Raw genomic sequence first — 57,671 nt, 5'->3', positions numbered from 1 at the left:
CCAAATGTCTGGATATTGCAGGCTGCGACATCTACCATCCCACCCAGTCAAAGCTGACGGGAAAGGAGATCGCCTTTGGCGGAGATATGACCCGCTCCCTGAAACAGGATAATTACTATGTGCTGGAGACAGAGGCGCAGGGGTTTGCCCAGTGGGTGCCCTATGACGGCCAGCTCAGGCTGCAGGCCTTTTCCCATCTGGCAGGAGGAGCGGAATGCGTGGAATACTGGCACTGGCATTCCATCCATAACTCTTTCGAGACGTATTGGCGGGGGCTGTTAAGCCATGATTTTGCAGAGAATAAGACATATAAAGAAGCGGTTGTCATCGGCAGTGAGATGAAACGTCTGGGAAGCCATCTCATTCATCTGAAGAAGCAGAACAAGGCTGCCATTATGGTGAGCAATGAGGCACTGACAGGGCTGAAATGGTTCCCAATCGGAGGAGGCACAGAGATATCCTACAACGATGTGGTACGCTGGATCTATGACGCCCTGTATGAGATGAATGTGGAGTGTGATTTTGTATCACCTGAGGCGGAAAACCTGGATGATTATAAGATGCTGATCCTTCCGGCGCTCTACTGTGTGCCCGAAGAGACACTGCTTAGAATCCGCTCCTTTACGGAAAAGGGCGGCTGCCTGGTAGGTACCTTCAAGACGGGATATACCAATGAAAATGTGAAGGTATATCACGATTCACAGCCTCATATTCTGTCAGAATGCTTTGGAATTATGTATAACCAGTTCACATATCCGGAGAAGACTGCCAAGACGTATCTGGAAGGCAGGCTCTGCGGCAGAGAGGATAAAGAGAAAGTAAAAGTATTTCTGGAATGCATTCAGCCAAAAGGAGCAGAGACGATTCTTGGGTATGTGCATGATAACTGGGGACAGTATGCAGCAGTGACTGAGAATACCTTTGGCAAAGGAAAAGCAGTGTATTTAGGATGTATGTTCAGCTCAGAACTGCTGAAAAAACTCATGGGAGAGCTCCTGAAGGAATGTGAGATCCGGCCGAACCCCGGTTCCTGCGGATTCCCGGTGATTGTCAGAGGCGGACGAAACCAGATGGGAAAACAGATATATTATTTCCTCAATTATTCCGGCGAAGAACAGAAGGCTGTGTGCCCGGAAGGTACATGGACAGAACTGTTTTCCGGTGAAACAAAGAAGGCAGGAGATCAGTTGATGCTGCAGAAATGGAATCTGCTGATTCTGGAAGAGCAGTAAAAAGCCTTTCGGACGGGATGGTCAGAGGACTGCTGCGCTGTTATGGTTCAGCGCGGCAGCCCTTTTTTGTTGTACCGGTGGAAAAACGGCCGGAACAGGCATCCAGGCTCATTTTCCGACCTGGTATCGGCAGTATTTTCTGCACCCCAGTACACAGCCTGAGACCAGGATACATCCCGAAAAGAGATACCCGAACAAGCGGTAGAGAACGGGTGTGGATGTGAGCTCGTGGAGAGGCAGGAAAAAGGGCAGGCTGTTAAACAGCAGACGAAGCAGCATGATCACTTTCGAAACTCTCATACCTAGAAGAAAGACAGAGTAAATGGCTGCAGGGAGCAGGTAAGCGGCGGCTGACCACAGCAGGGCAGAAAAGGTGCTTTTCTTTACGGAGGAGATAAACAGGGTGATAGCCGCGGTCACTAGAACCGATAAAAGTCCTGCCAGCAGATAGAGGAGCAGTACGATCCCTGTCGGTTTATGAGAATCGGTATTCCACAAGACGCTTCCTGTTATCAGGTCAGGAAAAGAAAGGCCGGCACTGACAAAAAGTCCTTCCGTGCCATAAAAGCACAGGAAAGCACCGACAAGAAAAAGCGTTAAAAGCACATATATCCCGGCAGCCCATGTAAAGGCAGCCAGTATCTTGGCGGCTGCGGTCTTACCTTTTCCATTCTGTGTAGTCAGCAGGATTCCTGCGGTCTGCCCGGCATATTCCTCAGAGAAAACAGGAGCACAGGCAATGATCACAAGGGCAGAGACGATCCAGAGCAGCATCATGTGCATTTCACGGAATGTGTCATCCCATCCCCCAATGTATCCGTACTCATATTCCCCGTTCATCATCTCTGTGGTGTATTTGTTTTCTGATGAGGCAAGGGCAGTGGGAGTGCCTCCGTTGGATCTGGAATTGGAAAGATGGTAGGTTACAAAGCGGCTGGTGGAATTATCATAATAGCCCGGTGTGGTATCCCCTGTTTCCGACATTTCCAGTTCGTTCTCATTGATGTGCCAGCCGAATTCATCTACGATAGCCTGGGCTTTTTCACGGGTCATGGGACCTGCGAAGCGACGGGCAGTTTCTCTGTTATATTGAATGGCGTCGGTTCTTCTCAGACAGGTCCCGTCCACATAAGCGCTTTCTGAGCCAAGTGCGGACATCTGAAAATAAGCGGCCAGGAATAAAAAGCCCAGCAGCACTCCTGTGAAGAGTATTTTTCTTGAACATATTTTATAGAATTCATTTCGGAACAGCATTTCAAAGTACCTCCCTGTTTTCTGTTGCGTAGAGATAGGCGTCCTCCAGATCCGGCACAACTGCCAGGGCGCCGGCAAATGGGCATTCTTTTGAGAGTACGCGCATTCTAAGCTCATTTCCTTCGGTCTTTACATTGCATACAGTGAACTGTTTCTGGCAGATCTCTGCCTTTGCAGGCGTGGTGACAAACTCCCATACATGGCCGGAAGCTGCCTGTATCAGGGCGTCCGGCGTGCTGTTTTCCATGATTTTTCCTCGGCGCATGATCAGTATCCGGTCAGCGGTATTTGCCACGTCAGATACGATATGGGTGGACAGAAGCACAATTCGGTCATGCCCCAGAGAACTGATGATATTGCGGAATCGGATGCGCTCTTTTGGGTCAAGGCCGGCGGTGGGTTCATCCAGAAGCAGGATTTTTGGATCATTTAACAGGGCCTGTGCAATGCCAAGTCTTCGTATCATACCACCGGAGAGATGTTTGATCTTCTGTTTTTCCTCTCCCAGCAGGCCGGTAAGCTCCAGCATTTCCTTGTATTTTACAAGGGCCTTGTCCCTGGGAAGCGCTTTTAAGGAGGCGAGATAGAGAAGGTAGCGCTTCACTGTGAAGTCGGGATAATAGCCGAAATCCTGCGGCAGGTAGCCAAGCAGGGTACGGTATCCGGCACCCATTTTCCGTATGGATATGCCATCCAGCGTCACATCTCCCCGGTCGGGCATGAGAATGCCGCAGAGTATGCGCAGCAGTGTGGTTTTGCCTGCACCGTTTTCGCCCAGAAGTCCGTACACTCCGTTTTTCAGTGTAAAGGTGATGTCATCGGCAGCGGTTTTTTCTTTGTAATGTTTTGATATATTTTGTATTTTTAGTTCCAGCAAAGTTCTTTACCTCCTGTGTTTAAGCTGTGGAACAGTCTGTGAAGTTCAAAGGCCAGAAGCAGGATTCCCGCTGCCAGTACTATGGCCCATACAGGCAGATAAACATCCAGATAGGCTCTGGGAAAGGCAGTGGGGAACAGGGAAAACAGGCACAGCAGCAGAAATGTCCCCGACAAAATGGCTTTCTGTGAGGCGAACCGCCTTGTGGTCAGCAGAAAAAAATAACAGATATTGGACAAAACAAAAGGGACGAGCAGGTACAGACAGAGAGCAAAAATCCCGTATTTTGTTTTTCCCTGTACACTAAAAAAGAGCAGTGTAAGAATGCACAGGTTAAGTCCTGCAGACAAAAGAAGCTTTACCGACCAGATCTGTCCAAGGTTGAAGCAGCAGCTCTGTTCCAGCTCCGCCATATGCCTGGAGCGGCTTTTGGAAAGCTCCAGAACAGCAGCCAGTCCCAGGCCGGAGGAGATGGCACAGGCGGAGGGAAGTATACTCGCGCTGTCCTTGATAAGGGTATCAAAACAGGCTGTAAAGAGTACGACGGCAAGCAGGAAGAAAGCCTGTATCACCCAGTATTCCAATGAGATATAATGCATCTGGTCCAGCAGCAGCTCCGGAAATGAGACTGGTACGGGCAGGCTTTTATGAGAAATTTCTCTGTGAATCTTTTGCAGAGATGCCTCTTTTCTGGCTTCGTCTATGGGTGGAAATGGTATCTTTATCTTGTTATCAGCCATAGAAATCCTCCTTTCTCAAAGTGCGTTTTAGTTTGTCCATGCCCTGTTTCATGCGGGATTTCACAGTGGACGAATTGGTGCCGGTGATCAGGGCGATTTCCCGGTGTTTCAGACCGTAGAGACTGTGAAGAACAATGACTTCCCGTTGGATTTTGGGAAGCTTCATAAGCGCGTGAACTAACTGCCGGGAGTTTTCTTCCCGGATCACTTCCTCCAGAAGATCGGTCCGGGACCGGGATGTGTCCGCTGTACCGGCAGTCTGTGTTTCCGGGCAGGCCTCCTCCCAAGGAAGATAGGAGAGGCGGCTGTGCGCCGCAGTCTCTCTGCCGAAGTAGTCATAACAGACATTTCTGGCTATGGTCAGCAGGTAGCCTTTCAGGTTTTTGCAGCGGCAGATGTCCACATATCGGATAAAACGAAGAAACGTCTCCTGCGCCAGATCATAAGAGCTGTCGGGATCGCCGGTCTGGTAACAGCAGAAGCGGTAAATGTCATCATAATACTTTTCTGCCAGCAGATTCAGGTATTCTTTATTGCCTTTTTTTATTTCTTTTATGGCTTTTCTGTCATCCATAGGCGCCTCCCTTTCTGTCTTCCATTATATATAACCGGAGGAGGAAGAAAAAGGTTTTATTTTTTTTAAGAAAATTCTCAGTTTACAGGGAGTTGGGTTTCTGACACACTGTACCGGAAGGAAACAGGGGGAAATGGCAGTGATAAAAGAAGATTTATTGTAACCGCTCAGTCAGGTCTGCGCATTTACTGCGCTGACCATGCATAAGAGTAGTGGCAGCAGGCATTCGTGCCATCGAAAAGCGATTTTTAATAAATATTTTTCTAATCGTATTTCTGATGTATACCTAAAAATAATGTATGGATAGCATTACATAATCCATCCCTTACTTTATCGGGATTTGAAAATGCGTATCTTAGCTGTAAAGTTGTGTATCCATGAAGCGTACCCATCAGCATATTCAAAATATCTGTTGTGTTTTCTTCTTTAAATGGGCAGGAGCGAATAAGGGTTGATAAAAGTAAGATATAATTATGAAAGATGGAGCTTGTTTCTTCTGTACCGTGCCATGAAATCCATTGAATCGTTTCATAAACTCCGGGATGCTCAATCATATAATCGAGATATGCAGCAGCAACCTTTTGAATTGCTGTCTCTCCAATGCTGCCAATGGCTGCCTGAGTCATCCTATCATTCATACACCTCATGCCCTGATGAGCTACTTCTAAAAGGAGATGATCCAGACTTTCTATGTGATTATACAAAGACGGGGTACGAATATTCAATTTTTCCGCAACTGATTTTAGAGAAACATTATTTAATCCTTTTTCATCTGCCAGGTCAGATGCAGCTCTTATTACTGCTTCCTTGGTTGTTTTCATGTTATGCACCTCATTCAAAATAAGTATAGACATAATTTTAACTAATTAAATTAGTATCGTCAATAATTCTATTAGAAAAATGTGTATATATATTGACATTTCTACAAATTCAATATAATATACTAATATAATTAGTTAAAACACTATTTTAATTAGTGAAGCAAGAGGTGAAGATATGTGTACGAGATTTGTTTTTAATGGTGTAGACACAATTACAGGTTTCAATTTCGATATTGACCTTTCTGTGTGGACGCATACTGTAGTGACTGAAAAAAATAGATTTTATATTGGCATAAAAATGCCGGATAACAAATACCATTCTTTTCACGGAGTGAATAAAAACGGGAATGTCGGGACGCTGCTTTACGTTCATGGAAACGAAAATGCGGCATACAGAAAGGATGAAAACTGCTATACAATATCTGCGTTGACAGAAAATTTCATCAAAGGAGAGGTTTCTTTTGAGGAAGCCCTGAACATAGTACAAGAGCGGGAAATTATTTATGCTCCGGATGCTTCTATGCAGGCTATGCTCTCCGATAAAAACGGACGTGTACTGATCATTGAACCAGGTATCGGTTATAAATACGAACAGAAGGAATTTTCGCTGATTACAAATTATTCCGTACTGAGTCCGGAAACTACAAAGCCATATATTGTTTCGGGCGATACAAGATATGAAGCTGCTAAAGAATTACTGGAAGCATATGATAAAAAATTTTCGGTTTCTGACGCATGCAAAGTATTAAAATCGGTATGTCAAAAGGGGCTTTGGGCAACAAGGGTTTCATTTGTATATTCTGCGCTTCAAAATAAAGTTTATTATGTATTGAATAATGATTTTGATAACATATCGGAGTTTCAATTGTAGTACAGATTTTGCCGTTTACATACAGAGCCATGTATTCCTTGTTTATCATCAGGCTGTGTGATATGATTATATTTGTTACAGCTATCTGAATATATGAAATATAAGGTAATTATAATGAAAAAACGAACAATAAAAAAAATCTATTTACTCTGTTTATGCATTTTTTGTGTGACTGCATTTTCTGCTTGTGCAGGAGAAAAGGATGCATTAATATCTGCGGGCGGGGAAGGCCAGAAAAAGATACATGATGATATTGCAGTCGGAAACATTCGCTGTGTTAATATAAGCGGCAATGCCAGATCCATTGTTATAAAACAGAGTGACAGTAACCGCTTTGAATTTATTAACGCGGATTTAGATACTGATAATAAGTATGAAATCAGTTGTGAAGAAAAGGATAACAGCCTTAATGTTTGTGTGATGATGGATAACGCGGATTCGAGTAACAACATCCTGGGTTCTATTGTTATTTGTATACCCTCAAAAGAATTAGAAAAAATTGAAACTACCGGTGAATTTAATCAGATTCATCTCAATACCTTGAATTCAGACGTATGGATTCAGGCAAACAGGGATTCCGCAGTAGTGCTTGATTTAATGGCTGATCAACTGGATCACAATATTATGCTGGATGGTTTGGAGTCAAATACATTTCGGAATGTTTCTGTTTATTTCGACAAATTACCTGATAATATCAAGATGGAGTTTAACACGATTCCAAACAGCGCGGTTAATGTTCCGGAGGATCTGTTCAAAGAGAAGAAACTGGAACGCGGTTCGGGAGAACCTATGATAAGTATTAATAACGCAGATGCAATAGATTTTTATATCGAGTAAAGTCATATTTATCCCGGCTGTCTCACTGCTGTCATTTATATACAACCAATTTACAACCAATCTTCCGGAAATTCTCTTGCATTTCCCGGATAAAGTGCTATAATATTCCATATGGAAGCATAGCTCAGCTGGGATGAGCGTTCGCCTCACACGCGAAAGGTCAGGAGTTCGAGCCTCCTTGCTTCCATTCTTTTTTTGGGGATATAGCTCAGCTGGGAGAGCGATACGTTCGCAACGTATAGGTCACGGGTTCGAATCCCGCTATCTCCATGTATTTCATTTATCACATCCCATAAAAGAGCAGGAAACGGCTGCTTTTCATAAAAACTTTAGTATTTTCATACAAATATCACCAACCCTTCACATTTTTTCCAAATAATGGTCATAATTACCATGTATACTCTTATTATAAAAAGAGTAAAGGAGGCTTCATACATGATAGGAACTTTAATGAATCATGGCTGCACCTGTGTTCTCAAAGAGAAAGGCGGCAGTAAAAAGATACCCGTTCATCCGGAACAATATGTGTATGTGCAGGTCTCCAATGCGTGGATACCTGCCATACTGAAATATTCCGGTGAACGGCAGAACTGGTATTTTGAATACCTGCCCAAGCTGCCGGTAAACGGCTGCAGGGTTATGACAAAATAAAACAAAATACATGAGGATAACCGGGAGGCTGACAAGGCGTCCCTCAATAAAGAAGTATTGTTCCGGCAGGCGGCATAGTCAATTTCGGCTATGCCGTTTTGCCGTTTGTTTTGCTGACAGCTTGACTTTATACGGTAAATGCAGGAGGATTTTCGGAGGATTGATTTGTATGTTGCAGTTTTTTATAGTATAATTTTAGTTATAGAACTGAACAGCAGCATATTTGTAAAATCGGAAGCGGGGTTATTGGCAATGAATGATAAGGAATTGGAATTTTCTGTATTCTGCATCGAGAGTGTAGCTGAAAGGCTTGGATGCAAAGGAGAAAGAGTATATGAGCTTCTGACAGAAAAAAGCAGTATTTTAAAAGAATATATTATTCCTAATTATGAAGTTCTGCATACGCTGGGTAAAGAATATATAGTGGATGATATTATCGCTTATATGCAGCAGGAAGGGGTGGTGGGATGATTTTATATCATGGTTCTTTTACAGAGGTGAGAAAACCGGATATCTCCTATTCAAGAGACACACTTGATTTCGGAAAAGGATTTTATGTTACACCCATATATGAACAGGCGAAAAAATGGTTTCTGCGTTTTAAACGAAAAAAAGGGAAAAGTGTGATCTCTTGGTATGAATTGGATGAAAAGAAACTGCGTCATGAGGCCAGGATAAAAGAATTTTCCAGCTATTCAGAGGAATGGCTGGATTATATTATTACTTGCAGAGGAGGCATGAACACGGGGCAGTATGATATTATTATCGGAGGAGTTGCAAATGATAAGGTATTTGATACAATTGAGCTGTTTTTTGACGGGTTAATAGATAAAAATATGGCAATCCAGCGGTTAATGTATGAGAAACCTAATTTGCAATATTGCATCTGTTCACAGGAAATATTGGATAAATACTTGATTTATCAGAAAAGTGAGGTGTTATGATGCAGGCAAACCGTATATTACTCCAGCGTAAATATTCCAGAATCATTGAAATGTTTGCCCGGTCTGCCAACATCCCATTGGAACAGGCACTGGATTTTTTTTATCATTCGGAATTGTATCAGGAGATGAGTGAAGGGATATCTGATATGCACTGCCGCAGTGATCATTATCTTGTGGAAGAGATGGAAACTGAATGGAAGGAACAATAAGCAGATACAAAAAAGCTGGTGCACACCTTGAAAAAGTGCGCCGTTTTTTTCGTTCTGTTTTAAAATAATCGAGGCCCTGTCTTAAAAACAGGTGGCCCATAGAGCCTGAAAGGAAAGATATATGTATAAACTGTTGTTTGTGGATGATGATAAAGCTCTCCTGAAAATGCTGGAGAATTATTTCCGCCTAAGGGGATACCGTATTTTGCTGGCAGAGGACGGTCTGGAGGCATTGAAGAGGATTGAAGATACCCCGGACCTGATTTTGCTGGACATCAATATGCCCCGCATGGATGGAATGGAGCTGTGTGTGAAAATAAGGGAATTTGTCTCATGTCCCATTCTGTTTCTGACAGCCAGAGTGGAGGAGCAGGACCGGGTGAACGGCCTGCTTTCGGGGGGTGATGATTATATTGTCAAGCCATTCAGCCTGAAAGAGCTGGAAGCCAGGATCGCGGCGCATATAAAGAGAGAAGAGAGAAACAGGAAAAGGCCGCAGCTTCGATACCGGGAGGGCCTGCTTTTAGACTACAGCGCCAGAAAAGTCCTCTATGATGACCATGAGCTGGAGTTTACAAAGCTGGAGTACGACATTGTGGAATTCCTTTCCAAGAATCCGGGCCAGGTGTTTGACAAGGAGAGAATTTACGAAAAAGTCTGCGGCTATGATGCAGAGGGAGACAGCAGGGTGATCACAGAGCTGATCCGGAGAATACGCAGAAAAATAGGAGAGTACACCGGCACAGAATATATTGAGACCGTGTGGGGAAGTGGATACCGATGGAAAAAATAAGAAATCTTTCGCTCAGAAAAACTATCGTGCTCTATATGTCTTTTGCAATTGTCATCTCCTTTTTCCTGTCTGCGGGAATCGTCAGGATGGCGGAACAGACGCAGAAGCAGATTTGGGCCGGCTATATGGACGGGGACAAAGTATCGGATTATGAGGAGAAGACAGGATACATCGCTGAGATCACAAGGCCTGCGCAGAATGATATGCTGCACAGGGACCATGTCATAACGGAAATCTGCGATGCCGTGGAGACCTGGACCATGCTTGTCATTCCCATGATCGGCAGTGTGATCGCGGTATTCTGCTTCTATCGTGACAAGATAAAAGAACCGCTTCAGATACTGACAGAAGGCTCCAGGAAAATACAGGAGAATAACCTGGATTTTCCTGTGGATTACAGGAAGAAGGATGAGATGGGCAGCCTGTGCCGGGAATTTGACCGTATGCGCGCCCAGCTTAGGGAAAACAACCAAAAACTCTGGTCCGCAGTGGAACAGGAGCGGACGCTGAAGGCAGTCATTGCCCATGATATCCGTTCCCCTCTTGCGGTGCTGCGGGGATACCAGGAAACACTTATAGAGTTTCTGCCTACAGAGCAGTTAAGCCGGCAGGATATGGAGGAAATGCTGACGGAAGGAATGCAGCAGATCGACAGAATGAATGCCTTTGTGGAACAGATGAGACAGCTCTCCGGTATTGAGGAGAGGGAGATGCATGCAGAGAAAATAGAGACTGCTGTTCTGCTTCGGTATATGGAACAGGCAGCAAAGGCCCTGGCAGACCGGGAACCGTGCCATACGGTCATAAAAGCGGAGGGGATGCCGGACCACTTTTGGGGGGATTCTTCTATCATCTGCGAGGTGTTCGACAATCTGCTGGGGAATGCCGTGCGGTATGCCCGCCATATAGTTGTGATCACCATGGAAGTGAAGGACAATATGCTGTTTATCTCCATGGGGGATGACGGGGAAGGGTTCCACGCCGAGGCGGAAGCAATCACGAAACCCTTCTATCACGATAATCTGGCAGATGACCTGAAACACTTTGGCCTTGGCATGTATCTGAGCAAATTATACTGCGAGAAGCATGGAGGAAAACTGCTTCTGGGCAGCGCCGATCTGGGCGGCGCCTATGTAAAAGCAGGATTTTGCATAGAAGAATCCCGGACGGATACAGCCCTATAACTGCAGCCGTTCAGACAGGCTGAGTGCTTATTCATAACCGGCAGCTATGGAAAAACATACGTTATAAGTATTTGCGTCATGTGCAGCAATGATATAAAATAGATACAATAAACAGAAGAAGGGAGCGTACAAAATGATTTATAAAAATTTTCAGGATATGGAATTATCTGCGCTTGGAATGGGAGCCATGCGTCTTCCTGTCATTGACGGAGAGGATTCCAGGATTGATGAACCGGCAGCCGCTGAGATGGTGGCATACGCCATGGAACACGGCATCAATTATTATGACACCGCCTGGGGGTATCATGAGGGAAATTCAGAAACCGTTATGGGCAGGATTTTAAATCAATACCCACGCAGTACCTATTATCTGGCTACAAAATTCCCGGGGTATGACCTTTCCAATATGGATAAAGCGGAAGAGATATTTGAAAAACAGTTGGAAAAATGCCAGGTGGACTACTTTGATTTTTACCTGTTCCACAACGTGTGCGAGATGAACATTGACGCGTATCTGGATGAGAAATACGGTATTTTCGACTATCTGATGAAGCAGAAGGAAAAGGGAAGAATCCGTCACCTGGGCTTTTCCGCTCATGGAAGTTATGACGTTATGAAGCGTTTTTTAGATGCATACGGAGAGCATATGGAGTTCTGCCAGATTCAGTTAAATTATCTTGACTGGTCTTTTCAGAATGCAAAAGACAAAGTGGAGCTGTTAAATGCCCATCATATTCCGGTATGGGTAATGGAGCCTCTGCGCGGAGGACGCCTTGCCTCCCTGTCCGCCGAAGACAGTGACAGGTTAAAGGCGCTGCGTCCGGATGAGGATGTTCCGGCATGGGCTTTCCGGTTCCTGCAGGGAATCCCGGAAGTGAAGATGATCCTGTCCGGCATGTCTGATTTTGCGCAGATGCAGGATAATATACATACCTTTGAGACGGATAAGCCTCTGGATGAACAGGAGAAAAAAGTTCTGTTTGAGATCGCTGACAGCATGGTAAATCACATTGCTCTGCCCTGCACGGCATGCCGTTACTGCACCAGCCATTGTCCTCAGGAGCTGGACATTCCCATGCTTCTGGAGCTGTATAATGAGCACTGCTTTACAGGCGGCGGCTTTCTGGCGCCTATGGCTCTGCAGGCGGTACCAAAGGAGAAGCAGCCCGGTGCGTGTATCGGATGTAAAAGCTGTGAGGCAGTCTGTCCGCAGCAGATCAAGATTTCAGAGGCCATGGCTGATTTTGCAGAGAAGCTGAACGGCTGATCATCGGAGGCTGAATCCATGAGTTATCTGCTGTTTCCTCTGGTGGTTTATATCCCGGTGGGGACATACCTCTATTTCTTTTTCAGGCGTTTCCTTGGGCTTTTTGGACTGGGAAAGCAGAAAAAGGCGGTGCGGATCCTGTCTCTGCTCATAACACTTGCCTGTGTGGCCCAGGGGTGGATGCTGTATGGGCTGGGAGCTGTGATCATCCTTCATTTTTTTGTGCTCAGTATTTTGATGGATGGCATTTATTTTATCTGCAGAGGAAAGTTCCGAAAGGAAAAAGCCCGTAAGATATGGGGGTTCCTCCATGCAAGCGGTGCGATTCCTCTTTTGGTGATGGGTTTGATCGCGGGATACGGTTATTTTAATATAAATGATATCAGAAGGACCGAATACCGGATTGAGACAGAAAAACAACTGAGCCGGGATTTGAAAATTCTCCAGATTTCGGATCTTCATATGGGTACCACCATGGATATAGGAAAATTAAAAGACTGCTGCGATAAGATGCAGAGGGAAAAGCCGGATCTGATTGCCCTGACCGGGGATATATTTGATGAAAATACATCCAGGAAGGATATGGAAGCCGCGGCAAAAGTTCTGGGTGATATTGGGGCTGAATATGGCACGTATTATGTGTTCGGAAACCATGACTATAATGCGTATACCGGCATCCCGGCCTATTCACCGGAGGAGCTTTGCAGTACACTGGAAAGCAGCGGCATCGTTGTACTAAAGGACCGGGTTTATACCGTAAACGATGAGCTAACTGTCATCGGAAGAACAGACGCCTCTGTCGGGAGCATGGTCTCTCCAAAGGGAAGAACCGGGATAGAGGAGCTGTGCAGGGAGACAGACAGCAATACATTTGTGCTCCTTCTGGACCATCAGCCCACAGAACTTTCGGAAAATGCAGAGGCGGGTGTGGACCTTCAGCTTTCCGGCCATACCCATGCGGGACAGATCTGGCCTACCGGGCAGGTGGGAGAGCTGACCGGGTTTACAGAGCTGAATTATGGGTGGAAAGAGATTGGCGGATTTCAGGTGATCGTAAGTTCCGGTATAGGCGGCTGGGGATATCCCATACGCACAGGAGGACATTCAGAATATGTGGTGGTGACCGTGTCAGCAGAAAAAAATGCTCACACGGCCTGTGTGTTTGCTCCGTAAAAGAGCTGTCATATTTGGCAGTTCTTTTTTTTGTTGTCTTTTTGTTGTGATTTCTGTTTTACAATAAGATCAAGACAGGAGGAAAACAATATGAAGGTAATAATGAAAAGAGAGCTTAAAAATTATTTCAAAAATCCCATCTATTATGTAGGTATTCTGCTGATATTCTTTGAAGTTTTTCAGATCATGCAGCCTTATCTGCAGCTGCATTACTGGGAAAGTGATGCACAGGTGGAGGCGGCAAAATTAGAGCATATAGGTGATGCGGATGTGATGGATGGATATTTTCCTTCCACAGAAAAAGAACAGATTGAGATCGCCATGCCGGATATCTGCAGAGATCTCAATAAGGATTCGGGAATCAGCAAAGAGGAAACAGATCAGATGACAAAAATGTTTCTGGAAGAGGGGTACAGCCAGGAAGAAATCATGAATTACCTGATTGAACATTATGATTATCCCAATGCGGATTATTATTTCCAGGAGGCAGAGCTCAGACAGGGGACTGCAGAGGAAGTCAACGCGTATATGGATGAAAAATTCAGCCAGATGCGGTATTCAGAATACTTTGCCAAGAAATATACGGATTTTGCAGGGCTTTTCTTCGTGTTTTTTTCATCTATACTGATGGCATTTTTATTCCTTCAGGATACCAGGAAGAATACTTATGAACTGCTTCACACAAAGCCTGTTTCCGCATGGAAGTATGTGACCGGGAAAATAGCGGGCGGTTTTACGGCACTTTTGCTGCCGCTTACGGTTATGACCGGGGTATTTACTTTTCTGTGTATGCACAGAGGAATGGAACAGGGGTTTCCCGTTGCCGTGTGGGATGTATTCGCGTCGGCTGCGGTGTATATCCTTCCCAATCTTCTTATGGTCATCTGTGTGTATGCTCTGACTGCCTTCTTTTTTAAGAATCCGCTGCCGGCAACACCGCTTCTGATTCTGTATATGCTCTATTCCAATATGGGAAGTATCGGGCCGGATGGAAATTACGGCTATTTCGGAAGGCCTCTGGCTATTATAGTCCGCTTTCCGGGACTGTTTTTGGATACCACGCCGCCTCCGCTGGCTCTTATGAACCAGACTGCGCTTCTCATTGCAGCAGCGGTGATTATATGGGTCTGCGTGAGAACATGGAAGAAGAGGAGGGTATTTGGATGAAAGAAATAAAAATAAGCCTGCCGCCGTATAAAATGATATGTGCTCTGTTTTTCATCCTCATTCTGGCAATTGTGAGGGGGATTTCAAGCGTAAACGAAATCGGGCTGACCATTGATACTTATGTTACACTGCTGGCGCTTGTCCTGTGTGCGGATACCTGCTATCAGGAGATTCCGGGAGGCGGATGGGAAATACTTGCCATAAAGCCGGGAAAACAGCAGAGGCTGACCATTCTCAAACGATTTGCTGTTCAGTATGTTTTTTTGATCGGTACGGCAGCAGCAGGATACGGATTATTTTATCTTATACAGCAGCCATATATACGGGAGAATGAACTTTATCATTTTGTAACAGCAATGGCGGCAACAGCAGCGAGTATCGTCTTGTTCGGAGCACTTCCGGTGCTTATTTCCAAAATAACCGGGAGCCTTTGGGGGGGCATTGGCGCAGCAGCAGCACTCTGGTTTTTTCTTATATCGAGCGGAGCTTTAAAACTGCCCCTTTTTCTTCAGATCTTTGCATTTGGAGGGACGGAAATGGGGGATGGGGACTTACGGTGGATTTACGGGAAGATTACCGCACTGGTCCTGGGAGCTGTCTGCATTGGAGCAGTCGGAAATTTCGGCAGACATTTTGGTAAGAAGAGAATGAAAGGAAAAAGGTGATAATATGTCAGTTAGATTAGAAAATGTAACCGTTGCGTTTCAAAAGAATGTGAAGGCATTGGATGATGTTTCGTTTACAATTCCCTCCGGCGTATACGGACTTCTGGGTGAAAACGGAGCGGGAAAGACAACGCTCATGCGGGTGCTGGCAACACTGTTAAAACCCACATCCGGGGATGTATTAATGAATCATTTGGTGTATCGGGAGAGCAATTATCCTTCCATACAGAAGAAGATCGGGTATCTGCCCCAGGAGCTTTCCCTGTATCCGAACCTGACGGTACGGGAATGCCTGGAATATCTGGGAGGACTGTCCGGTATACCAAAAGATGAGTGTAAAAAAAGGCTTGATTATTATCTGGAAAAGACAAGTCTGGAGGAGCACCAGAAGAAGAAAATGAAACAGTTGTCCGGCGGAATGAAGCGGAGAGTCGGCCTGATTCAGGCGCTTTTAAATGAACCGGAGTTTCTCATTGTGGATGAACCTACGACCGGACTTGACCCGGAGGAGAGAATCCGTATCAGAAATCTACTGGTGGAGTTTGCCGTGGGGAGAACCGTCTTGTTTTCCACTCATGTGGTGGAGGATCTGGCGGCCACCTGCAGCCAGCTGACGGTGCTCAAAAAGGGGAAAATGCTTTACAGCGGTTCTGTGAAAGAGCTGTTAACAAGGGCAGAGGGACATACGTGGATATGCAGGATGAATGAGGAGGCGCAGGTGCGCTCTCTGGAACAGAAATACCGTGTTTCATCCAAACAGATTCAGGAGGATGGGATGACGGTTCGGGTGATCAGTCCGGAAAAGCCGGATGTTCCCTGCAGCCCGGCAAAGGTGACACTGGAGGATGCGTATATCTATATATCAAATTTTCAGTGATTGATAAAAGAGGCTCCGGCCGCGGTTTTTAAATACCGCGGCCGGAGCATTTTGTATGATATGAGACATTTGTATCAGCGGAAGTTATTCCCTGCAGGAGAGGGAGCATTGCTTTCCTGGCTGTTCTGTGTATCTGTGCTGCTTCCGAGTGTGATGGAGACCGTCTTTTCTTCATAGCTGTTGTTCTGGCCGGGAACCTGCAGAGTTACCTCCACGGTCTCGCCTGCCTTATAATACTGGAGCAGATTCTGAAGCTGGCTGATCGCAGTGACGGATTCGCCGTCAAATTTAGTCAGGACGCTGCCCGGGGTGATGCCTGCTTTCTCTGCTGCGCTGCCTTGGGTGACGTCTGAGATATATACGCCTTTGGGAAGGCCGTAGATTTCTTCTGCCTCACTTGTGACATCGGCACCTTTGATTCCGAGACTGCCCTGTTCGCCTTCCGCAACTTTTTCGCGTGTTGTTTTGTTCATAAGGTTTTCAATGATATCTGATGCCCTTGACATTGGAATGGCATATCCCATGCCTTCCACCTCTGTGGAAGCCAGTTTGGCGGAGTTGATGCCAATGACCTCGCCGTTCATATTGAGAAGCGCGCCGCCGCTGTTTCCCGGGTTGATGGCAGCGTCTGTCTGGATGTAAGTGGCAGCGTTAGAATCATCGGTACCTGCTTCTGAGGAAGAGCCGGAGAGTGCACGGTTCACAGCGCTTGCAATGCCTGTTGTGACGGACTGTCCGTAGCCAAGGGCATTGCCGATGGCAACAACCTGCTCGCCCACCTTCAGGGAGTCGGAATCGCCGATATTGGCAACCGCGATGGCGGACATGGTTTCGTCGGAAATGCTGTCCAGCGGAACGGCGATAACGGCCAGATCGTTGTCCGCATCAGTGCCTTTCACTTTTGCTTCCAGTACATTGTTGTCAATAAAACATGCGGAGAGGGTGTCTGCATTTTCCACAACGTGATTGTTGGTTACAATCAGAAGTTCCGTGTCATTTTTCCCAATGATGATACCGGAACCCTGGCTTTCCGTCTCCTGAGTCTGGGGATAACCGCCGTATCCGAACTGGCTGAAATAATTCTGTACCTCCTGTACGGATTTATTGGTTATTGATACAATGGAGGGCATGGCTGCCGCTGCAATATCGGACACATCCAGGCTTCCCGTATTGCTGCCGGAACCGCCGGAAACTGCTGTGGTCTTCAGAAGGCCGGCTTTTGTATCACTTGTGCTGCCAGCAGATGCGCTCGCGGCTGCGGCAGGTGAATTGGCAGCGTAAATATGATTGACTGCCTGGAAAGAACCGGCTGCCACAGAACCGAACAGAACAGCACTCAGAGTCAGGGAGCCAATGCGTTTTGCCAGAGTTTTCTTTTTGTTCCGGTTTCGTTTGGACGGCTTTTTATCCGGATTCGGAGAAGATGCCGGGCCTTCGGAAAAGATTGGGTAATGGGACAGTTCGCTGTTGTTATCTGAATTAAAATCGTAGTAGTTTGACATAAGAATTCCTCCTCAACTTTTTATTTATTTTTTGTTTTTTTGTGTTTGTTATTGTATTTGGTATCTCTTTGTTTATGTCTATAGCATATCGGATAATTGTGGCGAAATTGTCGTGATTCTGTGATAAAATTGAGGAGGAAGTGTGTAAATTTGGTGAACTGTTCTTTGGGGATGGAAGTTCGAGGGATTTACGGAAGGATTGATATAACCGTATTCTTCAGATAATAGAATAAAGATTTATTACAGTGGAATACTGACTGAGAGGTGGAAAATACATGAGTGATATAACAAAAAGTATGCAGAATCTCTATGTTGATATAGAATGCCATTTGATGAGGGATAGAGAGCCATCGATTTATTTAAATGAAATCTATGAGAATCCGGATTTTCAGCAGTATCCGTTTGATATGCTGCATAAGCTGAAAAATACTGTCCAGTCTCCCATACACCATCCCGAAGGTAATGTATGGAATCATACGATGCTCGTTGTAGATGAAGCGGCAAAAGTAAAAAACAGGAGCAAAAATCCGTTGGTTTTTATGTGGGCAGCCATCCTTCATGACATAGGAAAAGCGGTAACGACCAGAAGAAGAAAAGGCAGGATCACGGCATATGACCATGATAAAGCCGGCGCGGTTCTGGCACATAAATTTCTGTCACAGTTTGTGCAGGATCAGGAGTTTGTGGAGGAAGTTTCACAGCTGATTCGATATCATATGCAGATTCTGTACGTTGTGAAAGGACTTCGCTTTGTAGATATTGAGGGAATGAAGTATCATACCGATGCAGATGAGATTGCGCTTCTGGGGCTGTGCGACAGACTGGGAAGAACAGGCAGTAAAAGAAAAGAGGAAGAAGAGAATATCAGGCTGTTTTTACAGGCCTGCGATATTTATCCAGTCTCCCAAAAACCGCACCGGAAGGATTAATGTTCTGGTGCGGTTTTTTGTATACCATAAGTCTTATTCTGTTTTTCCATTCTTTTTTTGGATTTCATCATGTGCTTCAAGAATACCATTTTTAACAGCTCGTTTTATCACAAGATATAAGACAAAACAAAATATAAGAATCAAACTAAGGCTAAATAGTGAGTTAAACAATGAAGAAGTTACTTCCATTTGGCGTTATCTCCTTTCCGAGTTTTAAGGGTGATAGAATGGTCATTCTGTGTATGGGCTAAAACAGTTAATGTGGTCTATATTATATCATCCGCTGTTCCGGTAAACGCTGTTCATGCACTAACGTTTATTATATTTACATGAACGTTGCGTGAAAGATGGATGAGTTCCGGGATGACAGAGAGTCTAAGTGCACTGGCATGTGCGCTGCCTAAAGCAGAAAAAAGGGCTGCACACCGGCAATCATATGCAGTCCTTTTTATAATGCGGTATCTCAGAAGCGGTATTCCATTATGAATTCTTCTTCTTTGTCAATGACGGGTTTAAAGCCGCATTTTTGATACATACGCAGCGCGTAATTTTCTTTTTGCACGGACAGGGAAGCTCTTTTATACCCCTTTTTTCTTAATAACTCCAGCATCTGTCTCATAAGTTCTGTCCCGATGCCGTATCCACGGTATTCTTTATAGAGAGAAATCACAAATTCAGGTGTCTCATCATCAAGGTCCCCATATCCGTGGATATTTCTGACCCAGACTGCGCCAACCACCTTATTGTCAACCACTGCGCACAGGCAGGCATCATCTTTCCCGGTCCCGAAATCTTTGATGTAGACTTGCAGTTCAGGCTGATGGATGATTGTTTTCGGAAACGGATCGTCCCCTTCTCGCTGGAAAATAGATTCATACAAAAAATCTGCCAGAAGCGGATACTCCTGCGTATACATTTCCCTAATTGTATATTTCATAATTACCTCCGATTTTTATAAGTTAACTTAGAAACCGGTCTTTTTTCCACACATACGGATCCCTCCTTCTCATATATTCCCATTGTATCAGGCTGCTCTGTCCTTGTCCAGAAGCAGATGATGAAAGGAGGGATGTCGGTAACCGTTCAGCCTTCCACTGTACAAAAGGAATACCATACTGTATATCCCTGTTGTTTTGTGTTAAGATATAGGTAAATATTAGTCTGGTGAATGGAAAATGGGGAAAAATGAAGCGACGCTGTTATCATGGATGATCTGGATATTCCCATGATAAAGGGGGAGAGCTGGACTGTTTCCTTGACCTGGAAAAAGATGCAGGCTTATGGGTTTGGGGTAAGATATGCTGCAGGGTAAAGAGTGAGGGGGAAAAATATGGAACGAGATCAGGAAATTCGTTACACAGAAATAGAGAAAACAGATGCTTACATCTATGATAAAGTTGAAATGAAGGTAAGGGTTGAAGAAATCTATGAGGTGGTAATAAAAGATCTGGACGGTATCAGTTTTATAAAAAGAGCCGTAGCCCCATATATAAAAGATTTTTCCGGCCATGCGAATTATAAAAGGTGGAATCAGCAGTTTGATCTGTCAAACTGGCATTTTTTCATGGCTTTTGACGGAGAAAAACCGGTGGGCGGAGCTGTTCTGTGCTGCAACAGCGCGGAGCTTCATATGCTGGAGGGCAGAGAGGATTTGGGGATTCTCTGGGATATCCGTGTGGATTCCGCATATAAACGCAGAGGTGTCGGAGGAAAACTGTTTGATATGGTAATGACAAAAGCAAAAGGGATGGGGCTCTGCCAGCTTAAAATCGAATGCCAGAATAATAATGTCCCGGCAGCTGCGTTTTATTTTAAACAGGGGGCCCATTTGGGCGCTGTCAACCGGTATGCGTATTATGGAGATGCGGATGAGGAGGTACAGTTTCTGTTGTATTTGGATATAGAGGCCGCAGGGGTGTGATATCAGGTATCAATCCGGGTCATTTCTATCAGTGTTTTGTTCCGGTATAATAAGTCATCTCTCACAGTGAATCCTTGTTTTTCCCAGAAATGGTTTCCCTCTTCATTCCTGGAAAAAGTGACAAGTGCCGCTTTGATAATACCAAGGTTTTTTAGTGCGTCAAGCGCCGCACGGACCAGCTGGCTTCCGATTCCCTTCCGGCGTGCCGATGGGCTGACTGCTGTGTGATAGATATATCCCCTTCTTCCGTCATTTCCCGCCAAGATGATACCTGCAATCCGGCCGTTTTCTTCTGCCACAAAGCAGGTGTCTGGATTTCTTTTCAAAAACCTTTCAATGCCTTCTTCTGCATCATCAATATTGTTTAAACCCATGCCTTGACAGGACATCCAGAGGGAGTAAACAGAGTCATAATCGCTGATTTCCATTTTTCTGATTTTCATAAATACCTCCATAGAATAAAATATTTGTTCCTTTTGAAAAGGCAGCTCCTGGTAAATGATATACTACTATTCATATTTTTCTAAATGAAATGTTCTTAATTTATCGCTCATCTGGAACCTCTTTTATAATCTGCCTTTTATAAATCCCACTGCAAAGACAATGAGGGCCAGTATGATCCAAACTGCTGCTATAGTGGAGTTCACATGTATAAATTTATTAGCAACGATTAAAAGCAGCAGCATTACTATAGAAATAGCATGTAATGTACTTCGTTTCATAATAACATACTCCTTTCCTATATGTCCTGACAACCGGTATGTGCTTATTTTACCACGTTGGGATTAAGTCCGTCAATTTTATAAAAAGGCAGGAAATACTAATAATATCAGACCGTCGAAGGGGTACAAAAATTATACTTCTGTAACGGAAGATATTTTTCTGCTATAATGCCTTTGCGGTGAATTATTTCAGTTACGAAATATAAAAGAAATCGAAAATAAAAAATGTAACGTTTCTGTGGCACGGAAGTTAATAGAATAGGAGGGGGTGAAAGATATGGACTTTGAGCAGATATATAAATCCTATTTCAAAGATGTTTTTTTATATTTACGCAGTTTATCCGCCAGTGAAGATATGGCAGAAGAAATCACACAGGAGACATTTGTCAAAGCCCTGAAAGCAATAGATACCTTTGATGGCTCTAAGAATATACGGGCATGGCTTTTTACCATTGCGAAGAATACATATTACACATATTGCAAACGCAAAAAAATGTATGCATATGAGGAACTGCCTGATAATGCAGGAAATCCGGGGGCATCCTTTGAAGAAAATTTTGTGGATGAAGAAAGGGCTTTTCTGATTCATCGGTTTCTTCACAATATGAAAGAGCCTTATAAGGAAGTATTTAACCTTAGGGTTTTTGGAGAACTGCCGTTTGAGAAAATAGGGTTACTTTTCGGGAAAAGTTCTGGCTGGGCCCGGGTCACAGATGTGCTTCCTCTGTATCTGGATGATGTAGTGAGTGAGGATACAAAGAATATGGTAGAGGAGCATTTAAAATCCTGTGAATCCTGCAGAAAGGAGGCGGTACTCCTTAATGAAGATATGATCCTGCCGTTAGGGTCCGGGGCACAGGATGCAGAAATAAAGACATTAAAATATTTAAAGAAACAGTTTCGGAATAAAAAAGCAGTGGTTTCTGCGGTATCTGTTTTTCTTGCATTTATCATAATGCTGGGCACATATGCTTTACTGGTAACGCCAAAACTCTTCATTCCTTATGACAGCACATGTATAAAAGTTGAAAAAATTGATGATAAACTTTATGCACGATATATCGGCAGTAATTTAGAAGGAAGTGTTGCCAGAAACTCTTTTCCATTAGAAAGGGACGGAGAGAAAAAAGATGTGACATTTTTTTATATCTATAAATCACCCTGGTCTGAATTAAGAGCTTTGTTACAGAAGGATACAGAGGATCATTTGATTTTTCTTGGGAATGCAGATGAGATAGATGAGGTGTATTACGGTAAGTTTAGGATTGAACGTCCTGAAGAACTTTCGGCAGACTTAGAAGAATCAGAACTAATCTGGAAAAAATAACGGGAAAAGGTATCTGTTTTATATTTACGGGCGGTTTTATCGGGCTTACATTCCTGTTATGTGTATGTGGGCATCGCACGGATGGTGCTGCGGGAAATGCGGCAGAAGGATGGGATTCAAGAAAGTATTTGCGAATCAGTGTCCTTATTGCCGCAGTTCCGGGGCGGATGGATTTAACAATCTGTTTTGTTGAGCTGGGAGATATTTCGATTGCAACAGAGCGTTATTTCTGTTATACTCAATTAACAGATATTCTGAAAATTTATTTTCTATATTAATCCAATCGGCAATCTCTGCCGGAATTCACTATGTAAAAGTAACTGAATAAAAAACAGCGGAAGCGGCAAGTTGTGGAGCAGGTATAATTCTGTTATAATGTTTACAGGTTCCTGAGGCTTATGGCTGCTTCGGAAAGACGAGGAAATATGAACAGAAACAGAAGGAGAAAGATAAGCAGAGCCATCAGAAGGAAACAAGTAAACAGAAATTACAAGGATAGCCTGTTCCGCATGATCTTCGGGAACAGAAAGGCTGCACTGAAGCTTTATAATGCCATCAATCATTCCAATTATCAAAATCCGGAGGATTTGGAGATCACTACAATTGAGGGTGCCATTTATATGGGTGTAAAGAATGACCTGTCCTTTTTGATCGACAGTGTGATGAATCTGTATGAAGCCCAATCCACCAGAAATCCCAATATGCCTCTGCGGGGATTGATCTATTTTGCGAGAGTATATCAGGGATATGTGGAAAAGAGAGAGCTTGATCTGTATTCCGGCAGCCGTATCAAAATCCCGCTTCCGCGGTATATTGTATTTTATAACGGATCGGAGGAAGAACCAGACCGCCGGGAGTACCGTCTGAGTGACGCATTTGAAAAGAAGCAGGACAGTTATTGCCTGGAATGTGTTGCCACGGTTCTGAATATTAATGCAGGACATAACAGACAGTTGATGGAAGACTGCAGCTTGTTGTGGCAGTATGCTTCTTTTGTATCAAAGGTGCGGCGGTATCTGGAAATGTACCCCGAAGATTTAGAGGGTGCAGTGGACAGAGCGGTGGAGGAATGTATTGCGGAAGGTATTCTTGCAGATTTCCTGAAGAAAGAGCGAGGAGAGGTGAAAGACGTGATACTGACAGAGTATAATGCGGAACGCCATATTAAAAATGAGAAAAAGCGCAGTTATGAAGAAGGGGTAGAAAAAGGAATAAAAGAAGGAATCGAGAAGGGAATCGAGAAGGGGATAGAAAAAGGCTTGGAACAGGGGATAAGGGCGTTTATAGCTGAAAAAGAGGAGGAGCGGACAGAGAGAACAATTATAATAGAAAAATTACAAAGACACTTTATGCTGGATAGAGAAAAGGCAGAGTATTATTATAAGCAATTCTCAAAAGAACAGAAAAAGTAAGTCTTTAAAAAAGAGATATGACAATTTATGCCATGTCTCTTTTCGTATATGTCTGTTTTGCCTGGCATATGTAATCCTGCCGTAATCTGTCTATGACAAAATATATATCAGTTCTCAGTGCCTGACGGCAAAGTCTGCATAAGAGCAAAAAAATATTCAGGCTTACCGGTATTAAAATATTCATACCAGGCTTCCAGTGTGTCTGCTTGAAAAACACCTAAATACGCAATGATTTGTCTGGCCCACAATAAAGCTCCGGTGGAACTTGCGGTAATGAGATTGTTATCCCATACGGAGGGCTTGTCGATATAAAAACTTTGCCCATTATAACCGGGAGAGATCATTTCAAGAAATCCCGGTCCATTGCTGGTATGCGGGCGCTGATTCAATACCCCAATGCCGGCAAGTGCAGCGGTAGCCCCACAGATTGCACATACCGCAGCGCCAAAAGATAGAAATTCGCTTGCTTTTTTCATGATAGCGCCGCGGCTGGGGGCGTTCCATGTATTTGCACCGGGTAACAGCAGTACGCTTGTCTTGCTCACCACAATATCCTCGACCAGGCAGTCCGGTACAATTGTCAGGCCGCCCATTGTGTGGACAGGCTCTTTTGAATCACTGACCGTCTTGAGCGATACAGACGGTGCATCCTCTTTGAAAAATCGGCCGGATTTCAGCTCCGCGGTGACATACCCAATCTCCCAGTCGGCTAAGGTATCAAGAACATAAACATAGATTGTAAACATAAATTTCCTCCGTTTTCATTTTAGTATTGATGTTACTGTTCAGTCAGGTCTGCGCATTGACTGTGCTGACATTTGCCCCATCGCAAAGCGATTTTTAATGAGCGTATACACGTAACAATTCAACTGGATGAATCATTACTTATTGATTTGTTTTCAGGCTTATTGTACCATGTGATTGTTGACAACAATATGGCAGCAATCCAAATCGAAAGGCGGCTATCAGATGAAAGTAGACAGACTGGTCAGCATTATTATGATACTCCTTGATAAAAAACGTATCGGTGCACAGGAGCTGGCAGATATGTTTGAAGTCTCACTCCGCACAATCTACCGCGATATAGATGCAATCAACATGGCGGGGATTCCTGTTCGCGGGGCACCGGGAGTGGGCGGTGGTTTTGAAATCATGGAGGGATACAAGATCGATAAAAAAGTTTTTTCTGTTGCGGACCTTTCCGCTCTCCTGATGGGGCTTGCAAGCCTTTCAAACATGGTACGGGGAGATGAGCTGGTACACGCACTTGCGAAAGTCAAGAGCTTTATACCCGCTGACAGAGCAAAAGAAATTGAATTGAAAGTAAATCAAATATGTATAGATTTAAGTCCCTGGATGGGAAAAAGCGACATACAGCCATATTTAGAAAAGATCAAAGCAGCAATGCAGGAGAGTAAACTGCTTTCATTTGAATATATAGCCCACCACGGGAATAAAACCGTACGGAGCGTTGAGCCTTATCAGCTTGTACTGAAAAGCAGTCATTGGTATTTACAGGGGTATTGCCATGCAAGAAATGATTTTCGCTTATTCAGATTATCCCGTATGTCGAACCTGCAGATGCAGGAGAAAATTTTCACACCACGGGATTATGAAAAACCCTTTATAGGCTTTGCGGAAATCCTGGAAACCATGCAGACAGAAATTAAGATCCGCATCCACAAATCTGTCATGGACAGGGTACTTGATTTTTGCACGTATGAACATTTTTCGCCGGACGGTGATGCGTATTACATTGTCAGCTTTCCTTTCATAGAAAATGAGTATTATTATAATATTCTCATGAGTTTCGGAGATAAATGCGAGTGTTTAGAGCCGTTACATATCCGTGAGGAGATGAAACGCAGAGTGCATGATATAGCAGCCCTATACGAAAACTAAAGTGTGGTATAGGTCCGGGCAAACATTGCTGTACCAATTCCGGTGCAACAGCAATTCCGACACAGCGCCAATCCCGGCGTAGCAGTGACTTCTGTCTCTGCCAAAACCGCACCTGCCGAACAATTCTTATATCAAAGCCACAGCACAACTCTGTCATAAATTCTAAAAATTCCCAACAGCGATTAAAGACTACCAAAACCCCATTTTCCGCGGTATAATAAATTCATTATACAATGCACATTCCTCTTAGCAGGAAGAAAAACTTACCATGAAATACGAAAAGATGCGGGGCGGAAAAATGGAGAAGATCAAGATTTTTTTGGTGGATGATGAGGCAATCATTTTAAAAGGGTTGGAGACTACCTATTCCTGGGATAAAATGGGGGCAGTGGTGGCAGGCACATCACGAAATCCCAGGAAGGCCGTGGATGAAATTTTGGAAAAACGGCCGGACATTGTCATAACAGACATCCGTATGAAACAGATGTCAGGCCTGGACCTGATCCAGGAGGTGGACAGGCGGGCGGAGAAGAAATGTTTATGGATCGTCATCAGTGCATACCGGGATTTTGAATATGCGCAGAGGGCATGTGAACTGGGGGCGTTTACATATCTTCTGAAACCCATTGAGGACAGTAAACTGGAGGAAGCTGTTTTGAGTGCTGCGAACGCCATACGGCAGAGCAGAAAGAGCAGGAAGATCCTACAGGACTATGAACATTTCATAGAGAATAACAGAAAAGTCTTTGAAAATTATATGGTGGGAAAGTTCAGCGGGGATCAGATAGATGAGGAGGAACTGCAGGAGGCATTGGCGCGTTTTGGGGGAAAGGATTGGGATGCCCTATTTTATCGGGCTGTCTGTATTGATTTTGTCAGAACACAGGACGGGAAATATATGCAGGCGGCAACACAGGAGGAGATTGCCGGTTTTTTGGAAAGTGACCTGGGGGATGCCTATCAGTATTTTTATTTTCAGAATGAAAGCGGGTACAGGATCATCATATTTGCAGCTTCCGGGGAAGAATACCTGGTACTTCCGGTCCTGGAGAGAGAACTGGAGATGCTGAGACAAAAATTCTCGGTGGATTTTCGGTATGGCATATCCGGACTGAGCAGAGCTATAAAAGGATTAAAAGAAGTATATGTACAGGCAGTTGAAAACCTGGAGCAGACGAATGAGAAGAAGAGGGATCTAAGAGAACTGGATCAGATTCGCAGCCATGCCAGGACTTATATCAGCCAGGCCGTCTGCTACGTGCAGGAACATCTGAATGATGAGTTTTTGAGTGTAGGCATGGCGGCAAGGGAGGTGCATCTAAACCCCGTATATTTCGGCCGGCTTTTCGGGCAGGGAATGCAGAGGTCTTTTAAACAGTATCTGCTGGAAGAGAGGATGAAGCTGGCGAAAAGTCTGTTAAAAACTACAGACGATACAATAACGGAAATTTGTGAGAAGGTGGGGATACCCAACCCATCATATTTTACACAGCAGTTCAAGAAGCATGTAGGGTGTCTGCCGACAGAGTACAGGAAAGAAAAGTATGAAGAACAGTAAACAATTTTACGGTATACGCAAAAAGCTGGTGGTCTTTACCATTCTGGCTGCAATCCTTCCTCTGGGTATTATGGGGGTTGTCCTGGCAGGCTCCATAAACAGAAACGTGACAGAATTGAATCTGGAGAACTATTCCCACAGCAACAGCAAGATGATTGGCAATTACCAGATGATGGAGCAGGGATTTGATGAGCTGACCAGAAGCTATATTACAAATTCCTATATCCAGAAATCCCTGGAGAGGAAAGAACTGCTGCCCCAGGATAAGGCATACGTCAACAGAAGCCTCTGGTATCCCAATAATCAGTATACGGAATATGGGATATTTATTGACAATAAAGGAAATGAATACTTCTCCAATAAAGTGATAGAAAATGTAAATCCGGAGGATATCCTGTCAGAGGAATTAAGTGAAGCGCTTAAGGATAACTATTCCCTGACAAAGATAATGTACAGTACGATTAACCGGAACGGACAGGAAGATTCAGGCATTTTTCTGGTCCGGAATATACGGCACATGGAGCAGAATGTAAGCCCCGGAGTTCTGATCGTCAAGCTGAACCAGGATTTTTACGACAATATTTTCTTTGATGTGAATCAGCATACACCTGCAGTCTATGCCATGGTCACCATGGACGGTGAGATTTGCTGCCGGACGGGAGGGGAAGAGCAGGAAGAAGAGATCAGCCGGGAAATTTTGAGGAAAGCCGGGGAAGAACTGCCGGATGAAGCCGGTGAGGTGGTTCATTTTGCGGCAGACAGCAGGATTTGTTTTGCCAATACAGATAAGGATGGAGAATTTATCTTTCTTTCCGTTGTACCGGAATCTGTGGTGCAGGCTCCGGCGAGAAATTTTTTGAAAAGTCTTGGCCTGACCATGCTGATTTCTGTTATTGTCTGTGTCATTATGTCTGCCTTTGTATCACATCCCTTCCGAAAAGCGATTTCGGGCATCAGCCGGATCATGAGCCATTTTGACGGGGAGAGCCTGAATCAGGAAATACAGATCAGCACCAATACAGAGCTGGACCATGTGGCGGTTTCCTATAACAAAATGCTCAAGCACATAGGCAGTTTGATGGAAGAAGTGAAAAAGGAACAGGAGGAAATCCGCATCAACGAATATAATTCACTGGTCTATCAGATCAATCCTCATTTTCTGTATAACACACTGGATAATGTACATATGCTTGCCAGGATGGATGGCGACGAGACGATGGTGAAACTGATCCAGTCGCTGTCCCGGATGCTGAGGATCAGTATCAGCAAGGGTGAAAATGATGTTTCCCTTAAAGATGAGCTGGAGCATGTGAAATGTTATCTGAATATAGAACAGATAAGAAATGAGAATCTGTTTCAGTATGAGATAGAAGTGGAGGAGTCCATTCTGCAGGTGAAGATTCCCAAGATCATCCTGCAGCCGGTGGTAGAAAACTGTATCAAATACGGATTCGCTGACATGGACAAAGGCGGAAGAATCAAAGTGGATGTAAAGGCCGCGGATGGTTTTATGGTTCTGCAGGTCAGCAACAACGGCAGCGTCATGGAGCCGGATATCCTGGAGAAGCTTAACCATATGCAGTACCAGGGCATGGAGGATATAAAACAGGCATTTCCTCAGAAGAAAGGGGGATACGGCATATCCAATGTGGTGTGCAGGCTTTGTCTGCGGTATGGAAGTTGTTTTCAGATCCATTATGAAAGTTTTGAAGAGACAGGGACAGTCTGTACCATCAGGATTCCTATGGCAGCAGATGCCGATGCGGGATAATATGCGGGGTACCGCAGATAAATCAGGTAAAAAAGGCGTAGGACAAAATGCCGATTGTCCCGCGCCTTTTTTGGTATAAACGGACGAACTGTCGGAGGGGGTTGCTGTAGATGTCCGCTGCTGTCTTTCATATGTATAAAAAACAACAATACAGCTATAATTTTTTGTATATGTTGAAACACAGAGCCTGTTATAATACAGTCACCAAAAGAAAAGGGGGTTCCTGTTAATGAAAAGGAAAAATATTATGAGGATTTTAAGTCTGGCAACTGCATTTATGCTGGCCGGATGCGGAGGAGGAAACGGGAAAGACACTGCCGAAAAGACCGGGGATAGTAAAGGGGCAGCCTCTGAAAGCCAGGCAGCAGGCGAGAGTGAAGGGGAGGTGAAAATCCCCATAATTATCACAACGGGTGCAAATGACGCCATGGATATTCAGATGAAAGAGGTGGTAGAAGATTTTAACCGGGAATACAAAGGAAAATATCAGATGGAGGTGGAATATTTGGCTGGTGCTTCAGATGATTACCGCTCAAAACTGAAAATGCTGAATGCCTCGAACTCACTTCCGGCGCTGATCCAGGTCGGTCCGGAACCTGCCTTTTATGATTTGCTTGTGGAAAATGACAGGCTGGTGGATGTGGCACCTTATCTGGAAGCAGACCCGGAATGGAAGGGCCAGCTGATGCCTCAGGGGATTGAAGCGTTTACCAGAGAAGACGGTAAAATGTATCTGATTCCCAGTGCCGGCCTTCAGCTTTCAGGATTTTACTATAATAAGGAGTTATTTGAGCAGGCGGGTATTGAGACATTCCCTGAGACCTGGGATGATTTCTGGAAGGCATGCGATAAGTTAAAAGAGGCGGGCATACCGGCACTGTCCCTCCACACAACGGAGACAGCCTGGTGTCCGATGCTTCTTGCCACTGCTTATCTGGGAGGAACAGAGGAAGGACAGAAGTTTATGGCACAGCAGTTCCCGGATAATTTTGATACCCCGGAATTTAAAGAGGCAGTGGAAGTTCTGAAAAAGCAGTTTGATTACACCACATCCGACGCAGTAGGCGGAACCTATGCCCTGGCTGCCAATAATTTCTTCAGCGGTAATACAGCTATGATAGCCAATGGTCCCTGGATGATGTCAAGCCTTACGGACCCGGATTATGCCTCCGAGGGATTCGCAGATAAAGTAGGCTATGCAAAGTACCCCGGGGATGTGATGATCGGTTCTATGGAGCAGTCAAGCTGGTGTATTACCACAGATCACGGACAGGATGTCATTGACGGTGCTGTTGAATTTATGAAATTTTATACAAAACCTGTATACAGTACCAAGAGAGCGGTTGAGGCAGGGGAACTGTCTTCTGTAGTGGATTTCCCACAGGACGAATATGACAAGATGATTCCCCCTATGAAAAATTGTGTGGATGCCTCCTCAGATGTGAGTATTGTGCTGCCGAGTTACCAGACAAAGTGGGATCCTGTTTCTCAGAACGATGTATTCGGAAGGGAAATTCCCAATCTGGTGTCAGGAAGTATCACGGTGGATGAGTTTATCCAGATGATGAATGAAGGAGCCGCACAGTATAAACAAGATATAGAATAGGCAGAGGGTGATTGGGATGAAACAGAAAAACAAAGTCTGGATTGTTATTTTTTTGGCTCCTACACTGGTGATGTTTGCTTTGGTTTATCTTGGGCCAATGGTTCTGGCTCTGGTGTCCAGCTTTACCAAATGGGACGGGATGCAGAGTATGCGTTTCATCGGTCTGGAGAACTATATCAAGATTTTCAAGGATTCTGTATTTCATGCGGCCCTTTGGCATACCCTGTTCTGGGCATTGCTGGCTGTGGCGGTGCATGTTCCTTTCGGTGTGTTAGTGGCGCTGGTGCTGAAAAGAAAGAGGAGAGGCTGGAGATTTACCAGATCCGTATTCATGCTTCCCAACATAATCTCCAGGTCCGCACTGGCGCTGATGTTTGTATTTATCTATAAGCCGGATATGGGAATCCTGAATATGCTGTTAAAAAGTGTAGGACTGGAACATCTGACCAGAAACTGGCTGGTGGATTCCCAAACAGCATTTTTAAGTGTTACCAATATCTGGCTCTGGTATGCGGCAGTTATCACCCTGATCGTCCTGGCGGAACTCAGCTCTATTTCTTCGGAAATAGAGGACGCCGCCAGGATTGACGGGGCAACGGCAAGGCAGGTAGACTGTTTTATATACCTACCGCTGCTCAGAAGAGCAATCGGAACAGGAGCTATTGTGGCGGTCACATCGGTGTTCAAGGAATTTGAGTCCATCTATATGACTACAAACGGAGGTCCCGGAGATTCCAGTATGACCATATCTGTCATGATGGTGAACAAGATTATTCAGAGTAATCAGTATGGCTATGCCAATACACTTGGAATACTCCTTCTGGTCCTGGGTATCCTTGTTATGTTGTTCTGCAACAAACTGTTTCGTATGGACAGTGTAGATTGAGAGGTGGAGAGGTATGAAAGTAAAAAAACAGACAGGACAGCGGGTATTTGATTACTTTATTATGGGGATCGTGATCATCATTTCCCTGTTTCCTTTTTTATGGGTGCTGCTGTCTTCCTTTAAGACAAACAGTCAGATCCTTTCCTCCAGCTTTTCTCTGCCGACTTCATTTTATACAGACGGATACAGGATCGCATTGGAGAAGGTGGACATTATCTCACGGTTTTTCACCTCCCTGTTTGTGGCCGGGATCAGTACGGTGCTGGCAGTGGTGCTTTACTCCATGGCAGGATATGTGCTGGCGAGAACCGATTTTAAAGGGAAGAAGATAATCTTTATGCTGCTGATCTCTTCCATGCTGATTCCCTCCAATGCCATGGTGCAGCCGGTTTATTTTGTTATCAATAAGCTTGGGCTGTACGATACGAAGGCAGGACTTATCCTTATTTATACCGGATTCGGCATGGCGCTCAGCCTGTTCCTGATGAAGAACTTTTTCATGTCAGTTCCCAAGGAACTGGAGGAGGCGGCTTATATGGATGGGGCGGGATTCTTAAAAACATTTACCAAGATTATGCTGCCCCTTAGTAAATCTGCCATGGCAAGCTCCGCGATCCTTACCTTTATTTTTTCATGGAATGAATTTATGTATGCCATGCTGCTTACTTCCAGTGAAAAGAACAGGACACTTCCGCTGACGATCAAGTATTTTACATCTACGTTCAGCTTCAATTATTCCTCAATGTTTGCGGCGCTCGTGATGTGTATCCTGCCCACAGTGATTGTCTATGTGATTCTGCAGGAGCAGATTGCAGAGAGTATGGTGGCAGGTTCCGTCAAAGGATGAGAGCATGTCGAAGCGTACAGCCGGGGACGGAGTGAACGGTAACTGTTATTGTGAAAGAGAGGGAAATTCTTATGGATTATGAGATCATAGACGCGCCGGAGTATCTGGAACGGCTTATTATCTATGAAATTGCAACAAAAAGCTTTACTTCACCGAATGGTCCGGAGTCGGGCACCTTTGCTTCCATGGAAGAGAAGCTGCCGTATCTGGAGGAGCTGGGGATTAATGCTGTCTGGCTTACCGGCCATCAGCTCTGCGACAAAAGCCATTTTTATAATATCTGGACAGAATATGCGTGTATCCGTCCGGACTGCATCGACCCGAGTCTGGGGACAGAGGCGGAGTTCAGGCATTTCGTAGAGAGTGCCCATAGCCGCGGAATCAAAATTTTTCTGGATGTAATAACCCATGGCGTCATGGAGGACAGCCCGCTTGTAAAAGAACACCCTGACTGGTTTCTGGGAGGTTCCTGGGGGATGCGTGATTTTGACTGGTACGGCGGACACGCAGATTTGGATGCATGGTGGGTGGATACATGGCTGTGGTACATAAAGGAATTCGGGATTGACGGATACCGGCTGGATGTTGCCCATTATCGGAATGATCTCTGGGCTTTGATCCGCAGAAAAGCGGCTGATATGGGAAAGAAAATAGTGATCATTGCAGAGACAGGGCCTGCGATTCCCGGTGTGACAGACATCCTGCAACACGGGGAAGCCGTAAGCCACAATCATGGCCTGAACCATTCTTTCAGAATGCTGCACGACGCAGCAGGCTACTGCAGGGACAGGCAGATAAGGGCCAATGAGCGCTGGAAAGTGAAGATTTTTTATGAAGACGGAACCATACAGGACAGCAGGGACAGCTCCTGGTTCGGAAAGAGCAAAGTGCCGGAAGTGATCTTTGAGGGGGATGTCACAGAGAAAATTGTGTGCGCAGACGGCTGTGCATCCTATCGTATCCAGAAGGGCAGGCTGCGTGTGGAGAACATCCACGATGAAAAGCGTATTCAAAACATTCAGGTGATAAATAAGGCCGGTCAGGTCTGGAACAGCAGTCGGGAAGGTGTTCTGGAAGTGGACTACACAGTGGAGTATACAAAAGCCAAAAATAAACTGACGGTATATTTTCCATACAGGATTCAGGACGGACAATTTTTATCTGTTCAGCTTAGCTGTCACGATGACGGATGGGTCGGTTTTCCGGAGGAGGAGAGCCCGTATGCGGCAAAGGGAAGCCGCTATCTGGCCGGATACACAACACTTCTGGCCCCGGCGATTCCGGTGTTCATGTCCGGGGAGGAGTTTAATGCAGACTACCGTCCCCTGCCGCAGCTCGCTCCCGGTTTATATGGTGAGGGAGAACCGGGAAAAGGCCGCTGGCTGTACGGAAGCTGGATAGACTGGGAACAGTTGAAGAATCCGGAAAAAACAGCAATGCTGGAAGATATGAAGCGTATCATACAGATCCGCAGAGCACATCCCCATCTCATACGGCCCGGGAAAATGGGGGAGAAAACAGACCGTTTCTGCCCTGTGGATTACGACGCGGAGGAGATACTGCCCATTCCTTATTGTTACAGGGAGGAAAATGAAGTGCTTTTGATCGCCGCCAACCCTGACGAGGAGAAAGATGTATGGATCAGGCTGGATCTGTCACAGATACTGCAGCCGGAAAGCCGCTGCCGGGTATCGATTCTGTTCGGAGAAGCGCAGGGGGATGAGGCAGAATTTGTGGAAAACGGGATAAATCTGTCTGAACATAAATGGCTCATCAGGAGAGACAAAACCAGTAGGGGCGGACTTCTGGTGCTGAAAATAGAAGAGATACGGAAAGGACAGGAATAATCCATATGAAAGAATATATGAATTCATATGAAAGGTGTCTGGCTGCCATTCAGTTTCAGGACGTGGACAGAATGCCCACAGACCTGCATAATTTTCTGATGTGCGCAGAAGAGTCAGGCATGGATTTTGGAGAGTTTGTGCTGGATGACAGTATAATGGCCCGAATGCAGATAAGTATGTGGGAAGAGTTCGGACACGATATGCTTCTGGTTGAAAATGGGACAGCAGCGCTTGCGCAGGCCCTTGGATGCGGCGTGATTTACAGGAAAAAAGGGGCACCGGTGGCGCATACCACAGCAATAAAGCGTTTGGAAGATGTGAGGAATCTGGAGATGCCGGATGATTTCTGGGAAAGTCCGCTTCTGAAAGCTCAGCTTCTGACTGTGGAGCGGCTGGTGAAGCATTTCGGCAGGGAGGTGTTTCTGATCGGGCGCGGGGACCAGGGCCCCTTCAGCCTGGCTTCTCAGCTCTACGGCATGGACCGGCTGCTGGAGGATCTGATGGATGAGGACGCGGAGGAGGACATCCGCAGACTGCTGGATTTTTGTACCCGGGCGTGTATTGCCTACCATGAGAGACTGCTCCTGCTGGGGGTTCCCATGACTTCCATGGGTGACAGCACTGCAGGGCCGGATGTGATCTCACCCGCCATGTATGAAACTTTTGCCATGCCTTATGAAAAACAGGTGATAGAAGCGGTCCACAGAAAAGGCGGCCTGATTTCCCTTCACATCTGCGGCAACGCCACAAAGATCATAGATAAGATGTGCAGTCTGGGGGCGGATGTGCTGGAGATAGACCAGAAAACAGACCTGGAGGCAGCAGTCAGAGCGGCAGAAGGAAAGTGTGCACTGCTTGGTCAGATAAATCCCGTACTGCTTTCAGGCGGTACGCAGCAGGAAGTGAAAGCAGCGGCGGAGCGGATTCTTGGAATCACCGGAGGAAAGAACGCCACCGGGTTTATACTGGGGCCGGGATGCGCGCTGGGAGGGGATACGCCGAAAGAGAATATACATGCAATGCTCAACAGTGTAAAATAAAGACAGTTTTTTACGGACATCTGACAAAAGAAAAAGCAGGTTTCCGGCATCCGGACTTCTAAATGTGCCGGGGATGAAGTGGGTGTATATATGTGCAGAATCTGCGGATAGAGGCATAGTCCTGACGGATAACGACGATTGGGAGAACCGAATACGGATGAGAAAGTTTATGGAGCCGGGCGGCTATATCGCCCGGCTCCCTATTTTCGTATTTAGTTCTTGACAAAATGTAATGAATACGTTACATTATAAATGTAATCAACAGGTTACATTTTGTAAGGAGGTAATACCTTGATAAAGAATCGGATCAAGGTTTTGAGAGCAGAGCGCGACTGGACCCAGGCTGATTTGGCTGACAGAGTGGGAATCTCGCGGCAGGCGGTCATATCCATAGAGAAGTATAAATATACGCCGTCCCTGGAACTGGCTTTCAAAATCGCAGAGGTTTTTCAGGTTTCCATCAATGAAGTTTTTGAGTATAAGGGGGAGTGATACAATGAATGACCAGATAATTATCCTGCTTTTTCTTTTGATCGGCACAGCGGCGACACTGTTTCTCTATATCTGGAAGGCGAAGAAACATATGGAGTACAGAGGCGATGAGCGCTGGGAGGCAGTACAGAACAAAGCGAACCGCACTGCCAATTGTTCCCACTATATTCTGCTCTTATTATTGGCGGTCGTGGATATGGTGACGCTCCATTCCCATGTGCAGATGACCTTTACGCTGAACCGGGTCATGACTATCGCTGTACTGTATGTGGCTTTCCGCAATATTCTGGAATTGTCTGCACTTTTATATTATGACAGGCGACTTTGATGATAAGGACAGAAGCAGGACCAATGGTGCCAGGCAATTTTGCTGTTCAATATTTCAGTTTGATGGACGACAAGACAGACGCATATGATCACTGTGGATTTCCTTTGTTTTTCAGATAGTTACAAAGGGCCCTCGTCGATTTTTACTGTTTTACAGATTAGTTTGAGGAGAACCTTGGCATTCGTAGGTAATCCGGAAGATTCGGGCCAAGATTTTTGCTTGATTTACAGATGATTAGAGGGAGTTTACTGGATTTTGTAGGTAAATCAGCAGAATCAGGCCAAGATTTTTGCATGATTTACAGACAATAAGAGAGGGCTGACTGGATTTTGTAGGTAAAACAGCAGAATCAGGCCAAGATTTTTGCATGATTTACAGACAATAAGAGAGGGCTGACTGGATTTTGTAGGTAAAACAGCAGAATCAGGCCAAGGTTTTTGAATGATTTACAGACAATAAGAGAGGGCTGACTGGATTTTGTAGGTAAAACAGCAGAATCAGGCCAAGGTTTTTGAATGATTTACAGACAAGTAAAGAGGGCTGACTAGATTTTGTAGGTAAATCAGCAGAATCAGGCCAAGATTTCTGCTTGATTTACAGATAATTAGAAAGAGTTCTTTCGGTTTTGCAGGTAAACAAGAATAGGCAGCTCATATTTTCTGCTCATTTTACGGATGAGCAGAAAGTGAACCCTTGCTTTACGGCGTATCTGAGACTTCGGAGCTTTCCGAATCATGAATGAACCGTATTGTGCTGCACCAATTTTTGGGATATTTACATATAAAATGTCGCAAACACGCAGGGTTAGTGGTATAATAATACATGATTTTTGTCCGGCGGATGGGGAAGTGTCCGTCCGGCGTTATTTAAAGTACGGAAGGAATAGGAGAACAGCATGCTTGTAGTAATGAAATTCGGCGGCAGCTCAGTGGCGGATCTGGATAAGATCAGAAATATGGCAGAGCGCTGTATAAAGAAATGGAAAGAGGGAAACCAGGTGGTAGTGGTCCTCTCTGCAATGGGAAAGACCACGGACCGCCTGCTTGCCCAGGCAGGAGAGATCAGCAGTATGCCCTCCAGACGGGAGATGGATATGCTTCTTGCCACAGGGGAGCAGGTGTCTGTATCTCTCATGGCTATGACAATGATTCAGATGGGAGTGACAGCCATTTCCCTGAACGCGTGGCAGGTACCCATGCATACCACCTCTGCGTATCAGAACGCGAAGTTGAAAAGAATCGACTCCGAGAGGATCACAAAAGAGCTGGATTCCAACAAGATCGTTGTGGTGACCGGGTTCCAGGGCATCAACAAATACGATGATGTGACCACCCTGGGAAGAGGCGGATCGGATACCACAGCCGTAGCTCTGGCGGCAGCTCTGAACGCGGATCTGTGTGAGATCTATACAGACGTGGACGGCGTATATACGGCTGACCCGCGCATTGTACCAAAGGCCAGAAAGATGCCGGAGGTGACGTATGAGGAAATGCTGGAATTTGCGTCCCTGGGAGCCAAAGTGCTGCACAGCCGCTGTGTGGAGATGGCAAGGCGGTACGATGTAAACCTGGTGGTGAGATCCAGTATGAGCGAAGAGGAAGGAACAGTTGTAAAGGAGACCACAAAGATGGAGAAAATGCTGATAAGCGGCGTAGCCGTGGACAAAAATATAGCGAAGATCGCAGTTTCGGGTATGAAGGATAACCCGGAGAGTACATTTAAGCTTCTGAACCTGATGGCAAAAAACGGGGTGAACATTGATGTCATGATCCAGTCCCTGGAAAAGGACGGCACCAAGACTCTGACCTTTACCGTGGCAAGACCGGATATGATGATGACTCTGGACCTTCTTAAGAAATACAGCGACGTGATCGGAAATGCCAATGTGAGCTGTGAGGAGGATGTGGCAAAGGTCTCCGTGGTAGGCGCAGGCGTCAGCTCCAACCCCGGAGTGGCCGCAAAAATGTTCGAGGCACTTTCAAACGCGGGGATCAATACAGATATGGTGACCACCTCTGAGATCCGTATAACAGCGGTGATAAAGGAATCCGAGGCGGAGACGGCAATGAGAGCCGTGCATGACAGGTTCGCATCAGAGTGGGATTGATTTTTAAAGGCCGGCCGGGCGGAATTTTTTTCTGCCCGGTCGTTTTTTTCTTTCACCGGGTATTCTGCAGGAAGGGGAGGGAACTTTCTCAAAACGATTGCACATTTATACTCCCTGTGTTAAAATTAAAAGAAATAAGTAGAAAAAAATATAATATTCTGACCAATTCAAAAATATTGTTAAAAAGTAAGAAGTTTGAACATCAAAGGATCAAACCATTTCTGTAAAGCAGTGCGGCTGTTACGGGGCGCACAACGCGTGAACAACAGGTGTGGAAAATAGCTGCTGTTAATCCGAAAGGCTGTACAGCGGGCTGCTCTCGGGGCAGTACATTATGAAGCGCAGGGTCGGCCCTGGCAGAGGATCAGTCAAAAAACACCCGATGTTTTTTGCTGGTCCGCATTTATTTTCCTGCTTTTGTCGACATATCTTGTTTTAAATCTCTAATGTTGTTTTTCCCTTACACCTTAATCAAAATTACGGAAAGTGTTTTTATGGAGAATTGTGTAAGGGAGGGTAAGTCATGATACGGGAAGTTTCTCTTTTGGCGGATCAGGTGAAAGCACTGATGGACAATGCACCGATAGCGGTCTGTGTCAGTTCAGCGGATACATACGAGATACTGTACGCCAACCGGCTGGCATGGGAGACATTTATGTCGGGTGCGGATCCGGAGGAAAAGTATTGTTATCAGGTGGCCGGTTTTGACAGGCCGTGCGCGTTTTGCCGCAGGGAGGAGATCAGCGGACCTGAATTGCTGTTCCGCGAATACCGCCATCCTGCCAATGGCAGAATCTATCAGCTCAGCGGCAAGATCATAGACTGGAACGGGAATGCCGCGCATATTGAATATATACAGGACATCACGGACAGAAAACGGGAAGAAGAGCAGTCAGCTATCCTGAAAAAAGAGCTTCAGGACACATTCAGCAGTATCCCCTGCGGGCTTTGTGTATACCGCTATGACGGAACCGGGATTCGGCCTGTCTTCCACAACCCTGCTTTCTATGAGATCATGGGGTATTCGGAAGAACACATCAGAAATGTGGAGGAAAAGACGGAATACATGGGAGTGCACCCTGACGACTGCGGTGCTCTCCGGGAAAAGATCCAGAAAACGATCAAGGCCAGCGGTACCATGGAGCACACTTACCGGGTCTGGAACGACAGGAAGGCGGAATACGGCTGGATCCATCTGCAGGCATCTGTAAAATCCCAGACGGACAGGACAAAGCTGCTCTATGCAGTCTACAGGGATGTGAGCGGACAGGTGCAGATGGAAAAGGAGCTGATAGCGGAAAAGGATAAGGTACAGGATATTGTCAATGCCATTTCCGGCGGCGTAGCCATTTACAGAATATCTGATATCTTCGAGACAATCTATTTTTCAGACGGTGTTCCGGAGCTTTCCGGGTATACGGTAGAGGAATACCGCGAGCTTGTTAAGCGGGACGCTGTGGAGATGACATACTGGGAAGATACAGAGATGGTCATCGAGAAGGTACAGGAGGTCATTCGCACCCATAAAGTGCTGGTATTTGAGTTCCGCAAGCAGCACAGAGACGGACATATTGTCTGGGTGCGTGCTCATGTAAAATGGATCGGGGAAGATAAGGGCTGTCCGCTCCTCCACTGTGTGTTCCACAACATATCTGATCTGAAGGAGACACAGCTTGAGATGGACCATCTGGTGAACTCCATTCCGGGAGGAATCGCCAGCTATCGTATCGAGGGGGAACGTATCACTCCGATTTTTATATCAGACGGTGTTATGACACTCTCAGGCCATACCAGAGGGGAGCTGGAACAGTATGACGCGTTCCGGCTGATCCATGAGCCGGACAGGGATCGTGTGCTGTCAGCCATGCGGGTTTCCCTGGAAACCGGCAAGGTGCTGGATGTGTCTTACCGAATCAGGCACAGAGACGGGGGACTTGTCTGGGTCCATTTAAGAGGCAGGAGAATGGACGCCTGCTCAGAATCTATGCGGTTCTACGCCGTGTTCACCGGCATGTCTGCGGAGGCGAGACTGTTCCAGAGCATTGCCAATGATACGGCAGACGGAATCTATGTGATTGGAAAGGACAATTATGACTTGCTCTATGCCAATGAGTCCAAGCTTCTGTTTCAGAAAGGAAAAAAATGTCTGGGACAGAAATGCTACAAAGCCATGTACGGAAAAGACAGGCCCTGTGAGTTCTGTACCCAGAAAGAGCATCGGCCGGACGGGGAAGAACACCGCATGATGGACCCGGAGAATGACCGCTGTTACAGTATCCGTTTCCGGGAGACAGACTGGAACGGCATCCCGGCGTATATCAAGTACGTGAGAGATGTTACAGAGGAAATGAGGACCCAGAGTGAGAAAGAGAGGCTGGAGCAGTATTTCCAGAATGTGCTGAAATACCTGCCCGGAGGCGTAGCAGTGGTAAGGTATGAGCCGGACGGCAGAATGATACCGGAATTTCTGTCGGAAGGCTTTGCTGAGATGACAAAGATGACCAAGGAGGAGGCCTGGGCAATCTACAAAAAGGATGCCATGGCCGGTGTGCACCCTGATGACAGGGCATTTGTGAATCGGCGGATGGAGGAGTATATGGCTGCAGGGGATGGTCCCTGTGAGATTGTGTACCGTTTAAAAACAGGCGGCGGGAATTATGTATGGGTGAAGAATACCCTGTCCCTGGTCAAGAGCGCCAACGGAGAAAAACGCATCTATGCCGGATTTCATGATATGACAAAAGAGCGGGAGGAGAAGGCACAGATACGGAAGCAGTATAATGACCTGATTCTGCAGCATTACCGCACACCGGGGCCAAACGCTCTGATCGTGGGACACTGCAATATAACACAGAACAGGATATTGGAGATTCTCGATTATACGGATTCAGACCTTTTAAAAACATTCGGAAGTGTGCGGGAGGAGTTCTTTGCCGGAATTGCGGAACTGGTGACAGACCCGGATGAAAAGCAGCTCTTTCTGGATACCTACCTCAATGCACCCACACTTGCCGCGTTCAAAAAGGGAGATACAGAGCAGATCCGGGAGTGCTATGTGAAACTGCCGAAAGAAAAGAACGGGCGGTATGTGCAGTTCAAGGTGAACCTGGTGGAAACACCGGATACAGGCGGCGTAACAGGAATCCTGACTGTGACGGATATTACGGAGCAGGCCATATCCGAACGGATACTGAGGCAGTTGTCTGTTACCAGCTATGACCTGGTCGTTGATGTGGATGTGCTGAAGGACAGCTATACTGTCCTGACCGGCAGCGGGACTGCGGGAGAGGATGTAAACCACCGGGGATGTTATTCCCGGTGGATCATGGAGAAGTATTGTATGGGTATAGTGCCCAGGGATAAAGAACATGTCACCAAAATGCTTGCCGGCGCATATATGATGGAGCATCTGAAAAGGGAGAACAGCTATTCCTTCCATTATTCCATCACAGACGAGAAGGGGGATGTGCTCACAAAAAACATGACGGTATCGGCTGTTGATCTGAGACTCGGGCGTGTGTGTCTGGCAAGAACAGACATCACGGATTCTGTGCGGGAGCAGCAGAGTATGCTGAATGTGGTGGCTTATACCTTTGAGCTTATGGCTTTTATTGACGTAAACGACGGCCGTGTGACCATGTACACCCGGCAGACCGTGCTGGAGAACCTGTCACCCTATATTTTGGAGGGATACAGGGAGCTGGTGAAGAATATTACGGACTTTTATATCACCAGTCATATTGAGGAGGAGAATGAACAGTACTTTGATCTGGGCAATATGATGAAGCGGCTGGAAGAAAAACCTTCGGGGTATGATTTTGTACTTCCGTACCAGTCAGAGAACGGGCTGCGGTACAAGCAGGTGAATGTGCTGTGGGGAGATAGGGGACACCGGAGGGTCTGCATGGTGCGCGCGGATGTGACAGATATGCTGGCTGCGGAGCGTGAGGCAAAGGATGCCCTGCAGGAAGCACTGGCCCTTGCGGAGAAGGCGAACCGGGCAAAAAGCGAATTTCTTTCCTCCATGAGCCACGATATCAGGACACCTATGAACGCTGTGATCGGCATGACCTCCCTGGCCATGGCCAATCTGGATGAAAAAGAACGGGTGAAGGACTGCCTGCAGAAGATTTCCTCCTCCTCCAAATACCTGCTCAGCCTCATCAATGATATACTGGATATGAGCAAAATAGAGCGCTCCAAGATCATGCTCAACCGGATGCAGATCTCTATGCCGGAAATGCTGAAGGAATTGTCGGCTATGATGGAACCTCAGGCGGAGGTAAACGGCCTTGCCTTTTCCATGGAAGCCAGGGAAATCCGCCACCAGAATTTCTATGGGGATAAGCTGCGCATAAACCAGATTCTGATCAATATTCTGAGCAATGCCATTAAGTTTACGCCTAAGGGAGGCAGAGTGGAATTCCTGGCGGAGGAGACGGACCGGGGCTGTAAGGATGGTCAGGTCTGCTACCGGTTTACCATCAGCGATACCGGCATCGGCATGACGGAGGAGTTTGTGGAGCATATCTTTGAGCCATTTTCCAGAAATACCAATACAGTGGGGATTGAGGGCACCGGGCTGGGTCTTAGTATCACGAAAGGTCTTGTGGATCTCATGGACGGTAAGATATGGGTAAAGAGCAGACAAAATGAGGGCAGTGTATTCTGTGTGGAGATCATCTGTGAGACCATGCAGGGCGAGGCGGCAGTAAAACAGGATGGGGACGGGGAGCCTGAGAGACAGGATGACGCTCAGATATTAACAGGCCGCTGTTTCCTGGTGGCGGAGGACAACGCCATCAATTCAGAAATTCTGTGTGAGCTGCTGAAAATGTACGGAGCAAGATCCGTGGTGATGACAGACGGCATACAGGCAGTCGAAGAATTTCAGCGGGCAGAGCCGGGGACCTATGACGCTGTCCTGATGGATATCCGTATGCCGCGGATGAACGGATACGACGCGGCCCGTGCCATCCGCAGAATGGCGAAAGAGGACGCGGGAACCATTCCGATCATAGCTATGACAGCCAATGCCTTTGCGGAGGATGTGCAGGAGGCTTTGGAAGCGGGAATGAATGCCCATGTGGCAAAGCCTATTGATGTGAAGATACTGCGGGATACGCTGACAGGACTGCTGGCAGGGCAGACTGCCGGGGAATGAATAAAGATTACAGAGTTTGATTTATGCAGAAGATTTCGGAACAAGCAAAGGAAAATATCAACGGTTGCTTCCGGCATCCACGAGATCTCACAGCAGATCATATCCAACGCGGATAATTCTGACCATGCCAACAAAAAGGCATCCAATTTGGTTTTTCCCGTTTCTGATGAGTGGAATATAGGAGATGATAGTGTGAAATTAGAAAGATATCAAAAGTGTTCTGATATTGCCCGCGGACTGAAAAAAGCAGATTTTGTCCTGAAGAATGCAAAGATTGTCAATGTTTTTACAGAGGAGATCCTTGAGGGGGATATCGCTGTGGCGGACGGTATGATCGCCGGGATCGGCACATACGAAGGAATCCGTGAGACGGATCTGGAGGGAAAATATGTATGCCCAGGGTTCATTGACAGCCACCTGCATCTGGAATCTACGCTGGTGACGCCGAAGGAACTGATCTCCCAGGCCGCCCTGTGCGGAACGACTTCCTTTATTGTGGACCCTCATGAGTCTGCCAATGTGGCCGGTCTGGCCGGAATCGACTATATATTAAGGGAGACAGAGGAGGTATCCGCCAATGTCTTTGTTATGATGCCGTCCTGCGTACCGGCTACGGGGATTGATGACAATGCGTGTACGATCACAGCGGAAATGATGAAGCCCTATCTCAAGAACAAACGGATCCTGGGACTGGGGGAGGTCATGGACTACATCTCCGTGGTGGAGGGAAGCCCCCATATGCACGAAAAACTGTGTCTGTTTGACGGGAAAGTGCGGGACGGACATGCGCCGTTTCTTGAAGAGCCGGACCTGCAGGCATACGTTATGGCGGGCATTTCCACAGATCACGAGTGCTCCGCATACGCCTATGCGGTGAGAGAGCAAAGAAACGGAATGACGGTTCACATCCGTGAGGGCAGTGCCGCCAGAAATCTGCAGGACATTGTTCAGGGGATTGTGGAGAACCATATGAGCACAGAAGGCTTCTGTTTCTGTACGGATGATAAGCATATAGAGGATATCAGGAGGGAAGGACATATCAATTACAATGTGAGAAAGGCCATTGCCCTCGGCATCTCTCCTATCCGCGCCATCCGGATGGCCACGATCCAGCCAGCCAGGTGCTACGGACTGCAGCGTCTGGGAGCAGTGGCCCCGGGCTTTCAGGCAGACCTTCTGGTGCTGGAGGACCTTAAGGGGGTCAATGTCCTGGAAGTCTATTTTAAAGGACAAAAGGTGGAAGCAGAAAATGCCTGTCCGGTCCACTCCTGTCCAAAAGAGCTGAAAAACACTGTGCATGTAAAAGGATTTACAAAAGAAAAACTGAAATACACCGGTTCCGTCCCCTGCCATGTCATCCGGATGGAGGAAGGGCAGATCACCACAAGAGACATCACAGTAACAGATATCTGCCAAGATGATCTGGAGGGAAACGGCATCCTGCAGAAAATCGCTGTGGTTGAAAGACACAGAGGAACGGGAATGACAGGTGTGGGCTTTGTAAAGGGCTTCGGGCTCAGATGCGGAGCCGCAGCATCCAGTGTCTCCCATGATTCTCATAACATCATCGTGATCGGGGATAATGATGAAGATATGGAGCTGGCTGTCAGGGAACTGATCCGGACGCAGGGCGGGTATACCCTTATAGAGAAGCATCAGGTCTATGAGACACTGGAGCTTCCCATCATGGGGCTGATGACGGACATGGGATTTGAAAAGGCCAATGAAAAGCTGGAGAGGATGATCCGGAAAGCCCATGAAATGGGTGTGCCGGGGGGAATGGATCCCTTTATTGCCCTGTCCTTTATGGCGCTTCCGGTCATTCCGGAGATCCGGATCACGCCCAGAGGGATATATTCCGTGACAGACAGTACCTTTTACCGCTGACGTAAATTGCGGGCAGATACAGCAGGGCCTGTGAGTTCTGCATAAAAAAAATGCCTGATCACAAGAGAAATGAGTTGAACTGACGAAGGCAATCTTTTATAATAGAACTATCCTGAAAGAGAACTATGCTGACAGATAAACCAGAACAAGGAGGTAAGAAATGGGCGAAGTGAAAAGAATGAAATACCTGGCAGGGGGACAGTGGCTGGATACGAAATCAGGCAAATACACGCCAGTGTATAATCCAAGTACCGGTGAGGTGCAGGCAGAAATACCAAGCTGTACCACAGAGGAAGTGGCATATGCCATAGAATGCGCGAAAAAGGCATTTCCGGCCTGGCGTGATACCCCGGTGATGAAAAGAGTACAGGTACTCTACAAATTCCGGGATCTGCTGGATCAGCACTGGGATGAGCTGACAGAGTGCTGTGCGAGAGAGCACGGAAAGAACTGGAAGGAGTCTGCCGGTGATATTGCCAAGGTGAAGGAACCTGTGGAACTGGCCTGCGGAACGCCGACGCTCATGATGGGAGAATCCATGATGGATACCTCCAAGGGATATGACACCGTCAGCTACCGGGAGCCTCTGGGCGTATTTGCGGGAATCGCTCCCTTTAATTTCCCGGGTATGATTCCCATGGGCTGGATGACGCCGATCTGTATCGCTACCGGCAATACCATTGTCATCAAAGCGGCTTCCAAAACACCGCTGACCGCGCTGCGCTGCGCAGAGCTTTGGCAGGAGGCAGGACTTCCGGATGGTGTGCTTAATATTGTCACCTGTACCAGACAGGAATCCGAGCAGTTTTTGACCCATCCTGATGTGAAGGGAATCTGCTTTGTAGGAACCACAGGTGTGGGAAAACATATCTACGGCATTGCGGCTGCCAATGGCAAACGCGTCCAGGCCCAGACAGAGGCAAAGAACCATGCCCTGGTGCTGGAAGACGCGGCTCTTGAGCGCACCGCAAGAGGAATCATCAATTCCGCTTTTGGCTGTGCCGGAGAGCGCTGTATGGCCCTTCCCGTGGTGGTTGCCCAGGAAAGCATAGCGGACAAGCTGGTAGAGCTGCTTATAAAATTCGCAGGTGAACTGAAAGTAGGCCCTGCCTATGATAAGACAACGGATTTGGGTCCGGTGGTGGACGCTGCCCATAAAGCAAAGGTAGAGAAATGGATTGAAAAAGGTGTGGAAGAGGGTGCAGAACTGGTCCTGGACGGACGCGGCATCAAAGTGCCCGGCTATGAGAACGGATTCTACTTAGGCCCCACCATATTTGACCATGTGACAGAGGATATGGCGATTGGCCGGCAGGAAATCTTCGGACCGGTTCTGGCTGTGAAGCGCTGCAAAGATTTTGAAGAGGGCCTGGAAATGATGAACCGCAATCCGTTTGCCAACGGAAGTGTTATTTATACCCAGAGCGGTTATTACAGCAGGGAGTTTGCGCGCCGCACAGACGGCGGAATGGTGGGAATCAATGTGGGAATCCCGGTTCCGGCGGGCATCTTCTCCTTCAGCGGCCACAAGGACAGCTTCTTCGGCGATCTGCACTGTCTGGGCAAGGACGGTGTTCGCTTCTTTACTGAGATAAAAGCAGTCACCACCCATTGGTTCGACGAGGAAGAGAAAAAGGCAAAAGAGGTGGATACCTGGGAGGGATCCGTAGGCGGCAGCATGTAAGGCTGAATCACAGCACCCAAATGGTAAATAAATCAGTGACACGGTTCGCAGGAAGATTCCTGCGGACCGTTTTGCGAACGAGGAGGTGATGCAGAAGTGAAGGATATAACGAACATAGAATTTCGTTCAGGGAGCAAGGAAGAGAGACTTCCGGGGTTTGCTCCTGATTTTCCTTACATTGCCTCCCGGGCGGAGCTGGACAAATACATAGGACGTTTTGTGCCCTGGCATTGGCACAAGACCGTGGAATTATTTTACGTGGAAAGCGGTGTGCTGGAATACAATACACCCAAAGGGAAGACCGTGTTTCCTGCCGGTTCCGGAGGAATGGTGAACTCCAATGTGCTGCACATGACGAGAGCCGGGTCAGAAGGAGAGCGGAATGTACAGCTCATCCATATTTTCGACCCTTCTTTCATCGCCGGGGAACCGGGGAGCAGGATAGAGAAGAAATTTGTCCTTCCTGTTGTGGCGGCCTCCCAGTTGGAGATCATGGCATTTTATCCAGGAGACCCGGCGCAGGAAGAGGTTCTCGCGCTGCTTCGCCGCTCGTTTTCCCTCTCGGAACAGGAGTGGGCATATGAGATCAAACTGCGCGAAGTGCTCTCAGACATATGGGTCAGGCTCCTGTCAGTATCTGCCCCGCTTCTGCAGGAAGAAAGAGAGGCCGGAAGCTCGGATGACAAGATTAAAATGATGATGATCTATATCCATGAGCACTACCCGGAAAAGATTACGGTGGCAGAGCTGGCGGCTGCTGCCTTTTCCAGTGAACGGGAGTGTTACCGTGTCTTCCGGGACTGCCTTCATATGTCGCCTGTGGAGTATCTGCAGAACTTTCGTCTGCAGATGGCCTGTAAGATGCTGGCAAAAGGCAGGGATACCATCACAGCAGTCAGCCATGCCTGCGGCCTGGGAAGCAGCAGCTATTTCGGAAAAGTCTTCCGCGGTTATACCGGATGTACCCCCACGGAGTATCGCCGCAGATGGCAGGATATTGCTAAATTAAGGCAGGAATCGGATAGTTTTTTATGAAAAACTGTACTAAAATGATACTTGTGAAGAACAAAAACTTCATCATAACGGGGCCTGGCTGGCTGACAGCCGGGTCCCTTCCTCTATATAAATATATATTATATCTATGCCTTTACAGAGCGCTGTACACCTGTTATGGTAATAATTAGGAATAAAATCAACGGAATCGACTGAAATGGTTGAAATATATGATACGGACAGAGAGGTGCAGAGATCATGTGGATAGTATATGCAGTAGGGTCTTCATTTTTTGCGGGAATCACATCGATTCTGGCAAAATGCGGTATCCGGGAGACGGATTCTAATGTGGCGACAGCTATAAGAACCGTTGTGGTACTGATATTCTCCTGGCTTATGGTATTTTTGACAGACGCATGGGCGGGAATCGGACAGATCACCGGGAAGACCATGCTGTTTCTTATACTGTCCGGGCTTGCTACAGGGGCATCCTGGCTCTGCTATTTCCGCGCCCTGCAGACAGGGGATATCAATAAAGTGGTCCCCATTGATAAGTCCAGCACAGTCCTTACCATACTGCTGGCATTCATTTTCCTTCATGAGGGGGTGACGCCTGCAAAAATAGCTGCTGTTTTTTTAGTCGGCGCAGGTACCATGCTGATGATCTCAAAAAAAGAGGCAGCGGACGGCAGCGGACGGGGTGGCGGAAGCTGGATCGTATTTGCTTCTCTGTCGGCTGTGTTTGCAAGTCTGACAGCCATTCTGGGAAAAATAGGGATCACAGGCGTGGACTCCAACCTGGGAACGGCGATCAGGACAACAGTTGTCCTTTTTATGGCCTGGATCATGGTCTTTGTCACAGGAAGACAGCATGAGATTAGGAAGATACGGAGGAATGAACTTTTCTTTATTGTGTTGTCAGGGCTTGCTACAGGGGCGTCCTGGCTGTGCTATTACCGGGCTTTGCAGGATGGGGCGGCAAGTGTGGTGGTTCCCATTGACAAGCTGAGTATCCTTGTGACGATCGCTTTTTCCTGGATCGTGTTCCATGAAAAACTTTCAAAAAAGGCAGGGGCAGGTGTGGTGCTGATCACTGCGGGGACGGTTATGCTGGCGGTCCTGTAAGGCTTTTGGACTTAAGACAATCCTCGTTTACGGGTGGTTGTCTTTTCTTTCTGTAATTATGAATTTTAACGAAGAAATGTATGCAATTTATTGCGTGGCAATGTAAATAGTGTTACAATCAGGGTATTACCTAACATGAACAGGGTTAATGTTTACAGGGAGGACAGGAATGAAAAAAAACAGCGGACTTAACGAACTGATCTATGAATATTATGAATCCCGTATCCTCTTTGGCGTATACAGATATGGGGAACAGTTGTTGTCAGTGCCGAAAATCTGTGCCTCATTTCGGCTGGGGCGTAATACGATTCAGATGGCACTGGATAAACTGGAAAAAAACGGTTATATAGAAACCGAAGAGCGGAAAGTGGCAAGGGTGGTATATCAGGGAACCGAAGAAACCTTCAGGGAGAATGCCGCAAAATATTTTGTGCCCCGCAAAGAGGGAATCCTGGATTTTGAATATGCAGGTGAACTTTTGTTTTTCCCGATGTGGAAGATTGGGGTGCATAATCTGGAAACGGATATCCGGGGAAATTTAAATGAGAACCATGATACAGTTACGGACCAAACGGTTCCCATACCTGTAAAGCTGTATTTTGAGGTTCTGCGCACTTTTCACAATGATCTGCTTTTAAATCTTTACTGGCAGTGCCTGCGCTATCTCAATTTTCTATATCCGAAAAGAGATACGGATATACCGGTTTTAGCCGCAGGCGAAACTTTGCCGGAGACAAATATGCAGGGGCTGAAGTCAGAGTTTGATGACTATTTTGACAGTATACAGAATGAAGTGCTGGAATTCATCGCACATGCCGGTGAAGCATATCATTTGGAAAACGTCAGGCAGATCCCATTTTCGTGGACGATTTACCGTCGGCGGCCCCAGGTGCGGTATACGCTGGCGTCTGTGATCATCCGTGAGATTTTATGGGAGCGTTATCCAGTCGGCAGCTATCTGCCCTCCCTGCCCAAAATGGCGGAGCAGTACCAGGTATCTTTAAGCACAGTCCGGAGAACACTGGATGTACTCCATTCTCTGGGTGTGACCAGAACCTATATGGGAATCGGGACAAAGGTCTGCCTGGAACCCGTGGGTATGGAGGTTATGAAGATATCGGAAATCCGTGAAAATATGCGGCTTCACGGAGAAGGTATGCAGATTTTGGCTATGACAGTCCGCAGCGTGACACTCTTTACCATGGAATCCGTCACGAAAAGAAAGAGGGAGGAATTCCTGCGGTCAATCACAAAACTGCGCGGAAAAACCAGCAGTATTCTTTTCATTGATGTGCTTCTGAGCTTTATCTCCGCGGAATGTCCCTCTGCGATCATCCGGGAATGCTATGATAAACTCAGGGAGCTGAACACATGGGGCTATATTTTATCTGCGGTACTGATGGGAACCGGACAGCTTGACGCGGATTATACCGGGTTTATCGACCGCCAGGAAAAAGATCTGCGGACGGATGACTTTGATGCGTTTGCGGAACAGTGGCAGATATTTATAGAGAACAGAATGAAATTCTTTTATTCTAAATTTCCTTTCCGGGAGGAATGAAAGTGGTTTTTATATCCCTGCAGCTTTGCATTCAGAATTGTCTGGCACAGGACCGGAATCGAAACAGATACGGGATATAAGGGGGAGTTCTATGCAAAAGAAAATATTTCCTATCATTTTAACAATAGCGCTGCTGATATCCAGTTTGGTTTCTTTCTTTTACATTTACAATCTTCAGGGAAATGCGAAAGTGATCAACTATGCAGGTGTTGTGCGGGGGGCTACCCAGCGCCTGGTTAAGCAGGAACTGAACGGTCAGCAAAATGATTCCCTGGTGGAAAAAATTGATGGTATCTTAAAAGAACTGCAGACAGGGGAGGGGGATGTGGGACTCACACGCCTGAACAGTGATGCATTTCAGGAGCTGATCGTTGAAATGCAGAGAGAGTGGAAAGACCTGAAAGAAGAGATTTACCTTGTCCGGGCCGGAGAGGGTGCTGAAATTCTCTTTGATGACAGCGAGACATTCTTTGCACTGGCGGACAGGACTGTGGCGGCGGCTGAACAGTATTCCGAAAAAAGAGTCCGATCCGCTGCAGTGAGCCTGCTGATCCTGAACTTTGCATTTATCATTCTTGTCATTTTGATCTATATATATAACGCAAGGCAGGCAGAGCGCCAGAGGGAGCTTGAGAAAGCAGAGGATGAAAACCGGAAAAAGAAAGAACAGCTCTCCAGGCAGGAGGAGAATCTGCAGGCACCCATGAATGACATTTCTGAGCTCATGTACATTACAGACATTGAAAATTATGATCTATTGTTTTTAAACCAGGCCGGCATGGAAATCTTTCATGTGGATTCCCTGGAAGGGAAGAAATGTTACCGTGTCCTCCAGGGAAAGGACGCACCCTGTGAATTCTGCACCACACCGATCCTGAGGGAAGGTGAAAATTATACATGGGAGCATGACAACCCCATAACCGGGCGCCACTATATTCTGAAGGACCGTCTGCTGGAATGGAACGGGCGGCCTGCCAGAATGGAGATTGCTTTTGATACCACGAAGGCGGAACAGGAGAAGCTGTTTTTGAAATTTACCCTGGAGGCGGAGAAACTGGTGACAGACTGCGTGAGCATGCTGTATCAGCAGAAGGATATCATTAAAACTTCAGCACAGGTTCTGGAGAAGTTCGGAAGTTTTCTGCATGCGGACCGTGTCTATATTATAGATATCAAAGAGGATAGGATGTATGCCCGTTTGGAATGGTGTGCGGATGGAATCATTTCCCATAGGGAGCGGCTGCAGGGGATTCCGGTTTCCCTGATTGAACGCTGGATCCCTTATTTTAACAGGAAGGAATGTGTCATTATCCAAAACGTGAATCAGCTTGGGGATACGAATACGGCAGAATACAGGCTTTTGCGGGAACATGCGATCACCAGTTTGGTGGCAGCGCCCCTTGAAAAGGGCGGGACACTGCTTGGCTGTCTGGTCGTTGACAATCCGCCGGCAGGGCAGATTGTCAGTATTGCATCACAGCTGCAGACCCTGTGCTATTTTCTGCTGCTTGCGCGCAGTAATGCGCAGAGCCAGAAGGAGCTTTCGCGGCTGAGTTATTTTGATACGCTCACTTCTTTTTACAACAGAAACCGTTACATTGAGGATACCAATGCCATGACACACACGGACAGCCCGGCAGGAATCGTGTACCTGGATGTGAACGGATTAAAGGACATCAATGACCAGTACGGGCATGAGTTTGGGGATACGGTATTGGTCGAGTGTGCCAGACGGATGAAGCAGGTATTTGAAGGCGCTGATTTTTACCGCATCGGCGGTGATGAGTTTGTGATCATCTGCCCGGGGATAGAGAAGGATGTCTTCCACAGCAAGCTTCGTGAACTGAGGGCACAGTTCCAGAAAGAACCGCATTACCGGGCGGCCATTGGTTCCCGGTGGACAGAAACGGTCAGCAGCTTAAAAGAGATCATTGCGGAAGCGGATGCCAGAATGTATGAGGATAAGAAGGAATTTTACCGGCAGAATCCTGTCTCACAGCGTTACCGGCATCACAGCGATGAAGTCCTTCATCTTGCAGATCCCGGTATTCTGATGGAGGAGATACAGCAAAACCGGTTCGAGGTATATCTCCAGCCAAAGGTTTCCTCATCAGACCGTATGGCCGTGGGCGCGGAGGCTTTGATCCGATACCGCTCCAAATCCGATACCCTGATGCTTCCCGGGAATTTTCTGCCGCTGCTGGAGGAAAATGAGTCTATCAGCCTGATCGATTTCTATGTGTTTGAATTTGTCTGTGTAAAACTGAAAGACTGGATCAATCAGGGAAAACAGGCATTTCCGGTGTCTGTAAACTTTTCCATCTCATCCCTGATACAGTCTTCCTTTGTGGAGCATCTGACAGGCATCTGTACAAAATATGACATCTCACCGGAGTATCTGGAGATAGAAGTTACCGAGAAGATACATGATGTGGAGGGGCTTGATATTAAGTCTCTGATCACAAATCTGCACAATGCGGGATTTGCGGTTGCCATTGATGATTTCGGCACAGAGTATGCCAACCTTGCCCTTTTGTCTGAGATTGACTTTGACGTGCTCAAGCTGGATAAGAGTATGATCGACAATATAGCCGTCAATCCGAAAACCAAAACCATTGTGGGCCTCATTTCCGGTGTCTGCCATGACCTTGGTGTCCATATGGTTGCGGAGGGCATTGAGACAGAGGAACAGTTTATGACACTGCGCTCCTGCGGCGTGGATTCGGTCCAGGGATTCCTATTCAGTAAACCTGTGCCTATGAAGGAATATGAGGAACGTTTTTTGAAAACAACAGATAGTGAAAAATAAAAATAGGTCTGTAAAGCGAACTGCTTTGCAGGCTTTTTTTTGCAGCGGCCGGTTCCGGCAATGCTGAGGGAAGTATGATTCTCAAAAATATCTCTTCTTGTCTAATGGGCGCATATTAAGTATAATATAATTAGAATCTCAATCTCAGCAAAAAGGAAGAGGTAACTAAAAGTAATCATGAAACGTAGAAATGGATTTCTAAAATGGTTCAAAAACCAAAAATTAGGCCGGAAGATTTTATATACCTTCATACTTGCATCCGTCATACCGCTTCTGGTGGCACAGATTTTAATGCTCTATGTCATTGTAAACAACATAAAAGAAAAGGTAGACACCCTTATGGTGAACCAGCTTGCCCAGATATCAGAGAGGACGAATCTAACCCTGGATATTTACACGAATCTTGTCTACCAGATCTATGCGGATAACCAGATTATTGAAGGAATCAAGGTTTATGAGGCAGAGGATTCAGAGGTTAAGGCGCGTATCTACCGGGAAATCTGTGATAAACTGCAGCAGTACGGAACTTCCGTCAATGGGATTGAGTGTATCAGTATTATCCTGCCGGACGGACAGGATATTACATATGATTTCGGTATGGCATCCGCTGTGGATAATCTCTGGGAAAGTTATGAGGATATGACATCCATAGAGCCATACCGTCAGGCACAGGATGCCACAAATATGATCATATCACCTACCCAGCGTTTTGTTCGGGGAAACCAGGAGGAACGGATCTTCCACATAGCAAAGCAGATGTATGACTTTAAAGATATCCAGAAGGGTCCCATTGCCTCAGTGGTGACCAGTGTCAATGAATCTGTCTTAAATGCAGTGTGCAGCACGGGGCAGACAGAAAAAGAATCGGAAATTTATGCGGTTAATTTTATCACAGACCGCATGGGTAATGTGCTCACTTATCCCAACTCCTTTTACTCCGGCATAGCCATCAGCACAAATAAGACCATCAAGGATTTTGTGAAGAACACAGGGGAGCTGAAAGGAAAAAATATTGCTGTGAACCGTTACGAGGACAAGCAGCTGGGATGGATCTTTTATAATGCATATGACAGGGATTATATGCTGCGTGATGTGACAAGGATCCAGTTTCTGACCATTTTTATCGGTGCGCTTTTGTTTGCCGCCTCTATTTTGCTCATACGTTATACGGTTAGTCTTATAGAGCGGTCCACAAGGAGTATTGTAGGGGGAATCCAGCAGGTGCAGAGCGGTAATCTGGATGTTCAGGTGCATGTGGATACTGAGGATGAGATGGGACAGATCGCGGACAATTTCAATACCATGACAGGAAAAGTCAAGAATCTGATCACAGAAGTAACTGAGATCACACAGAAGCAGAAAGACGCGGAGATACGGGCGCTGGAGGCTCAGATCAATCCGCATTTTCTGTACAATACGCTGGATTCCATCAACTGGATGGCGATTGAAAAGCAAGAATATGAGATTAGCAAAATGCTGCGCAACCTGGGGATCATTCTCCGGTACAGCATAAATAAAAGCAACCAGATGGTGACCATCTCGGAGATGGCAGACTGGCTGGAAAAATATGTCAGCCTTCAGAAAATGCGGTTCAACAATGCTTTTATCTGTGAGATATATGTAAGTGAAGAGGCAAAAAATATCAGGATCCACAAGCTTCTCATCCAGCCTTTTGTGGAAAATGCAATCCTGCACGGGTTCAAGGGCATTGAGGGCGGAGGAATCCTGCGGGTTGATATTATCGTGTCAGAGGACAAGAAAGAGCTGGATATCATCATAGAAGATAACGGAAAGGGAATGCCGCACGGTATGGCTGATACCTTTAATGATCCTGAGAAGGCGGTCCGGGATGACGGCAGGAGCATCGGCCTGAACAATGCATTTGCCCGAATGCGTATGTATTACGGTGAAGATGTTTCATGGGATGTAAAGAGTATACAGGATATAGGAACTATTATTACACTGAAAATACCGGTACGGGATAAGGAGTGGAGACAATGAGGATCATAATCGTGGAGGATGAGATAAAAATTCGGGAAGGTATGGGAAAACTGATAGAATCACTGACAGACCATATTGTTCTGGGGGAGGCTTCCGATGGGGAGGAAGGACTTGACCTGGTTCTCCGTTTTAAACCGGATCTTGTGATCACAGATATCCGTATGCCGAAAATGGACGGCCTGGAGATGATCCGACGTCTTTATGAACAGAAAATACCGGTACATGCAGTTATCCTGAGCGGATATTCCGAATTTGGGTACGCTAAAAAAGCTATACAGTATGGGGTGGATGATTATCTGCTGAAACCTCTGGCAGTGGATGACGTGCAGGATATGCTGGAAAAAATTGAAGAAAAAATAAAAAAGGAACAGCTTACCAAGGGCAGTCCTGAGGTGCATCTGAGAAATCTGATCTTCGGGGAAGAGCAGGAGGAGGAAAAACAGTATGACATATTGGAGAAGGTATGTGGTCTGGCAGAACAGGCCCAATACATTCTCTTTGCCGGGTACATAGGTTCCGCACCGGCTTCCTACAGAGAACAGGCAGAGAAAGCCCTGGAAGAGCTGAGAGAGAAGTACCGGGAGATAAAATGGTACGCTTTTTATATGGAAAACCTGCAGGAGTTCTATATTCTGGCCTGCGCAGAATGGGGATTTGAAAGGATTTCGGACCTGGAAAAATCTTTTTATAACAGACTGATTTTCCACTGGCAGGATAAGGAGGAGCGGCCAATCTGGACCAGACAGGCGTTCCAAAGTCTGAGAGATCTGAAGAAAACAGCACAGAACCTGAATGATCTTATTTTTTGCTCCCTCATATGGAACCAAAAGGGATGGCTTACCAGGGAGGATGTGAAAGCATATCACCCCGCCCCCTTTCTGCCCCCCGCTGAGATTTATACACGCATTCGCAATGCTGTCTGTCAGGGAAATCCGGAAAAAGAAAAGGAAGGGGCAGAGGAATTTCTGCGCTATATGAAGGATGGGCATTTTGATGCGGATGATATCCGCAGGGCTTTTGTAAAGAATTACTATATGATCGGAGATACCCTGGAGGACATAGACAGAGCACTTTTTGAGCATCTGAAAAGTGCGAATCTGATCCGGAATATAGAGGCAGCGGTCACCTGGCATGAATTGGAGAATGCGTACAGGGATGTTATCCAGCTCATCACCAGCACCAGGGTAAAGCGGGAGGATATCAGCAATTACGTGATCAAAAAAGCTATCAATTATATAAGGGAGCACTATCAGGAGGGCCTTACGCAGGAGGAAGTTTCCCGGGTCCTGGAGATCACACCCGAATATCTGAGTACCCTTTTTAACAGGGAGATGGGAATCACATTCTCCAGTTTTCTGAAGCAGTTCCGCATGAGCCATGCCAAGCGTCTGTTAAAAGGAACGGATATGAAAATTTACGAGATCGCAAAAGCCACCGGGTACAATGATCCTAAATATTTCCAGAGGGTATTTAAAGAAGAGACAGGCGTATCGCCCGGTGAATACAGGCAGATGAATTAGGAGGTAAGATGCATGAAAGGTATACGAAGTATGGTTCTTGTCTTTTGTGCCCTCTGCCTGGCTGGATGTTCCGCGGAGGGCATCAGGGTGGAAGACGGTGAGAAAAAAGAGCGGGAAGAACTGGTACTCTGGAGTTATTACGAGACTGAGAAACAGAGGACATCCATGGATGAACTGGCAGATGGATTTAATGCCTCTCAGGAGCAGTATCACCTCACATGGGAATATCACGGGCCAGTGACGGAATTCAGCAAAAGACTGGCAATCGGAATCACCCAGAACCAGCTTCCTGATATGGTGATCATCGACAATCCTGATATGCCCTCCTATGTCAGTATGGATAAGCTGGAGGATATTACAGAGGCAGTAAAGGAGATAGAGGATTTAGATCAGTATTTTCCAAATGCCATGGAATCTGTGGAGTATGAGGGACGCTATTACGGACTTCCTTTTTGCTGCAACAATGTGGCTTTGATCTATAACAAAGACATTCTGGAACAGAAGAAGATTGCTGTTCCCGAGAATTGGGAACAGCTTGAGACGGCTGCCGGAAGTCTTACAGAGGAGGGCAGGTACGGGTTTGCCATGTCTGCT

At 46.3% G+C, this 57,671-nt stretch carries 50 protein-coding genes and 2 tRNA genes (2 of these 52 running past the window's edge); 41 read left to right on the top strand and 11 right to left on the bottom strand.

Features of this window, described 5'->3' with window-relative positions; translation table 11 throughout:
• A protein-coding gene (locus V8Q34_RS09810) for a beta-galactosidase (RefSeq protein WP_335835339.1) crosses the window boundary here: on the top strand, positions 1-1,232 show its 3' portion. 784 nt of this gene lie to the left of the window's left edge; the window shows 1,232 of its 2,016 coding nt (coding positions 785-2,016); its start codon lies off the left edge, out of view; its stop codon occupies positions 1,230-1,232.
• Between the two features lie 108 nt (positions 1,233-1,340).
• On the opposite strand, the gene V8Q34_RS09805 is transcribed toward V8Q34_RS09810, so the two are convergent.
• The 5 genes from V8Q34_RS09805 to V8Q34_RS09785 all read right to left on the bottom strand — a co-directional run bounded on the left by V8Q34_RS09805 (position 1,341) and on the right by V8Q34_RS09785 (position 5,498).
• Positions 1,341-2,486: an ABC transporter permease subunit gene (locus tag V8Q34_RS09805; protein WP_335835338.1), complete on the bottom strand. Its 1,146-nt coding sequence runs from the start codon at positions 2,484-2,486 to the stop codon at positions 1,341-1,343.
• Between the two features lies 1 nt (position 2,487).
• Entirely contained in the window at positions 2,488-3,363 is an 876-nt protein-coding gene (locus V8Q34_RS09800; RefSeq protein ID WP_033142984.1) for an ABC transporter ATP-binding protein, read from the bottom strand.
• Positions 3,351-4,103 carry a hypothetical protein gene (locus V8Q34_RS09795; protein WP_335835337.1) on the bottom strand — a complete coding sequence of 251 codons (753 nt, stop codon included), beginning with the start codon at positions 4,101-4,103 and terminating at the stop codon, positions 3,351-3,353. Before V8Q34_RS09795 ends, V8Q34_RS09800 begins: the two co-directional genes overlap by 13 nt.
• On the bottom strand, positions 4,096-4,677 hold the full coding sequence (locus tag V8Q34_RS09790) for an RNA polymerase sigma factor (protein WP_244806163.1): 582 nt from the start codon (positions 4,675-4,677) through the stop codon (positions 4,096-4,098). The genes V8Q34_RS09795 and V8Q34_RS09790 overlap by 8 nt, the downstream gene beginning before the upstream one ends.
• A gap of 263 nt (positions 4,678-4,940) precedes the next feature.
• Positions 4,941-5,498 (bottom strand): TetR/AcrR family transcriptional regulator, encoded by a 558-nt coding sequence (locus tag V8Q34_RS09785; protein ID WP_033142987.1) that lies wholly within the window; start codon positions 5,496-5,498, stop codon positions 4,941-4,943.
• 175 nt (positions 5,499-5,673) lie between these two features.
• Here V8Q34_RS09785 and V8Q34_RS09780 point away from each other — a divergent pair, with 175 nt between their 5' ends.
• The 15 genes from V8Q34_RS09780 to V8Q34_RS09710 all read left to right on the top strand — a co-directional run bounded on the left by V8Q34_RS09780 (position 5,674) and on the right by V8Q34_RS09710 (position 16,136).
• A complete protein-coding gene (locus V8Q34_RS09780; RefSeq protein WP_335835336.1) occupies positions 5,674-6,369 on the top strand; it encodes a conjugal transfer protein in 696 nt (231 codons plus the stop codon).
• Positions 6,370-6,483: 114 nt separating this feature from the next.
• Entirely contained in the window at positions 6,484-7,206 is a 723-nt protein-coding gene (locus tag V8Q34_RS09775; protein WP_335835335.1) for a hypothetical protein, read from the top strand.
• A 113-nt stretch (positions 7,207-7,319) separates the two neighbouring features.
• Positions 7,320-7,393, top strand: a tRNA-Val gene (locus V8Q34_RS09770).
• 10 nt (positions 7,394-7,403) lie between these two features.
• Positions 7,404-7,476 (top strand) — tRNA-Ala (locus tag V8Q34_RS09765).
• A gap of 165 nt (positions 7,477-7,641) precedes the next feature.
• A complete protein-coding gene (locus V8Q34_RS09760) occupies positions 7,642-7,857 on the top strand; it encodes a hypothetical protein (protein ID WP_033142990.1) in 216 nt (71 codons plus the stop codon).
• Positions 7,858-8,109: 252 nt separating this feature from the next.
• Positions 8,110-8,328 (top strand): DUF3791 domain-containing protein, encoded by a 219-nt coding sequence (locus tag V8Q34_RS09755; RefSeq protein WP_033143007.1) that lies wholly within the window; start codon positions 8,110-8,112, stop codon positions 8,326-8,328.
• Entirely contained in the window at positions 8,325-8,801 is a 477-nt protein-coding gene (locus V8Q34_RS09750) for a DUF3990 domain-containing protein (protein WP_335835334.1), read from the top strand. The genes V8Q34_RS09755 and V8Q34_RS09750 overlap by 4 nt, the downstream gene beginning before the upstream one ends.
• Entirely contained in the window at positions 8,801-9,010 is a 210-nt protein-coding gene (locus V8Q34_RS09745) for a DUF3791 domain-containing protein (protein ID WP_033142992.1), read from the top strand. Before V8Q34_RS09750 ends, V8Q34_RS09745 begins: the two co-directional genes overlap by 1 nt.
• 121 nt (positions 9,011-9,131) lie before the next feature.
• The gene (locus V8Q34_RS09740; RefSeq protein ID WP_148392235.1) at positions 9,132-9,803 is read left to right on the top strand and encodes a response regulator transcription factor; all 672 of its coding nucleotides are present in this window, start codon (positions 9,132-9,134) and stop codon (positions 9,801-9,803) included.
• On the top strand, positions 9,791-10,987 hold the full coding sequence (locus V8Q34_RS09735) for a HAMP domain-containing sensor histidine kinase (RefSeq protein WP_148392237.1): 1,197 nt from the start codon (positions 9,791-9,793) through the stop codon (positions 10,985-10,987). Before V8Q34_RS09740 ends, V8Q34_RS09735 begins: the two co-directional genes overlap by 13 nt.
• Positions 10,988-11,120: 133 nt before the next feature.
• Positions 11,121-12,254 (top strand): aldo/keto reductase, encoded by a 1,134-nt coding sequence (locus V8Q34_RS09730; RefSeq protein ID WP_335835333.1) that lies wholly within the window; start codon positions 11,121-11,123, stop codon positions 12,252-12,254.
• 18 nt (positions 12,255-12,272) lie between these two features.
• Complete coding sequence (locus V8Q34_RS09725; protein WP_335835332.1) at positions 12,273-13,427, top strand: metallophosphoesterase; 1,155 nt, start codon at positions 12,273-12,275, stop codon at positions 13,425-13,427.
• Between the two features lie 90 nt (positions 13,428-13,517).
• Positions 13,518-14,594, top strand: coding sequence for an ABC transporter permease (locus V8Q34_RS09720; protein WP_335835331.1), 1,077 nt, complete (start codon positions 13,518-13,520; stop codon positions 14,592-14,594).
• The gene (locus tag V8Q34_RS09715; RefSeq protein ID WP_227244335.1) at positions 14,591-15,259 is read left to right on the top strand and encodes a hypothetical protein; all 669 of its coding nucleotides are present in this window, start codon (positions 14,591-14,593) and stop codon (positions 15,257-15,259) included. Before V8Q34_RS09720 ends, V8Q34_RS09715 begins: the two co-directional genes overlap by 4 nt.
• A 4-nt stretch (positions 15,260-15,263) precedes the next feature.
• Positions 15,264-16,136: an ABC transporter ATP-binding protein gene (locus V8Q34_RS09710; protein WP_335835330.1), complete on the top strand. Its 873-nt coding sequence runs from the start codon at positions 15,264-15,266 to the stop codon at positions 16,134-16,136.
• Between the two features lie 74 nt (positions 16,137-16,210).
• Here V8Q34_RS09710 and V8Q34_RS09705 read toward each other — a convergent pair whose 3' ends face one another.
• Positions 16,211-17,638 (bottom strand): S1C family serine protease, encoded by a 1,428-nt coding sequence (locus V8Q34_RS09705; protein WP_335835329.1) that lies wholly within the window; start codon positions 17,636-17,638, stop codon positions 16,211-16,213.
• Positions 17,639-17,913: 275 nt separating this feature from the next.
• Here V8Q34_RS09705 and V8Q34_RS09700 point away from each other — a divergent pair, with 275 nt between their 5' ends.
• Complete coding sequence (locus V8Q34_RS09700; RefSeq protein WP_335835327.1) at positions 17,914-18,567, top strand: HDIG domain-containing metalloprotein; 654 nt, start codon at positions 17,914-17,916, stop codon at positions 18,565-18,567.
• Positions 18,568-18,600: 33 nt separating this feature from the next.
• Here the strand turns inward: V8Q34_RS09700 and V8Q34_RS27530 are convergent, their stop codons facing one another.
• Positions 18,601-18,756 (bottom strand): DUF6019 family protein, encoded by a 156-nt coding sequence (locus V8Q34_RS27530; RefSeq protein WP_225305356.1) that lies wholly within the window; start codon positions 18,754-18,756, stop codon positions 18,601-18,603.
• A gap of 274 nt (positions 18,757-19,030) precedes the next feature.
• Positions 19,031-19,504: a GNAT family N-acetyltransferase gene (locus V8Q34_RS09695; RefSeq protein WP_335835326.1), complete on the bottom strand. Its 474-nt coding sequence runs from the start codon at positions 19,502-19,504 to the stop codon at positions 19,031-19,033.
• A 393-nt stretch (positions 19,505-19,897) separates the two neighbouring features.
• Here V8Q34_RS09695 and V8Q34_RS09690 point away from each other — a divergent pair, with 393 nt between their 5' ends.
• The gene (locus V8Q34_RS09690; RefSeq protein ID WP_335835325.1) at positions 19,898-20,488 is read left to right on the top strand and encodes a GNAT family N-acetyltransferase; all 591 of its coding nucleotides are present in this window, start codon (positions 19,898-19,900) and stop codon (positions 20,486-20,488) included.
• A gap of 2 nt (positions 20,489-20,490) precedes the next feature.
• Here V8Q34_RS09690 and V8Q34_RS09685 read toward each other — a convergent pair whose 3' ends face one another.
• Together V8Q34_RS09685 and V8Q34_RS09680 are read right to left on the bottom strand one after the other, a co-directional pair.
• Entirely contained in the window at positions 20,491-20,931 is a 441-nt protein-coding gene (locus V8Q34_RS09685; protein ID WP_033143003.1) for a GNAT family N-acetyltransferase, read from the bottom strand.
• Between the two features lie 123 nt (positions 20,932-21,054).
• Positions 21,055-21,210: a hypothetical protein gene (locus tag V8Q34_RS09680; RefSeq protein ID WP_156120888.1), complete on the bottom strand. Its 156-nt coding sequence runs from the start codon at positions 21,208-21,210 to the stop codon at positions 21,055-21,057.
• Positions 21,211-21,487: 277 nt separating this feature from the next.
• Between V8Q34_RS09680 and V8Q34_RS09675 the strand changes: the two genes are divergently transcribed.
• Complete coding sequence (locus V8Q34_RS09675) at positions 21,488-22,537, top strand: sigma-70 family RNA polymerase sigma factor (protein ID WP_335835324.1); 1,050 nt, start codon at positions 21,488-21,490, stop codon at positions 22,535-22,537.
• Positions 22,538-22,962: 425 nt separating this feature from the next.
• Positions 22,963-23,949 carry a hypothetical protein gene (locus V8Q34_RS09670; protein ID WP_054352571.1) on the top strand — a complete coding sequence of 329 codons (987 nt, stop codon included), beginning with the start codon at positions 22,963-22,965 and terminating at the stop codon, positions 23,947-23,949.
• Positions 23,950-24,056: 107 nt separating this feature from the next.
• Here V8Q34_RS09670 and V8Q34_RS09665 read toward each other — a convergent pair whose 3' ends face one another.
• The gene (locus V8Q34_RS09665; RefSeq protein WP_335835323.1) at positions 24,057-24,695 is read right to left on the bottom strand and encodes a type 1 glutamine amidotransferase family protein; all 639 of its coding nucleotides are present in this window, start codon (positions 24,693-24,695) and stop codon (positions 24,057-24,059) included.
• Positions 24,696-24,918: 223 nt separating this feature from the next.
• Between V8Q34_RS09665 and V8Q34_RS09660 the strand changes: the two genes are divergently transcribed.
• The 21 genes from V8Q34_RS09660 to V8Q34_RS09560 all read left to right on the top strand — a co-directional run.
• Positions 24,919-25,851 (top strand): helix-turn-helix transcriptional regulator, encoded by a 933-nt coding sequence (locus V8Q34_RS09660; protein WP_335835322.1) that lies wholly within the window; start codon positions 24,919-24,921, stop codon positions 25,849-25,851.
• A gap of 268 nt (positions 25,852-26,119) precedes the next feature.
• The gene (locus V8Q34_RS09655) at positions 26,120-27,409 is read left to right on the top strand and encodes a response regulator transcription factor (protein WP_227211224.1); all 1,290 of its coding nucleotides are present in this window, start codon (positions 26,120-26,122) and stop codon (positions 27,407-27,409) included.
• Entirely contained in the window at positions 27,396-29,180 is a 1,785-nt protein-coding gene (locus tag V8Q34_RS09650; RefSeq protein ID WP_227211222.1) for a sensor histidine kinase, read from the top strand. The genes V8Q34_RS09655 and V8Q34_RS09650 overlap by 14 nt, the downstream gene beginning before the upstream one ends.
• Before the next feature lie 229 nt (positions 29,181-29,409).
• On the top strand, positions 29,410-30,786 hold the full coding sequence (locus tag V8Q34_RS09645) for an ABC transporter substrate-binding protein (protein WP_148392261.1): 1,377 nt from the start codon (positions 29,410-29,412) through the stop codon (positions 30,784-30,786).
• Positions 30,787-30,802: 16 nt separating this feature from the next.
• Complete coding sequence (locus tag V8Q34_RS09640) at positions 30,803-31,672, top strand: ABC transporter permease subunit (RefSeq protein ID WP_033141891.1); 870 nt, start codon at positions 30,803-30,805, stop codon at positions 31,670-31,672.
• Between the two features lie 13 nt (positions 31,673-31,685).
• The gene (locus V8Q34_RS09635; RefSeq protein WP_033141892.1) at positions 31,686-32,519 is read left to right on the top strand and encodes a carbohydrate ABC transporter permease; all 834 of its coding nucleotides are present in this window, start codon (positions 31,686-31,688) and stop codon (positions 32,517-32,519) included.
• Between the two features lie 71 nt (positions 32,520-32,590).
• On the top strand, positions 32,591-34,366 hold the full coding sequence (locus V8Q34_RS09630) for an alpha-amylase family glycosyl hydrolase (RefSeq protein WP_335835321.1): 1,776 nt from the start codon (positions 32,591-32,593) through the stop codon (positions 34,364-34,366).
• A 5-nt stretch (positions 34,367-34,371) separates the two neighbouring features.
• A complete protein-coding gene (locus tag V8Q34_RS09625; RefSeq protein ID WP_227211217.1) occupies positions 34,372-35,406 on the top strand; it encodes a uroporphyrinogen decarboxylase family protein in 1,035 nt (344 codons plus the stop codon).
• Between the two features lie 291 nt (positions 35,407-35,697).
• The gene (locus tag V8Q34_RS09620; RefSeq protein ID WP_033141895.1) at positions 35,698-35,898 is read left to right on the top strand and encodes a helix-turn-helix transcriptional regulator; all 201 of its coding nucleotides are present in this window, start codon (positions 35,698-35,700) and stop codon (positions 35,896-35,898) included.
• A 4-nt stretch (positions 35,899-35,902) separates the two neighbouring features.
• Positions 35,903-36,226 carry a hypothetical protein gene (locus V8Q34_RS09615; RefSeq protein WP_148392269.1) on the top strand — a complete coding sequence of 108 codons (324 nt, stop codon included), beginning with the start codon at positions 35,903-35,905 and terminating at the stop codon, positions 36,224-36,226.
• An 895-nt stretch (positions 36,227-37,121) separates the two neighbouring features.
• Positions 37,122-38,333, top strand: a complete 1,212-nt coding sequence (locus V8Q34_RS09610; RefSeq protein ID WP_335835320.1) for an aspartate kinase — start codon at positions 37,122-37,124, stop codon at positions 38,331-38,333.
• A gap of 523 nt (positions 38,334-38,856) precedes the next feature.
• Positions 38,857-43,497: a hybrid sensor histidine kinase/response regulator gene (locus V8Q34_RS09605; protein WP_335835319.1), complete on the top strand. Its 4,641-nt coding sequence runs from the start codon at positions 38,857-38,859 to the stop codon at positions 43,495-43,497.
• A 192-nt stretch (positions 43,498-43,689) separates the two neighbouring features.
• Positions 43,690-45,384, top strand: a complete 1,695-nt coding sequence (gene ade, locus V8Q34_RS09600; protein WP_033141899.1) for an adenine deaminase — start codon at positions 43,690-43,692, stop codon at positions 45,382-45,384.
• 160 nt (positions 45,385-45,544) lie between these two features.
• Positions 45,545-47,068 (top strand): CoA-acylating methylmalonate-semialdehyde dehydrogenase, encoded by a 1,524-nt coding sequence (locus V8Q34_RS09595; RefSeq protein ID WP_033141900.1) that lies wholly within the window; start codon positions 45,545-45,547, stop codon positions 47,066-47,068.
• A gap of 96 nt (positions 47,069-47,164) precedes the next feature.
• Complete coding sequence (locus V8Q34_RS09590) at positions 47,165-48,103, top strand: AraC family transcriptional regulator (RefSeq protein ID WP_103731580.1); 939 nt, start codon at positions 47,165-47,167, stop codon at positions 48,101-48,103.
• Between the two features lie 216 nt (positions 48,104-48,319).
• Positions 48,320-49,186, top strand: a complete 867-nt coding sequence (locus V8Q34_RS09585) for an EamA family transporter (RefSeq protein WP_335835318.1) — start codon at positions 48,320-48,322, stop codon at positions 49,184-49,186.
• A gap of 169 nt (positions 49,187-49,355) precedes the next feature.
• Complete coding sequence (locus V8Q34_RS09580; protein ID WP_033141903.1) at positions 49,356-50,747, top strand: GntR family transcriptional regulator; 1,392 nt, start codon at positions 49,356-49,358, stop codon at positions 50,745-50,747.
• Positions 50,748-50,838: 91 nt separating this feature from the next.
• On the top strand, positions 50,839-53,556 hold the full coding sequence (locus V8Q34_RS09575; RefSeq protein ID WP_148392283.1) for an EAL domain-containing protein: 2,718 nt from the start codon (positions 50,839-50,841) through the stop codon (positions 53,554-53,556).
• A gap of 177 nt (positions 53,557-53,733) precedes the next feature.
• Entirely contained in the window at positions 53,734-55,557 is a 1,824-nt protein-coding gene (locus V8Q34_RS09570) for a sensor histidine kinase (RefSeq protein ID WP_335835317.1), read from the top strand.
• Positions 55,554-57,077: a response regulator transcription factor gene (locus tag V8Q34_RS09565; protein WP_335835316.1), complete on the top strand. Its 1,524-nt coding sequence runs from the start codon at positions 55,554-55,556 to the stop codon at positions 57,075-57,077. The genes V8Q34_RS09570 and V8Q34_RS09565 overlap by 4 nt, the downstream gene beginning before the upstream one ends.
• A 12-nt stretch (positions 57,078-57,089) precedes the next feature.
• Positions 57,090-57,671, top strand: partial view of an ABC transporter substrate-binding protein gene (locus tag V8Q34_RS09560; protein ID WP_033141907.1) — the 5' portion only. Its footprint extends 633 nt past the window's final position; the window shows 582 of its 1,215 coding nt (coding positions 1-582); the start codon lies at positions 57,090-57,092; the stop codon falls past the right edge of the window.

The organism is Blautia sp. JLR.GB0024 (assembly GCF_037000545.1).
Lineage (GTDB): Bacteria > Bacillota > Clostridia > Lachnospirales > Lachnospiraceae > Blautia > Blautia celeris.
Note: the sequence above shows the minus strand (reverse complement) of the source record. Positions and strands in the feature narration are given on the sequence as shown.

What these genes read in the sequence shown, in the direction of transcription:
- V8Q34_RS09805 (WP_335835338.1), bottom strand. Translation starts at nt 2,486, where the DNA reads ATGCTGTTCCGAAATGAATTCTATAAAATATGTTCAAGAAAAATACTC.
- V8Q34_RS09715 (WP_227244335.1), top strand. Translation starts at nt 14,591, where the DNA reads ATGAAAGAAATAAAAATAAGCCTGCCGCCGTATAAAATGATATGTGCT.
- V8Q34_RS27530 (WP_225305356.1), bottom strand. Translation starts at nt 18,756, where the DNA reads ATGGAAGTAACTTCTTCATTGTTTAACTCACTATTTAGCCTTAGTTTG.
- V8Q34_RS09585 (WP_335835318.1), top strand. Translation starts at nt 48,320, where the DNA reads ATGTGGATAGTATATGCAGTAGGGTCTTCATTTTTTGCGGGAATCACA.
- V8Q34_RS09705 (WP_335835329.1), bottom strand. Translation starts at nt 17,638, where the DNA reads ATGTCAAACTACTACGATTTTAATTCAGATAACAACAGCGAACTGTCC.
- V8Q34_RS09785 (WP_033142987.1), bottom strand. Translation starts at nt 5,498, where the DNA reads ATGAAAACAACCAAGGAAGCAGTAATAAGAGCTGCATCTGACCTGGCA.
- V8Q34_RS09665 (WP_335835323.1), bottom strand. Translation starts at nt 24,695, where the DNA reads ATGTTTACAATCTATGTTTATGTTCTTGATACCTTAGCCGACTGGGAG.
- V8Q34_RS09795 (WP_335835337.1), bottom strand. Translation starts at nt 4,103, where the DNA reads ATGGCTGATAACAAGATAAAGATACCATTTCCACCCATAGACGAAGCC.
- V8Q34_RS09700 (WP_335835327.1), top strand. Translation starts at nt 17,914, where the DNA reads ATGAGTGATATAACAAAAAGTATGCAGAATCTCTATGTTGATATAGAA.
- V8Q34_RS09670 (WP_054352571.1), top strand. Translation starts at nt 22,963, where the DNA reads ATGAACAGAAACAGAAGGAGAAAGATAAGCAGAGCCATCAGAAGGAAA.
- V8Q34_RS09605 (WP_335835319.1), top strand. Translation starts at nt 38,857, where the DNA reads ATGATACGGGAAGTTTCTCTTTTGGCGGATCAGGTGAAAGCACTGATG.
- V8Q34_RS09755 (WP_033143007.1), top strand. Translation starts at nt 8,110, where the DNA reads ATGAATGATAAGGAATTGGAATTTTCTGTATTCTGCATCGAGAGTGTA.
- V8Q34_RS09680 (WP_156120888.1), bottom strand. Translation starts at nt 21,210, where the DNA reads ATGAAACGAAGTACATTACATGCTATTTCTATAGTAATGCTGCTGCTT.
- V8Q34_RS09675 (WP_335835324.1), top strand. Translation starts at nt 21,488, where the DNA reads ATGGACTTTGAGCAGATATATAAATCCTATTTCAAAGATGTTTTTTTA.
- V8Q34_RS09695 (WP_335835326.1), bottom strand. Translation starts at nt 19,504, where the DNA reads ATGAAATATACAATTAGGGAAATGTATACGCAGGAGTATCCGCTTCTG.
- V8Q34_RS09645 (WP_148392261.1), top strand. Translation starts at nt 29,410, where the DNA reads ATGAAAAGGAAAAATATTATGAGGATTTTAAGTCTGGCAACTGCATTT.
- V8Q34_RS09750 (WP_335835334.1), top strand. Translation starts at nt 8,325, where the DNA reads ATGATTTTATATCATGGTTCTTTTACAGAGGTGAGAAAACCGGATATC.
- V8Q34_RS09660 (WP_335835322.1), top strand. Translation starts at nt 24,919, where the DNA reads ATGAAAGTAGACAGACTGGTCAGCATTATTATGATACTCCTTGATAAA.
- V8Q34_RS09580 (WP_033141903.1), top strand. Translation starts at nt 49,356, where the DNA reads ATGAAAAAAAACAGCGGACTTAACGAACTGATCTATGAATATTATGAA.
- V8Q34_RS09615 (WP_148392269.1), top strand. Translation starts at nt 35,903, where the DNA reads ATGAATGACCAGATAATTATCCTGCTTTTTCTTTTGATCGGCACAGCG.
- V8Q34_RS09625 (WP_227211217.1), top strand. Translation starts at nt 34,372, where the DNA reads ATGAAAGAATATATGAATTCATATGAAAGGTGTCTGGCTGCCATTCAG.
- V8Q34_RS09685 (WP_033143003.1), bottom strand. Translation starts at nt 20,931, where the DNA reads ATGAAAATCAGAAAAATGGAAATCAGCGATTATGACTCTGTTTACTCC.
- V8Q34_RS09745 (WP_033142992.1), top strand. Translation starts at nt 8,801, where the DNA reads ATGCAGGCAAACCGTATATTACTCCAGCGTAAATATTCCAGAATCATT.
- V8Q34_RS09655 (WP_227211224.1), top strand. Translation starts at nt 26,120, where the DNA reads ATGAAATACGAAAAGATGCGGGGCGGAAAAATGGAGAAGATCAAGATT.
- V8Q34_RS09610 (WP_335835320.1), top strand. Translation starts at nt 37,122, where the DNA reads ATGCTTGTAGTAATGAAATTCGGCGGCAGCTCAGTGGCGGATCTGGAT.
- V8Q34_RS09635 (WP_033141892.1), top strand. Translation starts at nt 31,686, where the DNA reads ATGAAAGTAAAAAAACAGACAGGACAGCGGGTATTTGATTACTTTATT.
- V8Q34_RS09780 (WP_335835336.1), top strand. Translation starts at nt 5,674, where the DNA reads ATGTGTACGAGATTTGTTTTTAATGGTGTAGACACAATTACAGGTTTC.
- V8Q34_RS09720 (WP_335835331.1), top strand. Translation starts at nt 13,518, where the DNA reads ATGAAGGTAATAATGAAAAGAGAGCTTAAAAATTATTTCAAAAATCCC.
- V8Q34_RS09710 (WP_335835330.1), top strand. Translation starts at nt 15,264, where the DNA reads ATGTCAGTTAGATTAGAAAATGTAACCGTTGCGTTTCAAAAGAATGTG.
- V8Q34_RS09630 (WP_335835321.1), top strand. Translation starts at nt 32,591, where the DNA reads ATGGATTATGAGATCATAGACGCGCCGGAGTATCTGGAACGGCTTATT.
- V8Q34_RS09650 (WP_227211222.1), top strand. Translation starts at nt 27,396, where the DNA reads ATGAAGAACAGTAAACAATTTTACGGTATACGCAAAAAGCTGGTGGTC.
- V8Q34_RS09575 (WP_148392283.1), top strand. Translation starts at nt 50,839, where the DNA reads ATGCAAAAGAAAATATTTCCTATCATTTTAACAATAGCGCTGCTGATA.
- V8Q34_RS09565 (WP_335835316.1), top strand. Translation starts at nt 55,554, where the DNA reads ATGAGGATCATAATCGTGGAGGATGAGATAAAAATTCGGGAAGGTATG.
- V8Q34_RS09775 (WP_335835335.1), top strand. Translation starts at nt 6,484, where the DNA reads ATGAAAAAACGAACAATAAAAAAAATCTATTTACTCTGTTTATGCATT.
- V8Q34_RS09725 (WP_335835332.1), top strand. Translation starts at nt 12,273, where the DNA reads ATGAGTTATCTGCTGTTTCCTCTGGTGGTTTATATCCCGGTGGGGACA.
- V8Q34_RS09760 (WP_033142990.1), top strand. Translation starts at nt 7,642, where the DNA reads ATGATAGGAACTTTAATGAATCATGGCTGCACCTGTGTTCTCAAAGAG.
- V8Q34_RS09740 (WP_148392235.1), top strand. Translation starts at nt 9,132, where the DNA reads ATGTATAAACTGTTGTTTGTGGATGATGATAAAGCTCTCCTGAAAATG.
- V8Q34_RS09735 (WP_148392237.1), top strand. Translation starts at nt 9,791, where the DNA reads ATGGAAAAAATAAGAAATCTTTCGCTCAGAAAAACTATCGTGCTCTAT.
- V8Q34_RS09595 (WP_033141900.1), top strand. Translation starts at nt 45,545, where the DNA reads ATGGGCGAAGTGAAAAGAATGAAATACCTGGCAGGGGGACAGTGGCTG.
- V8Q34_RS09730 (WP_335835333.1), top strand. Translation starts at nt 11,121, where the DNA reads ATGATTTATAAAAATTTTCAGGATATGGAATTATCTGCGCTTGGAATG.
- V8Q34_RS09640 (WP_033141891.1), top strand. Translation starts at nt 30,803, where the DNA reads ATGAAACAGAAAAACAAAGTCTGGATTGTTATTTTTTTGGCTCCTACA.
- V8Q34_RS09570 (WP_335835317.1), top strand. Translation starts at nt 53,734, where the DNA reads ATGAAACGTAGAAATGGATTTCTAAAATGGTTCAAAAACCAAAAATTA.
- V8Q34_RS09790 (WP_244806163.1), bottom strand. Translation starts at nt 4,677, where the DNA reads ATGGATGACAGAAAAGCCATAAAAGAAATAAAAAAAGGCAATAAAGAA.
- V8Q34_RS09690 (WP_335835325.1), top strand. Translation starts at nt 19,898, where the DNA reads ATGGAACGAGATCAGGAAATTCGTTACACAGAAATAGAGAAAACAGAT.